The 45,636-nt window shown below is 43.7% G+C and carries 42 protein-coding genes and 1 riboswitch; of the genes, 21 read left to right on the forward strand and 21 right to left on the reverse strand.

What is annotated here, in order from left to right; genetic code table 11:
- Positions 1-197 (forward strand): hypothetical protein (locus AB6D07_RS15960; protein ID WP_371694364.1); only part of this gene is annotated, 197 nt, incomplete at its 5' end.
- Positions 198-350: 153 nt separating this feature from the next.
- Here the strand turns inward: AB6D07_RS15960 and AB6D07_RS15965 are convergent.
- Positions 351-875, reverse strand: a complete 525-nt coding sequence (locus AB6D07_RS15965; protein WP_017103550.1) for a DUF3087 family protein — start codon at positions 873-875, stop codon at positions 351-353.
- A gap of 255 nt (positions 876-1,130) precedes the next feature.
- Between AB6D07_RS15965 and trmY the strand changes: the two genes are divergently transcribed.
- The gene (gene trmY / locus AB6D07_RS15970; protein ID WP_017097973.1) at positions 1,131-1,730 is read left to right on the forward strand and encodes a tRNA (pseudouridine(54)-N(1))-methyltransferase TrmY; all 600 of its coding nucleotides are present in this window, start codon (positions 1,131-1,133) and stop codon (positions 1,728-1,730) included.
- A 137-nt stretch (positions 1,731-1,867) separates the two neighbouring features.
- On the opposite strand, the gene AB6D07_RS15975 is transcribed toward trmY, so the two are convergent.
- The 4 genes from AB6D07_RS15975 to AB6D07_RS15990 form a co-directional block, all read right to left on the reverse strand.
- Entirely contained in the window at positions 1,868-2,941 is a 1,074-nt protein-coding gene (locus AB6D07_RS15975; RefSeq protein ID WP_017103549.1) for an HlyD family secretion protein, read from the reverse strand.
- Positions 2,908-4,224 carry a glycosyltransferase gene (locus AB6D07_RS15980; RefSeq protein WP_029223012.1) on the reverse strand — a complete coding sequence of 439 codons (1,317 nt, stop codon included), beginning with the start codon at positions 4,222-4,224 and terminating at the stop codon, positions 2,908-2,910. Before AB6D07_RS15980 ends, AB6D07_RS15975 begins: the two co-directional genes overlap by 34 nt.
- Entirely contained in the window at positions 4,211-5,566 is a 1,356-nt protein-coding gene (locus tag AB6D07_RS15985) for a hypothetical protein (protein ID WP_017101654.1), read from the reverse strand. Before AB6D07_RS15985 ends, AB6D07_RS15980 begins: the two co-directional genes overlap by 14 nt.
- A 413-nt stretch (positions 5,567-5,979) precedes the next feature.
- Positions 5,980-7,080, reverse strand: coding sequence for a permease (locus AB6D07_RS15990; RefSeq protein WP_029223011.1), 1,101 nt, complete (start codon positions 7,078-7,080; stop codon positions 5,980-5,982).
- 233 nt (positions 7,081-7,313) lie between these two features.
- Between AB6D07_RS15990 and AB6D07_RS15995 the strand changes: the two genes are divergently transcribed.
- Both AB6D07_RS15995 and sigZ read left to right on the forward strand, forming a co-directional pair.
- Positions 7,314-7,610, forward strand: coding sequence for a helix-turn-helix transcriptional regulator (locus tag AB6D07_RS15995; protein ID WP_004733042.1), 297 nt, complete (start codon positions 7,314-7,316; stop codon positions 7,608-7,610).
- Complete coding sequence (gene sigZ / locus AB6D07_RS16000) at positions 7,594-8,211, forward strand: RNA polymerase sigma factor SigZ (RefSeq protein ID WP_372091679.1); 618 nt, start codon at positions 7,594-7,596, stop codon at positions 8,209-8,211. Before AB6D07_RS15995 ends, sigZ begins: the two co-directional genes overlap by 17 nt.
- 149 nt (positions 8,212-8,360) lie before the next feature.
- Here sigZ and AB6D07_RS16005 read toward each other — a convergent pair whose 3' ends face one another.
- Complete coding sequence (locus AB6D07_RS16005; RefSeq protein WP_017065874.1) at positions 8,361-8,975, reverse strand: YitT family protein; 615 nt, start codon at positions 8,973-8,975, stop codon at positions 8,361-8,363.
- Between the two features lie 396 nt (positions 8,976-9,371).
- On the opposite strand from AB6D07_RS16005, the gene AB6D07_RS16010 reads away from it, so the two are divergent.
- The 4 genes from AB6D07_RS16010 to AB6D07_RS16025 all read left to right on the forward strand — a co-directional run bounded on the left by AB6D07_RS16010 (position 9,372) and on the right by AB6D07_RS16025 (position 14,063).
- Entirely contained in the window at positions 9,372-9,599 is a 228-nt protein-coding gene (locus AB6D07_RS16010) for a hypothetical protein (protein ID WP_081324598.1), read from the forward strand.
- Positions 9,600-9,614: 15 nt separating this feature from the next.
- Positions 9,615-10,820, forward strand: coding sequence for an MFS transporter (locus AB6D07_RS16015; protein WP_017103546.1), 1,206 nt, complete (start codon positions 9,615-9,617; stop codon positions 10,818-10,820).
- A gap of 223 nt (positions 10,821-11,043) precedes the next feature.
- Positions 11,044-11,769 (forward strand): sulfite exporter TauE/SafE family protein, encoded by a 726-nt coding sequence (locus tag AB6D07_RS16020; protein ID WP_017103545.1) that lies wholly within the window; start codon positions 11,044-11,046, stop codon positions 11,767-11,769.
- Positions 11,770-12,158: 389 nt separating this feature from the next.
- The gene (locus AB6D07_RS16025; RefSeq protein ID WP_017097979.1) at positions 12,159-14,063 is read left to right on the forward strand and encodes a methyl-accepting chemotaxis protein; all 1,905 of its coding nucleotides are present in this window, start codon (positions 12,159-12,161) and stop codon (positions 14,061-14,063) included.
- Between the two features lie 177 nt (positions 14,064-14,240).
- On the opposite strand, the gene AB6D07_RS16030 is transcribed toward AB6D07_RS16025, so the two are convergent.
- Positions 14,241-14,987, reverse strand: a complete 747-nt coding sequence (locus AB6D07_RS16030) for a phosphatase PAP2 family protein (RefSeq protein WP_017103544.1) — start codon at positions 14,985-14,987, stop codon at positions 14,241-14,243.
- A gap of 383 nt (positions 14,988-15,370) precedes the next feature.
- A riboswitch (FMN riboswitch) is annotated at positions 15,371-15,521 on the forward strand.
- Between the two features lie 348 nt (positions 15,522-15,869).
- On the opposite strand from AB6D07_RS16030, the gene ribB reads away from it, so the two are divergent.
- The 6 genes from ribB (at position 15,870) to AB6D07_RS16060 (ending at position 23,004) form a co-directional block, all read left to right on the forward strand.
- The gene (gene ribB / locus AB6D07_RS16035; protein WP_004733029.1) at positions 15,870-16,526 is read left to right on the forward strand and encodes a 3,4-dihydroxy-2-butanone-4-phosphate synthase; all 657 of its coding nucleotides are present in this window, start codon (positions 15,870-15,872) and stop codon (positions 16,524-16,526) included.
- 354 nt (positions 16,527-16,880) lie between these two features.
- A complete protein-coding gene (locus AB6D07_RS16040; RefSeq protein ID WP_017103543.1) occupies positions 16,881-18,416 on the forward strand; it encodes an ABC transporter substrate-binding protein in 1,536 nt (511 codons plus the stop codon).
- Complete coding sequence (locus AB6D07_RS16045; RefSeq protein WP_017103542.1) at positions 18,409-19,422, forward strand: ABC transporter permease; 1,014 nt, start codon at positions 18,409-18,411, stop codon at positions 19,420-19,422. The genes AB6D07_RS16040 and AB6D07_RS16045 overlap by 8 nt, the downstream gene beginning before the upstream one ends.
- Complete coding sequence (locus AB6D07_RS16050; RefSeq protein ID WP_017103541.1) at positions 19,419-20,297, forward strand: ABC transporter permease; 879 nt, start codon at positions 19,419-19,421, stop codon at positions 20,295-20,297. Before AB6D07_RS16045 ends, AB6D07_RS16050 begins: the two co-directional genes overlap by 4 nt.
- The gene (locus AB6D07_RS16055; RefSeq protein WP_017103540.1) at positions 20,294-21,754 is read left to right on the forward strand and encodes an ABC transporter ATP-binding protein; all 1,461 of its coding nucleotides are present in this window, start codon (positions 20,294-20,296) and stop codon (positions 21,752-21,754) included. Before AB6D07_RS16050 ends, AB6D07_RS16055 begins: the two co-directional genes overlap by 4 nt.
- Positions 21,755-22,140: 386 nt before the next feature.
- Positions 22,141-23,004, forward strand: a complete 864-nt coding sequence (locus AB6D07_RS16060) for a hypothetical protein (protein WP_017103539.1) — start codon at positions 22,141-22,143, stop codon at positions 23,002-23,004.
- Positions 23,005-23,148: 144 nt separating this feature from the next.
- On the opposite strand, the gene AB6D07_RS16065 is transcribed toward AB6D07_RS16060, so the two are convergent.
- Positions 23,149-24,045 carry a LysR family transcriptional regulator gene (locus AB6D07_RS16065; RefSeq protein WP_029223010.1) on the reverse strand — a complete coding sequence of 299 codons (897 nt, stop codon included), beginning with the start codon at positions 24,043-24,045 and terminating at the stop codon, positions 23,149-23,151.
- Between the two features lie 154 nt (positions 24,046-24,199).
- On the opposite strand from AB6D07_RS16065, the gene AB6D07_RS16070 reads away from it, so the two are divergent.
- Positions 24,200-24,838, forward strand: a complete 639-nt coding sequence (locus AB6D07_RS16070; RefSeq protein ID WP_017103537.1) for an NAD(P)-dependent oxidoreductase — start codon at positions 24,200-24,202, stop codon at positions 24,836-24,838.
- A 77-nt stretch (positions 24,839-24,915) separates the two neighbouring features.
- Here the strand turns inward: AB6D07_RS16070 and AB6D07_RS16075 are convergent, their stop codons facing one another.
- Both AB6D07_RS16075 and AB6D07_RS16080 read right to left on the reverse strand, forming a co-directional pair.
- Positions 24,916-25,569, reverse strand: coding sequence for a cupin domain-containing protein (locus AB6D07_RS16075; protein WP_017103536.1), 654 nt, complete (start codon positions 25,567-25,569; stop codon positions 24,916-24,918).
- Between the two features lie 134 nt (positions 25,570-25,703).
- Positions 25,704-26,471 carry an SDR family NAD(P)-dependent oxidoreductase gene (locus tag AB6D07_RS16080; protein WP_029223009.1) on the reverse strand — a complete coding sequence of 256 codons (768 nt, stop codon included), beginning with the start codon at positions 26,469-26,471 and terminating at the stop codon, positions 25,704-25,706.
- A gap of 105 nt (positions 26,472-26,576) precedes the next feature.
- On the opposite strand from AB6D07_RS16080, the gene AB6D07_RS16085 reads away from it, so the two are divergent.
- Positions 26,577-26,915 (forward strand): helix-turn-helix domain-containing protein, encoded by a 339-nt coding sequence (locus AB6D07_RS16085; protein WP_017103534.1) that lies wholly within the window; start codon positions 26,577-26,579, stop codon positions 26,913-26,915.
- Positions 26,916-26,979: 64 nt separating this feature from the next.
- Here AB6D07_RS16085 and AB6D07_RS16090 read toward each other — a convergent pair whose 3' ends face one another.
- Positions 26,980-27,885: a LysR family transcriptional regulator gene (locus AB6D07_RS16090; RefSeq protein WP_017103533.1), complete on the reverse strand. Its 906-nt coding sequence runs from the start codon at positions 27,883-27,885 to the stop codon at positions 26,980-26,982.
- A 210-nt stretch (positions 27,886-28,095) separates the two neighbouring features.
- Between AB6D07_RS16090 and AB6D07_RS16095 the strand changes: the two genes are divergently transcribed.
- Positions 28,096-28,815 carry an SDR family oxidoreductase gene (locus AB6D07_RS16095; protein ID WP_009846263.1) on the forward strand — a complete coding sequence of 240 codons (720 nt, stop codon included), beginning with the start codon at positions 28,096-28,098 and terminating at the stop codon, positions 28,813-28,815.
- Positions 28,816-28,926: 111 nt separating this feature from the next.
- On the opposite strand, the gene AB6D07_RS16100 is transcribed toward AB6D07_RS16095, so the two are convergent.
- The 3 genes from AB6D07_RS16100 to ompW all read right to left on the reverse strand — a co-directional run bounded on the left by AB6D07_RS16100 (position 28,927) and on the right by ompW (position 32,706).
- Positions 28,927-30,840, reverse strand: coding sequence for a TRAP transporter fused permease subunit (locus tag AB6D07_RS16100; RefSeq protein WP_017103532.1), 1,914 nt, complete (start codon positions 30,838-30,840; stop codon positions 28,927-28,929).
- A gap of 73 nt (positions 30,841-30,913) precedes the next feature.
- Positions 30,914-31,846 (reverse strand): TAXI family TRAP transporter solute-binding subunit, encoded by a 933-nt coding sequence (locus tag AB6D07_RS16105; RefSeq protein ID WP_017103531.1) that lies wholly within the window; start codon positions 31,844-31,846, stop codon positions 30,914-30,916.
- A gap of 212 nt (positions 31,847-32,058) precedes the next feature.
- Positions 32,059-32,706: an outer membrane protein OmpW gene (gene ompW, locus AB6D07_RS16110; RefSeq protein WP_012601085.1), complete on the reverse strand. Its 648-nt coding sequence runs from the start codon at positions 32,704-32,706 to the stop codon at positions 32,059-32,061.
- 400 nt (positions 32,707-33,106) lie between these two features.
- Between ompW and glgC the strand changes: the two genes are divergently transcribed.
- The 4 genes from glgC (at position 33,107) to AB6D07_RS16130 (ending at position 36,451) form a co-directional block, all read left to right on the forward strand.
- Positions 33,107-34,327 (forward strand): glucose-1-phosphate adenylyltransferase, encoded by a 1,221-nt coding sequence (glgC, locus tag AB6D07_RS16115; RefSeq protein WP_012601086.1) that lies wholly within the window; start codon positions 33,107-33,109, stop codon positions 34,325-34,327.
- Positions 34,328-34,769: 442 nt separating this feature from the next.
- Entirely contained in the window at positions 34,770-35,126 is a 357-nt protein-coding gene (gene hpf / locus AB6D07_RS16120) for a ribosome hibernation-promoting factor, HPF/YfiA family (RefSeq protein WP_009846260.1), read from the forward strand.
- A gap of 278 nt (positions 35,127-35,404) precedes the next feature.
- Positions 35,405-35,560, forward strand: coding sequence for a DUF3012 domain-containing protein (locus AB6D07_RS16125; protein WP_004732998.1), 156 nt, complete (start codon positions 35,405-35,407; stop codon positions 35,558-35,560).
- Between the two features lie 96 nt (positions 35,561-35,656).
- Complete coding sequence (locus AB6D07_RS16130; RefSeq protein WP_017103530.1) at positions 35,657-36,451, forward strand: HAD-IIB family hydrolase; 795 nt, start codon at positions 35,657-35,659, stop codon at positions 36,449-36,451.
- 156 nt (positions 36,452-36,607) lie between these two features.
- Here the strand turns inward: AB6D07_RS16130 and phnE (AB6D07_RS16135) are convergent, their stop codons facing one another.
- The 7 genes from phnE (AB6D07_RS16135) to AB6D07_RS16165 all read right to left on the reverse strand — a co-directional run bounded on the left by phnE (AB6D07_RS16135) (position 36,608) and on the right by AB6D07_RS16165 (position 45,280).
- Positions 36,608-37,411 (reverse strand): phosphonate ABC transporter, permease protein PhnE, encoded by an 804-nt coding sequence (phnE, locus tag AB6D07_RS16135; RefSeq protein ID WP_017103529.1) that lies wholly within the window; start codon positions 37,409-37,411, stop codon positions 36,608-36,610.
- Positions 37,411-38,235, reverse strand: coding sequence for a phosphonate ABC transporter, permease protein PhnE (gene phnE, locus AB6D07_RS16140; RefSeq protein WP_017103528.1), 825 nt, complete (start codon positions 38,233-38,235; stop codon positions 37,411-37,413). Before phnE (AB6D07_RS16140) ends, phnE (AB6D07_RS16135) begins: the two co-directional genes overlap by 1 nt.
- Positions 38,223-38,993 carry a phosphonate ABC transporter ATP-binding protein gene (gene phnC, locus AB6D07_RS16145; RefSeq protein ID WP_004732991.1) on the reverse strand — a complete coding sequence of 257 codons (771 nt, stop codon included), beginning with the start codon at positions 38,991-38,993 and terminating at the stop codon, positions 38,223-38,225. The genes phnE (AB6D07_RS16140) and phnC overlap by 13 nt, the downstream gene beginning before the upstream one ends.
- Positions 38,994-39,120: 127 nt before the next feature.
- Positions 39,121-40,161, reverse strand: coding sequence for a phosphate/phosphite/phosphonate ABC transporter substrate-binding protein (phnD, locus tag AB6D07_RS16150; RefSeq protein WP_004732989.1), 1,041 nt, complete (start codon positions 40,159-40,161; stop codon positions 39,121-39,123).
- 300 nt (positions 40,162-40,461) lie between these two features.
- Positions 40,462-41,682 carry a glycerophosphodiester phosphodiesterase family protein gene (locus AB6D07_RS16155; RefSeq protein WP_029223008.1) on the reverse strand — a complete coding sequence of 407 codons (1,221 nt, stop codon included), beginning with the start codon at positions 41,680-41,682 and terminating at the stop codon, positions 40,462-40,464.
- Positions 41,683-41,957: 275 nt separating this feature from the next.
- Positions 41,958-43,310: a sigma-54 dependent transcriptional regulator gene (locus AB6D07_RS16160; protein ID WP_017103526.1), complete on the reverse strand. Its 1,353-nt coding sequence runs from the start codon at positions 43,308-43,310 to the stop codon at positions 41,958-41,960.
- Positions 43,307-45,280, reverse strand: coding sequence for an ATP-binding protein (locus AB6D07_RS16165; protein WP_029223007.1), 1,974 nt, complete (start codon positions 45,278-45,280; stop codon positions 43,307-43,309). The genes AB6D07_RS16160 and AB6D07_RS16165 overlap by 4 nt, the downstream gene beginning before the upstream one ends.
- Positions 45,281-45,636 lie beyond the last annotated feature (356 nt).

Raw genomic sequence — 45,636 nt, forward strand, 5'->3', positions numbered from 1 at the left:
ATATTCATCAACGAGTGCCCACACAGATTGATAGGTTTAAATTGTTAAAGAGCTTTGCTTGTCGAAACTTTCTTTTTACAAAGAAACCCTTGAAAGCGGACGTGAATTCTAGCGATTTAATTTTAAGTGTCAAACACTTTTTAAAATTAATTCCTTTCGAACTTTCCGTCTTACTGATTACCGCTGAAGCCTTGTAGCGACTGCCGTGTCAGTGAGGCGGCATTATAGAGATCATCGAAAACATGGCAACCCCTTTTTTGATAAAAATTCAAAAAAATTGCTTAAGCGTCTACTTTTACGTCAAAACCCTCTTTCATAGGCCAAAGCTCATACAATCAAGAGCATATAACTTAGAATTTCGCGACTAGATCTTTCGAGAATGTCTCTATATCCAGTTCTATACTCCACTTTTCACTCAGCTCCACTATGTTATCTAGAGATTTCTGAACCGTTTTTATCGTCAATGTATTGTTATCTAGGTCGTATACCTGTTTTTGCGTAGTGTAATAGAAGTAAAGGATAGTTAATGCTTCTCGATCGCCTTGCTCAGCTTTTGGTTGAATACGCTTAAGCTTACGATAGATTTGATTGTGAATTTGTTTCAGGTTCCACACATAAAGCGCTTCTTTAAAGTAATCATGCCCTTTCACACGGCTCGCAATAAACGCATTCAAGGCGACTGATAAAATCACCCCGAGTACATTCAAATGGAAATTACCCGTCGATTCCCCAGTAACGGAGCCAGCTGAACCAAAAAGTTCAATCAGAACGCTACCGAATACAATGGCAAACAAGGCGAGTGACCCAACCAATGAAACCAACAGTAGGTTCATCTTCTTTCTATATTCTTCTTTATTAATCTTCTGTAACTTCATCGACTACTTCCTTCTGCAAGCCACCTAATAATTTGCGCATACTATCTACGTAAACATTGGGTCGCTTCAACCCTTACCGTCTTGTAATGTGGTCACTCTCTATTTAATACTCAAAGTTCGCGGGTCGGTGCTAAGTGCAACTCCATTTGACTTCATTAATAGAAAAGAGTTACATACCGCCACAATTTTGGTTATTCATCAATTCATGTTGATAAAGTCCGTTTCGCTTTATCACATACTGACAAGGTACATTCCATGCGTTCATTTGTATTACGCGCTCGCGCAGCCCCTACAGAGAGCAAACTTATCTTAGAAGGTGTTGGGCAAGACGCTCATACTGAGATTCTGGCTCATACTCTGATGAACACGATCTTCGTTGCTCAATCTCACCGTGAGAATGTCACCGTGCACCTTGTGCTAGAGAGTACTAAAGACTTTTCTCGTACCATTACATTCGATTCAAATGAAATCACCAACATTGGTGGCTTTCATGAATCTGCACTGTTATCTGCGGTAGTAAGAGCGGTTGACGCTTCTCAAGGCATGACAAAAGAACAGACACGTCAGGTAGAACCGGGCATCACTGTTCGCACTATGAGCTTTGAAAAGTTGGTCAAAGAACTGGCCGAAGACCACCAGCTGTACATGATGGATAAGAAGGGTGACTTTATCCGTGATGCAGAGATTGCTGAAAACCCATGTTTCCTTCTTACTGATCACATCCCTATGCCGAAGAAAAGCTACAACAGCTTGAAGCGTTTAGGGACAGAGAAAATCAGCTTAGGTCCAAACATGTTGTTTGCTTCTCAGTGTGTTGTATTGATCAACAATGAACTGGATGTACGTGGTTTTTGATATCCACAGCTCTCTCTACGATAGTTCTCTCTAAAGCAGAGGTCACTCTAAAACAACAGTTCGCTATAAAAATAGCTAGCCCTAAAACCATAAATGGAGCGATATACGCTCCATTTATGGTCAAGTTAGCGTGCTAATTAAAAACGCACTTCGACGGTCATCCCTTCAATCCAATATTCTCTAGGCAAATCAGCCGTAAAGTTCAATGCTACTTTGAGATATGCTGGCTGCCCTTCAAAAGGGCTTGCTAATTGAGTCGGCAACTTACTGACGATTTCTACCGAATCTGCAATCTCAGCCTCAAAAGTACTACCATTAGGAAACCTTACCTTGGTATGAGCTCCTATTATCGCATTCTCTAAATATTTAGGGTCTAAATACGCGACCACTTGCGGGATGGTATTCTTCGCTATCGTTACAAGCTCGTCACCTTCGAACACTCTCTGTCCTTCAACGACATGGATATCGACAACGCGACCTTCATAGGGAGACTTAATCGCCAATCCTTGTTCAACAACACGTTTAAGTGCTAGATCTTTCCTTAAAGCACGTCGAGCCTGACTAACCGGACCCGCTAATTCTCTTTCTTGTTCAGCTAATTTCGCATTTTGATAATCAAGTTTTTGTCCATTAAGCTGATTATTAAGTGAGTTACTCATTCCCACTATACTTGCGTAGTCCACATCGGATACCTGACCTTTTTTCCTATATTCTTCATATCGCGTTTGAATTTGCTGTACCGTATTTAAATTACTGCGCGTTTCTTCAATGCCTTTCAAGTGCAGTAAGCCAATATCATCAGGAGACCTGATTTCTAAATCTAATAACTCAGCATGAAGAAATTCGATTTGCGCTTCCACTTCCATATTAGTCAACTGAATCGCTGTCTCTGATTTTAGGATTTGACTTCCATCGTCTACTGGAATTGGGCCGACTACTCCTGCAACTTTAGAGGTTAAGGTTACAGGATGCGAGGTAATGATTGCCGGAGCAATAACCAAAAAATTTGTCTTTAAGAAAAAATACGCAACGAATAATAGAGGGCTAACCACTAAGCTTAAGATTAAATACCAACGAAAGCGGTAGCCTCCTCTTTTCGCTTGTCCGTAAGCAACTTTGATACCTTCATCCGATTGAGGGTTATTCTTTTTATCAAGATGAAATTTCACTTTCATTGTTAAAACCTTTTGCCTTTTTTCAATACCCACCAAGGAGCCATACTGGATTCTTCATGACTTCTTCTAAATAACTCATTCACCATAGAGAACGCCGTAATCAACCGCATAAAGAACTGATAAAACGGATACAAGATTAGCCATTTTGCCATCTTAAGATCTTCTTTCGCTCTTTCGGAAACCAACCCAATATAGACAGTAAAAAACAACAACACTGTCGACAAATAGACGCAATAGATAAGGATCAGAAGTGCAGCAACAAAATCGAAGGGGTAAGCCCAAAATATGTAAAACATGAATAGCGAAACTAGAATGGGCAGCAATACGTTTTGTAGAACGCCATAAACTAAAGTAAATATAAAGTTTCCCCAACCGAGTAATCTAGGGGTTAGACCTTCATTGTGTTTCCTTAAAAACAGAAATAATAAGTCTCCATCCCATCTTAGCCTTTGTTGTACCAACCCTTTCAGTGTATCGGGTACATCAGTATGGCCCACAGCTTTAGGTGTAAAAGCGAGTTTATTGTTTGGATGTCTTTTCTTGTACTGTTTGAGCCTCATCGTTAAGTCGAGATCTTCAGCAGTATGGGTATCCCACCCTCCAACTTGCTTCAGAGTGTTCTTTCGAAAGGCACCAAATGCTCCTGATATATTATTGAGAACACCCCAGTTGGATAGCCCCGTCTTACCAGCTTGCATTGATAACATATATTCAAGAGACTGCATTCGCGTAAGCAAATTTTCTTGCCAGTTTCTAACGCGTAAAGCACCTCCAGAAGCAATCACATTCTTATCAGTAAATTGCTTCATCATTTGTAACGCCATGTCGTTGTCAAAAGAAGTATCACCATCAACATTAATAACAAAATCACCAGTGGCGTTATCTAAACCAGCATTTAACGTTGATACGCGACCTCCTCTTTGCCACTTAGGAATGACACGAACATCTCTGTTTCTTACCGTTTTATGTCTTTGCTCCCCTCGCATTGCAGCTAAGTAGGTATCTTCATTTTGAGTTGCTCCATCGACTACGGCTAAAATCTCAATCTTTCCGGGATAAAGCTGTTCAACAAGCGTGTCGATCGTTATCTCAATTGCATCTCCTTCTCCATAACAAGTAATTACAAACGAGATGCTTGGGTATTCTTTTATCTCTATGTCACTGGCCGAATAAGACCAGCGAAAGATTCCACTTAACACAAGCAGAAAGAGTGGGAGCTCCACCATAATCATCATGGGGAAAAGCATTAGCCAAAGCTCAGAGTTCTCTAAAAGCATCCCCCAGAAGTACTGTTGGAGATCAAGGCTAACTGACAGCATAGATTTCACTGACTTTACTTTCTAACCAATAACCAACATCTTCTTTCATTGTTGGATCGGGTATACCCCATGCAAAGACATTCAGCGTGAAATCGTCATCTTCGATTAAAGAACAAAGTGCTTCTATTTTCCCGCGTAATACTTCTATATGTTCCATCTTAGCTTTAGGCATAAATACAAGAAGAACATCGTTTTTAAACTGACAACAAATATCAGAATCTCTAAACAATCCGTTTAAACGCTCTGTAATTTGCTCGATCAAAGCAAACATTTTTGCGTCTCCATTTTTAGACACATACTGCGCTAAATCAGGCAGGTGTAACCCCAATAATAAGTGCTCTTCTTCGTGGCGAAGTGCAATCCTATTAACCCAGCTAAGAAGATTAGAAAAATACCCGCCGTCTACTTTCCCGCTTAAGGTCAGTTCAGGCGCCGATAGCTTCACTCCATGACGGAATATATACTCTCCCTGAACTCCAAGTTTCAGCGAATAAATCTTCCTAACAACCAACTTTGAAATATCGTTTTTTGTACCACACTCGAAACAAGAAGCTAATGTCTCCGCCTCAGAAAAAGAGTGAGAGCATGAGTTACATGTATGAGTTTCTAAAGGGCGATCATAATCCACTCCAATATGTCGCAGCTGAGTCAAACATTTCGGGCATTCTAATTTTTGATTGCGTTTGAAAAGCCCTTGTTCAGCAACATGGCCACACGTGAAACAATGGAGAGAGGTACGCTCAGTAATATCAATGTCTTTGCAAGAAGGACACGCTTCGATGTAGTTTAAGTGGGCACTGGCACATTCATGACACACTCTTACTCGATCGATTAAATCCTCAATTTCAAAAGTGTCTCGCTTAGTCTCTGATAATACAAAACGATAAGTTGAACTTAACTCCGGATAGTAAAGCTCCACTAACGGATAGGAATATATCGATTTATGAGACAAATATTTGTGAGGTGATAATCGACGTCTTTGATCCAAGCCTAACCACCCAACAAGAGGGTCTAATGTATCCGATGTGTCGATAATACTTTCTAACGTTCTGCGGTGTTGAATCACCTCTTCTTCAACACTTTCTGGATTTAAAGTACCGTCTGATAAACACTCTGATAATGCACTATCTTCTAAAATATAAATCTTCCAAGACCAAAATTTCCTGCTACGGTGGAGTTGGCTCATCACGTCGTCTTGCGAACTAAGATCGCCATTTAGAACTATGACGCCGCCCAATAATTCAGGGAGTTGATTAATGTCACTGACTGGCACGAGCTCAAATGATTCTCTGGTTTCAAGTGTAGGGGTTCCAAGGCAGTAAATTTTCAACTTATCTTTCATTCATTAACTCCAAGTCTTTTGACGTTGTCATCGTTGAATTAAAGCTAAACAAACGTTAATTTTGAACGATGCTATTTCATTATTCACCCTTACATAAATACTAGATATCGATATGAAAACCGTCCAATAATCAGCCAAAAAAGGTTAAATAAGCTCACCAATTAATTGACACCTACGAAACATGAATATTGTTAATACTTGGCATCAAAGCGGTTACATTCACGTCTAAAAGTAGGGGTTGATGAGTGTTATTTTCGATAGCAGCACTTCCGGAATAATAGCGTTCTCAAAAAAATTAAGCCTAATGCCCATGACTTTTTGACCTCCTAAACACAAAAAGAGCTCAACTAAGTGAGCTCTTTTTTATTATCTATATTTTGCTATCAATGGAGTTATCTAGGAATCAGACCCGATTAACCAAAGATGAAGCTGTATAGGAAGCCTGCCCCCATCGCCATGCTTAGGATAACGAATAGGAATGCTGCAATCATTTGGTTCTTGAAGATTGATTTAAGCAGGATAACTTCCGTTAAACTTGCACCTGCACTACCAATAATCAATGCCATTACCGAACCCAACGCCATGCCTTTCTGAACTAGAGCAGCACTTAATGGGATTACCGCTTCAGCACGAATGTACAGTGGAATACCAATCACGGCTGCTACTGGAATCGCATACCACATACCTTCACCAGCGTACTGTGCAATTAGGTCTGTAGGAATGAAGCCGTAGATGAATGAACCAATCGCAATACCCATCATTAGGTAAGGGAAAACTTGTTTGAAGTCTTTCCAAGTTGAGAACCAAATTCTCATCCAACGGCTAGGTTCTTTCTTCTCTACGATTTCAGCAGTCGCGCTTCCATCCGCAGAACAGCATGAAACCGTGACTTGTGGCTCTTCTTTTTTAGAATCGCAGCAAGATGTCTCTTTCGCCATTACTGGCGCAGGCTCACCACATGCACTTGTACCACATGAAGATTCCGCTTTAGCCGTTGCTGCTTTTTTAGGAGCAGAGTCACCACAGCTAGTGCCACAGCTTGAAGCAGAACCTGTTGATTCATACGCTTCAGGTTTGACGTAGCGTTCAAAACCTAACTTCTCAAGTGCGTAACCAGCCACTACAGATACCGTCATTGCTACAAGGAAGTAGAACACAGCGACTTGCCAGCCGAACGTAATCACGAACAAACCAATGATCACTGGGTTCAATAGTGGGCTACCGAATAGGAATACCATCATTGGACCGAAACCCGCTCTTGCACGCAGCAATCCTTTTAGGAAAGGAATGGTCGAACATGAACAGAAAGGTGTAATTGCACCCAATAGTGCAGCAACCACATACCCCTTACCATTACGTGAGCTCAGGATAGATTGAATCTTTTCTGGTGTAAGGAACTCTTGAAGAATCCCAACAATGTAGCTGATCGCTAAGAAAAGGATAATTAACTCTACTGCTAAGAAAGCGAACATATCAAGTGCGTCTTTTAGCATTGTTAACATTTCATTGCTCATAATTAACTCCAAACTGGATTGAAGGTCGGGCTCTATGAGAAAAGTAACCAACCCTTAATTTCGAATATTCTCGAATTATAGAAATAAACAGCTCCAGATCAAGCTTTATTTCGATAAAAATCGAAATGATTTTCGAAAACACGGTTTTTCAATGACTTATACAGACACCGTTTTTAAATTTGAATTCGACATACATTTCGACTAACATCGAAATTAAATCTTGAGGAGTTAATATGAACTTAGAAGTCGTAGCGAAAGCACTTAAAGAGTTGGGACACCCTATTCGCCTAACTATTTATAAGAGTGTCGTTAAAGCTGGCTACCAAGGCATTGCAGTTGGCGGCCTACAAGAAGAGCTAGGTATCCCTGGTTCCACCTTGTCTCACCACATTTCAAGCCTAGCGTCTGCAGGCCTCATCAGCCAAAGACGAGAAGGAAGAACTCTATTCTGCGTGGCGGAGTATGAGTGCCTAGAAGGTGTGATTGATTTCTTACAAGACGAGTGTTGCGTAAATGAACAGTGCAACTGATGCACCTTCGAACGGGGCACCTTTGAATAGTACATCTTTGAACTTAGAACAGGTTTGGGCTGAGTATCAGCAAGCGTTAAAGTCATTCTTGCATTCTAAGGTCAACAACACCGCCGATGTAGACGACCTGCTTCAAGAGATCTTGATTAAGACTTATCAGAACTTAGACAAGGTACAAGATGCGAGCAGTGTTAAGGCTTGGCTGTTCCAGTTAGCCAACAACACCATTATCGACTTCAACCGTAAACATGCACGCCAACAACGTGATAGCCAAATTGATGCTGAAGATCTGTGGTTTACCGATTTAGACCACGACTCTGAATTTAAGCAGAAGCTCTCATTGTGTATTGAACCTTTTATTCAGGCACTGCCAGAACAAAGTTCATCGCTACTGCTTGCTGTCGATATCAAAGGTCAAAGCCAAAAAGAGATCGCAGAGGCTCAAAACATCAGCTACTCAACCGTTAAGTCTCGTGTTCAGAAAAGCCGCGGGGATCTTAAGAACCTATTCGAACAATGCTGTAACTTGTCACTGGATAAGCAAGGCAATGTGATTGATTGTGAGCTCAAGTCGGACACTGATTGCGGTAAGTGCCAATAGAAGTACTTATAGTAACTAGCTCAAACCCATTATTTGAATAGAACAAAGCCAGCAATTGATGCTGGCTTTGTTGTTTTCATAATCTGAAAATCACGCTTTGTTTATGCGAATCGAGTGCTTAAGCGAACCTAGTGCTTGATCGTACCGAACTACGCCGCTTCCGCTTTTACGACCGGTTGATAGCGTCCCGGTTTATGGTTCATCGCCAAAATCAAGTTGGTTACTATCGCACCCAGTACAGACAGAAGAACCAGCGACACATCAACGATAAACAGTGAAAGCACAACAATCGTACAATCTAGTGCCATCTGAACCTTACCCGCACGAATCCCAAAACGTTCTTGTAAGAACAGCGCCAGAATGTTGAAGCCACCTAAGCTCATTTTATGACGGAAGATCACCAACATGCCGGTACCAATCAAGCCACCACCAAGTAAAGCTGCATACAATGCATGAATTTCGGCAATTTGAATCACGTGATACAAGTGATCCACGGCGAACGAAACAATCGAAACCGCGATAAACGTATTGATGGTGAAGCGCCAGCCCATACGAGCAACCGACAAAATATAGAAAGGTAAGTTAAGTGCGAAGAACACTTGGCCAAAGCTCAAATCTGTCACTTTGGTAATGAAGATCGCTAGACCAGCCGTACCTCCGGTGAGCAAACCGACTTGATTGAAAAAGATAACGCCGAGTGACACTAGCGCGCTACCTAAGATCAGTGCCAGTAAGTTTTCGCGAAGGTTATGATCTTTATCCATGTGAATGACTCTCCCTGAATCTTTTAACATCGCGTTTCAGTCCCGTTGAAACGATTGAAGTACAAATTTACGATGTTTAACAGATAAGTCGAGTAAATGCGCAGTGTTACTGAGTGATTAATTTGTATACTAGTTTTTACAGGCTTTAAAATACTTCACTAAAGCAAGCAGTTATATCTAAAAAATTAAATATCCATCCTAAATTCTCCGCTTCTACCACATAATCAGCGAGCTTCGTGTTTTCCTATTTATTAGCTACGTTTCATTCCAACTCCAGCGATGCTTAAATCTATGCATAAAACGCATAGACTAAATCACAAAAGGTCATTTGATACATACCCTACTCGTCATTATGATGCGCGACTTCTTACAACATTGAGCGCATGTAAACACCTTATGTTTTCACAATCTCTTTTTGCCCAACTCGCCAGAATGACGCTATTCCTTGTCATTAGTTTGGTAATTGTGCATCACAATCAGCCATTGATCGATCTCTTGGCTCAGCATGCCGTTATCAGTGGATGCCACCAGCAGTCAGCGCATGAGCATTCCGGGCACGAACACCACAATAAAATGACTGACCAACACATGTCAGCGCAAGACCACTCACATCACCACCATTAATTTAAGAGTATTAGAATGAGCATTTTCCGTTTTCCTTTACTGGTATGGCTTGGGATCGGCACACTTATTATCAGTCTAGGGATCAGACAATCATTCGGCATTTTCATGATGCCAATTTCAGAGCATTTCGGCACCGGCCGTGAGTTTTTCAGCTTCGCCATTGCTCTACAAAACCTGCTGTTCGGTGTGTTCCAGCCTTTTGTGGGCATGGCCGCTGACAAATGGGGAGCAAGACGCATCATTATTGCAGGTGCATGTGCTTACGGTTTGGGTTTACTTCTTACCTCAATGTCTACCGAATCAAGCATGCTTTACGTTTCACTAGGCGCATTGGTTGGCCTTGGGTTAAGTGCAACAAGCTATGTGATTGTATTAGGCGCTGTAGCAAAAGTTGTACCTGCAGAACACGCAGCTAAAGCATTCGGTCTAACCACAGCTGCAGGTTCATTTGGTATGTTCGCGGTAATTCCGGGTGCGCAATACATGTTGAACGAGTTTGATTGGCAAAGTGCGATGCAAGTATTTGGCGTGCTTTGTTGTTTGATGATCTCATTTGCGCTGTTTATGCGAGCACCGAAGTTAGCAACCAATAAACAAGTAGAAGACACCCAGACACTGAAAGAAGCACTGTCTGAAGCGTTTTCGAACAAAAGTTATTGGTTGATTCACGCAGGCTTCTTCGTGTGTGGTTTCCACGTGATGTTCATTGCGACGCACTTACCAAGTTACTTAGCAGACAAAAACTTACCTGCGAGTAGTGCAGCAATGGCACTGGCTTATGTGGTTATCTTCAACATCTTCGGATCTTACTTCTGGGGTGTGATGGGCGATAAGTTCAGCAAGCGTCATGTGATGTCTGCACTGTACTTAGTACGTACTGTGGTTATCGGTGCGTTTGTGACTCTGCCAGTGACTGAATCAACCGCGGCAATCTTCGGTGCGGCGATTGGTTTCTGTTGGTTGGGTACGGTTCCGCTAACGTCTGGTTTAGTTCGTCAGATCTTCGGTGCTCGTTACCTGTCGACGTTGTACGGTTTGGTGTTCTTTACTCACCAAGTGGGTAGCTTCTTAGGCGCTTGGGTTGGTGGTCGTATTTACGATTACTACGGATCTTACGAGCCAATCTGGTGGTCAACAGTGGTACTGGCATTTGCAGCAGCACTGATCCATTTGCCTATCAATGACAAGCCGATTGAGCGACTGAAATTGGCAATGGCTTAACGTTTTCTGCTGACTCCCCCACTAGCGTAAGCAACAAGTCGTTCCAATAAGCGAGTGAGTATTGAAAGGAAATATCCTGATATGCTCACTCGCTTTTTTGTTGGTCGTTATTATCCAAATGATAACTAACGAAACTTGCATAAACCTCACTGAATAATAAGACTATTCTTTTCGTTTTAATTTATAGTATCCACTCGCTCCTTTAAAACTAATTCGCAGGCTTATGGAATACCTAGATCAGACCGCCCTTATCGCGATGGCACTCATTTTTGTCGGCTCGTTTGTACAAACAGCAATCGGCTTTGGCTTGGCTATTGTGGCTGCCCCGTTGTTGTTTTTAGTCTCGCCCGACTATGTACCCGCGCCTATCTGTCTCGTTGGCCTGTTCATTTCTATATTCAATGCGTTTAAACACCGAGCAAACATTTCTATCGGCGGATTAAAAATCGCACTGCTTGGCCGTATTCCAGGTTCGATTGCAGGTGGTGCTTTATTAGTGATGGTTTCAACGAGCGTATTATCACTGTGGTTAGGTTTATTGGTGGTGTTTGCGGTGATTGTCAGCTTGCTTCCGTTTAGGTTAGAGCCGACACCGACCAAGATGGGTATCGCGGGATTCTTCTCTGGATTCTTTGGCACCAGTTCAGGTATTGGCGGTCCACCGATGGCACTGCTGCTTCAACACCAAGATGCCAATCAGCTTCGTGGTAACCTTTCTGCGTTTTTCGTGTTTAGTTCCATCATTTCATTACTGGTACAGATCCCAATTGGCTTCTTCACCATGCACCATTTGATCATCACAATCCCGTTACTGCCTGCGGCTTGGTTGGGTTACAAAGTGGCATTAATGACCACGCAAAGTATTCCTAAAGAAAAGATTCGTATCGGCTCTTTGTTGCTATGTTCTATCAGTGGTTTTACTGCCATTTGGCAAGGCTTAGCTGGTTAGTATAGAGATAACGTAAGTGCTGAAGGTTGCTTACGTTTTGTAACTATTTTAATGACAGCTCACTCATCTCGATAAGCAAGCTCATATGACTGACTAGTGACGTTATCCATTATGCTCAAATACCCTAATGCGGCGCCTTATTTAAGCTCTAAAGTCAGTACCACACTATCGTAAACATCTCTATATGGCGGTCACGATTCCCTCTCATTCACCATCAATAAACCATTACTGCATAAACCATTTTTTCATAAGCTTTCTGTATACAGAGCTGAGACTGTTCAAATCAGGCTGAATGTTCAATTGGTAGCGTAGTCCTATTCATAATACGTCTATATACTGCATATTCATTAAGCAGGAAAATGAACACATTCAGTATTAAGGACTTTCAAATGAAACAACTTGGGTTTAAGCAAGTTCTTTTAGTCGCCGTATCAGCAATAATTGCAATAAGTGTAGGCTCAGCCAACTATTTTTCATATCAGAGCAATAAGGAAGCACTGACTGAGAATATTTACCAGAGCACACAAGACCGTATTCGCATTGAAGGGAACAAGGTTGAGACTTACCTGGATGCTAAAACACAAGCAGTAGCAAAAGTAGCTGCTGATTATCGTCAACATAATTATCAAGATAGACACGCCGAGCGAATGCGCGTGGGCTCATTGGGTGCTGATGTCGCGAACTTAATGATAGGTTTTGACAATGGTGATGCTTATGCCTCATTCGATTACCCGGGCTGGGATAATCACAAAAGCCCATCAAGCTACGACCCTCGTAGTAAAGCTTGGTACAAAGAAGGTAAGCGTTCAGGAAGCCTTGTATATACAGACCCATATACAGACTCCACAACAGGTACCTTAATGGTGAGCATTGGTAAAGATGTTGGTAACGGTGTGGTATTGGCAGACATTCCACTCGATGTTCTAAGTGACACTGTCTCTGAAATCGACCTCAACGGTGCTATTTCGATGATGATGACCAATGACATGACGGTGCTGGCTAGCACATCCAATGTGGTTAAGGTGGGCACTAAATTAACGGATTACGCTTCTTTGAAAGACGTTGCAAAAAAAGCACAAAATTCAGAAAGCACAATCGTTAATTATAGTATCAACGGCGTTGAGAAAGTGATGTTCAGCCATGCGGTTAGCTATGGTGATAAAGAGTGGTACCTGCTTGTTGGATTAGACAAAAGCGTCGTATTCGCAGCGCTAGAAGTCGCTCAACAGCAAGCGATTATGATCACGATTGTCTACCTATTGATCAGCGTAGTTGCCACGTTATTCATTCTCAATATTCTTTACAAACCCATCCTAGCGTTGAAAGAAACCATTACAGGGCTATCAAATGGTGATGGCGATTTAACTCAGAGGCTCGAAGTAAAGAAGCACGATGATTTAGGGCAAATCGCATCTGGTGTAAACCAATTCATCGAGCATATACAAGACTTGATGCTAAAGATTGACGCAGCATCGTCTGAACTGAAAGAAAATGTGCAGCAACTTGAACATAAATCAGATGAAAATAACCACATTTTGAATCAGCACGTGCAAGAAACTGAACAAATTGTCACTGCCATTGAAGAAATGAGTTCAACAGCTGACGCCGTTGCCCAAAATGCAGGTGAAACGGCGCAATCAACTAAAGTCGCGTCCGATATCGGGGAGCAATCACTCAATGCTGTCGGTGATGCACAAATGAAGGTTAATGCACTAGTTTCTGAGATAGAGAACACATCATCGAACCTAGAAAGCATGAGCCAAGAAACTAAAGGAATCAGTGATATTTTGACAGTGATTGGTGAAATCGCTGAACAGACCAATCTCCTTGCGTTAAATGCAGCGATTGAAGCCGCACGAGCGGGCGAGCAAGGTCGTGGGTTTGCAGTAGTAGCGGATGAAGTGAGAGCCTTAGCAAGTCGAACACAAGCGAGTACACAACAGATTGAACAAGCGCTGACTCGTTTGCTTTCAGTGAACAAGAATGTTGAAGAGTCTATGAATAAGACGAAAGGGACTTGTGACGAAACATTTAATAACACCGAGAAAGTGGGCAGCAGCTTAAATGAGCTAACGTCACAAGTAACGGGTATCAATGACCTAAGCATTCAAATTGCAACGGCCGCAGAAGAGCAAAGCAGCGTAACTCAGGAAATTAGTCGTAACATGGTGGCTCTGAGTGACATTGTAAATGAACTCAACAAAAATGGAGATCAAGCTTTGGTGCAAACCAACAATATCTCCCAAGTAAACGAACGACTAGCATCAATGGTTGGTATGTTTAAACTTCGTTGATTCCAAATAAAACAGTCAGTTACAACAAAATTGTAGTGTGTAGCGGTTATAATTTCAAATAGCATCTATAGTTTTTCAGTAGCAGTCATCGTTTAAAATAGCCGCCTTCTCCGAAGGCGGTTTTTTATTCCTCTCTTTCAAAAGCCCCATCAGAGCTTTTCTAGGCAAGTTTATTACTCATTTGCTATCTCTTAGAAACATCGGCAACAAAGGTTCTATTTTTTGCGTCGGAATCTGTGGCACCAATAGGTAAATCAAACCGGCAAAGGCGATAGACGCAGCTAAGTCTTCAGGGCGGTGCATACCAAGCCAAACACGACTATAAGCAACGCCACCAGCCCAAACTAGCAAACCGCCGACTAAGTAAAAACGTTTCGCTTCTAGGAACAAGCCGCCAAAGAACGCCAGACACACGCCAACGAAAATCATGTGCCCAGATGGGAAAGAATAGTCAGTCTCACCTAGCCAATGACGTGTTCGCCACTCACTCACCTTGTCTTGCACAGATGCAATCGCTGCGTTCTTTTCTACCAATGGCAGTTCGTAAAACAGCTCTGGTATGTCAACGACTTCTTGCGTCACCAAATACTCAGAATAAGGACGCGGGCTTTCTGTAGAATGCTTTAAGAAAGTTTTTGCTGCAAAGCTGAGAACCAACAACAAGCCGAGCTGCAGACAAAGGCTGACGAGCTTAGCTTTGGAAAATTTCATCGTGAGCAATACCAAAGACAAAACAGCTAGCGTTACCAAGAATCCTTGATTACCCGCCGAGTAAGTCACAAACGTTATGAAGGCGCCTTGGAAAGGCGAAACCGCAGCCCCAAGGTCAAAATTAGATCCAAAGATCAAAAACGGTACGAGAGAAGACAAACTTAAAACGAGCAGTAATAAGCCTTTGGATTTGTTAGAGAACGGAGATGTCATGACTAAGATCTTTTGGGTAAAGTGGATGGATGCTAGCGCAGCTTAGCACTGCCAATATCAATTTTATGTCAAAACGGCCATTAAGCCGTCATGGTCTAACAATGTTCGATTGATGAACCTCTTGAGTATTGATTCGGTGAACAGCCACGCCAGCATCAACAATGTTCGACATCCACTTATGTTCATAGAGCAACAAAGACCACTCAAACCAGCTGATTCAAAGGTCTTATCCCACTAAAGACTGCCGGACACGTTCTGCTGATAAAGTGAACACTTACCCGACTATAAGGCCGGAATCTGAAAAACTTTGCTGTCAGTCCTTTAAATCCACTATTGAAAGGATTACCATCTGGTCTGCTTTCAAAGCAAAATAGATTATTAATTTTTATTCTCAGGGCGGGGCGAAATTCCCCACCGGCGGTATGTCCTTAGCAAAATCTAAAGATAAGCCCGCGAGCGCTCGATTCGTCGAGGTCAGCAGATCTGGTGAGATGCCAGAGCCGACGGTCATAGTCCGGATGAGAGAGAATGAAAACACACTCGTTTAAGTTGGAAAGGTGTACCTATTTATTAGGTTCATGCCTCCAACTTAGACGGGTGCATTTCGTTTTGGATAAAACCATAATGAGCTAATACCAATCACAGTAAATAAATGATCAGAGATAGCGCAGGAAAAACGCTTGAGAACAAGGCAAAATTTTTCGATAAGTAGTTATTCTACAGTCAAGAATTTTAACGCCGTTATCAAGGGTTTTAACCAGCTAGAATGACCAGTTGTTTACTACGATTGGTACAAGTCGACTTGTAATGAGTCTGCTTTGTTGTGCTCGGTTGAGATCCCTCATACAGCCCTGATTCTGGTGATATTTTAGGAGTTTAACCATGAATCAGTCTTCACTACTTGCCGAATTTGGCGAACCAATCACTCGCGTTGAAAACGCACTGCAAGCTCTGCGCGAAGGTCGTGGCGTGCTTCTACTTGACGATGAAGATCGTGAGAACGAAGGCGACATCATCTACTCAGTAGAACACCTAACGAATGCTCAAATGGCGCTTATGATCCGAGAATGCAGCGGTATTGTGTGCTTATGCTTAACAGACGAGCAAGCAAACCAACTCGAACTTCCACCTATGGTTGTTGATAACAACAGCGCAAACCAAACTGCGTTTACCGTTACTATCGAAGCAAAAGTCGGCGTAACAACAGGTGTTTCTGCCGCTGACCGTGTAACAACGATCAAGACAGCTGCAAACCCAACGGCTAAACCTACTGACCTAGCTCGCCCTGGCCACGTATTCCCATTACGTGCGCGTAAAGGTGGTGTACTGGCTCGCCGCGGTCACACAGAAGGTACTGTGGATCTAATGCAAATGGCAGGTCTTCAATCGGCAGGTGTACTGTGTGAAGTTACCAACCCAGACGGCACGATGGCAAAAGCGCCAGAGATCGTTGCTTTCGGTAAAATGCACAACATGCCTGTACTGACCATTGAAGATATGGTGATGTACCGCACTGAGTTCGACCTAAAACTGGCTTAATGTTTAATATTTAATGCTTAGTGCTTAGTGCTTAGTGCTTAGTGCTTAGTATCCCGATATTAACTCAAACGCATTGACCTAAACAGATCTAGGCTCACCAATGGAGCCAAGCTTATTTTAAACAGGGCATAGTGACTGTCACTCAAACAGCTTTTACAGCTGACTGATACCGTCCAATAAACCCTGTTAGAATCAGAACCGCATACAAAAATTAGAGCCTCACTGATTTCAGTGGGGCTTTTTTCATACTCACGTCCGATAAAAAACCGAGCCAATTAGCAACTATTATCATTAACAATACGCAATTGTTATGTTATAACATCGCAAATAATTACTCATAACTAGGACAAAAGCATGAAAAAGCTTGCCGCACTGGCGCTACTTTCCATCAGTGCACTACTCATATGGATATTTTTACCATCAAAAGAAACACAACCAACAACGCTAAACATTTCTGGCCCCTTTGAATTTACCGACCAAGATTTATCTAAAAACGGCTATTTATTTACACGGTTACAAGTCGTTGAAGCACTTACTGCTATCGATAAGTCAGGCAACGTCACCCCTTTATTAGCGAAAGAATGGACAACTAGCGCAAACAATCTACGCTGGGAATTCACATTGCGCCCAGACGTTGTTTTCCACGATGGTTCACCGCTTACCGTGCAAGCTGTTCAAACTTCTCTTTCTCACGCTTTAAAAAAACCTGGCGTATTAAAGCGTGTACCTATCAAAGAGGTATCAGCTTCAGACAACCTTCTAGTGATAGAACTATCTCAACCTTATCGACCATTGCTGGCCGTGTTAGCGCATTACACAGCAGCGATTGCAGCACCAAGTTCGTTTGATCAACAAGGAAATGTGGCACAGCTGAGTGGTACAGGTCCTTATAAAATCCAAGAATTACAAGCTCCTCATAAAGCGCATGTTGTCAAAAATGCGGACTACTGGGGCACAAAAGCCTCGATTGAACATGTTCACTACCTTGCAGGTCATCGCTCTGAAAGCCGTGCTTTGTTAGCACAAACCGGTCAAGCCGATCTGGTTTACACACTCGATCCAGCCAGTATCGACCTGCTTGAGTCAGCAAAAAATGTTGAATTAGTGATGGAGTCAATCCCAAGAACGATCCTAATTAAGTTGAATAATGAACACCCACTTTTGAATCATTCAGATGTGCGTCAAGCTATCAGTTTAGCTTTGGACCGAACGGGGATTTCAAAACAAATCGTCCGCGTTCCAGGCTCTGAAGCCTATCAACTGTTTGCCCCTTCTCTTGGCGCATGGCACATCAATAACCTTGAGCAAACTCAGCGTAATATCGACCAAGCGAAAACATTACTCGCAGGGCAAGGTTGGCAGGAAAATGAGGAAGGTCTCCTTTCGCGAGAAGGCAAAACATTCGATATTACTTTAACTACCTACTCAGATAGACCAGAGCTGCCTATCGTAGCAACCGCGATTCAAGCTCAGCTTAAAGAAGTCGGTATTCAAGTGAATGTTTCTATCGATAACTCAAGTGCAATTCCATCAAAGCACAAAGACGGCACATTAGAAATGGCGCTCGTGGCGCGTAATTTTGGCACTACGGCGGATCCCCTAGCCTTACTAATGCGCGACTTTGCTAGCCATAAAGGCAGTGACTGGGGACCAATGAACTGGTCTTCTGATGAGTTCAGCAGCTTACTTCAACGTCTATCGGTTGAACCAAACCAAGAACAATATAATCTAATGACTCAAGAGGCTTCATCCATATTAGCGGAAGAAATGCCGCTGATTCCTGTGACTTTCTACACTCAATTAGTCGCGGTGAATGAACGTGTTAACCACTTCTCATTTGACCCATTTGAAATCAACTATCGCATCTCAGAGATGACGATTAATGATTAATATCTTAATCCGAAGAGTACTCCAAGCCGGCTTTGTGGCTTGGAGTATCGGAACACTCACTTTCATTTTAATGCGCTTGTTACCCGGCGACTTTGCTTTTCGAATTGCAGCGGGTCGCTATGGGTATGATTATGTAGATGCGGATGCGGCACAAGCGGTTTATCAAGAGCTAGGGCTTGATCGTTCGGGCTTGCAGCTATACCTCGAATGGCTATGGGATCTTCTCCATTTTGATTTGGGAACATCATTGATTAGTGGCACCCCCGTCATTGATGAAATCAGCCACCAGCTCGGGCATTCCATTTTATTGGCAGTCGTCGCGACCGTCATTTCTCTTCTCATTGCCATCCCAATCGGTATTTATTGTGGAAAACGGACCGACTCTTTTGCAGACCATTTCTCGCTATTAGGTTCCATCATCTTAAGAGCTCAGCCTGTATTTTTAATAGGTTTGGCCTTGGTGATTATATTTGCGTTACAGCTGAATTGGCTTCCTGTGGCAGGCTTTGGTCGAGTCGAGTTTATCATTTTGCCCGCCCTCGCCTTGGCACTATCGCTGGCTGCAATGTCTAGTCGTCTTATAAGAAACGCCACTCACGATGCCATCACAGCACCGCACTTTTTATTCGCTCGTTTAAAAGGGCTCAGTGAGGCGCAAGCTTTCCAGCATCACGCTCATAAACACATCGCTTTACCTGTTATTACTTTTGTTGGTGTTCAAGCAACCGGGTTAATTGAAGGGATCATTATGATCGAGTCATTGTTCTCCTGGCCAGGTATTGGGCATGCATTGGCGCATGCGATTTTCCGTAGAGATATTCCAATGATTCAAGGGGCAGCATTGCTGATGGGGCTTCTATTTGTGGTCATCAATACCTTAGTCGATCTTGTTAACTACCAATTGGATCCAAGGCAACGCGCGAATAAACCCTCTGCTTTATTTTCAAAATTTGCACCTAATAAACAACAAGCAGAACCCGAAAAAAAGAAGGTTAAGATCGTATGAATTTAACAAAACCGCAATGGTTAGGTCTGATTATCTTAGCCGCTTTATTATGCCTAGTCATGCTAGAACGGACTGTCTATCAAGGTGATATTGCCAAGCAAAATTTAGACCTTGCATTCACAACGCCTTCTGTCGAAGAACCTTTAGGCAGAGACCATTTTGGACGCAGTAATTTAGCGAGATTAAGCCACGCCATTACCACCTCACTTTCCATGGCATTAATCAGTATTACCACCGCAGCGTTGTTAGGGACGTCAATGGGAGTAATAGCCGGCTGGAAACAAGGATGGTGGGATAAAATCTTTTCATTCAACGTGAATATGATACTCGCCATGCCTGGCTTAATTCTTGTTTTACTTTTTGCGGCTATGGTTCCGGGATCATTCCTCATTCTATATATCGCCATATCGCTCATGCTGTGGGTGGATTTTTTCCGCGTGTCACGCAACCGAACGTTGTCACTCATTCAGTCACCTGCAGTAGAAGCCTCTCGGCTTTATGGGTTCAACCACTGGTATATATTCAAGCGTCACTTGTGGCCAGATTGCCGAAATGATTTATTCACCTTGTTCTGTTTTGGTACGGGTAATTCAATACTGGCACTCGCGTCTTTAGGCTTTCTACATGTTGGGCTCAAGCCGCCAGAAGCTGAGCTCGGCTTAATGATGGTTGAACTATTCCGTTACTACCACCAAGCCCCTTGGGTTTTGATTCAACCGGTACTGACCGTTTTTCTTCTTGTATTAAGCTTTCATTTATTAGCTCAAGGAAAACGTCACACGCAATCCTCAAAAAGCCATACGCATAATGAACCGGGAGCTAAACAAGAAAAACCCCAACTAGGCAAACAAGCGGATAACGGAGTAGCAGCATGAACGCAATGTTAAAAATTGAAAACCTGTCGATTCAAACTGATACTCAAACCTTAGTCCAGAGCTTAAGTTTAGATTTATATCCTCAGCGTCCGCTCACCATCTTGGGCGAAACAGGCGCGGGGAAAAGCCTAATCGCTGCAGCCGTCGCGGGCACGTTGCCCGATGCCTTAAAACCAGAGGGCGACATTACTTTGTTTGATGAGCTTAACCCTTTAAACCGAGAACGGTTTTGGGGTAAAGAAATCGCTTTGCTACCTCAAGAACCTTGGTTAGCACTCAACCCGCTTCGGACTATAGGATCGCAGATAAGCGAAGTTCATAAGCTGGTTTTAAACGAAGATCGCTCCCAGAGTGACACACTCACCCATCATGCACTTCAACAAATGGATCTGGGCAAAGATGGAGATAAACACCCATTTGAACTCTCGGGCGGAATGGCGCAACGTGCTGCGTACTTATGTGCGACACAAGCTGGAGGCAAACTGTTAATTGCCGATGAACCCACAAAAGGCTTAGACGAAAGCCGACGTGATCACGTTGGGCAACTTCTCCTTTCTCACTGCCAACAACTTGAAAATGGCAAACCCGGTGGCCTGCTCACCATCACTCACGACATTAAACTGGCTAAAATGTTAGGTGGTGACATCATTGTCATGAAAGAAGGGGCAATTGTTGAAAGGGGAGACGCTAAAGCCATTTTAGATCAGCCACAAGCGGCCTACACAAAAGCGCTAATACAAGCGCAACCTGAGTATTGGTCTCTTGAGCAGCCAGCTTCCTCGCAACCTTCAAATGAATCAAATAGTCACGCTGCTCCCTCAGAGGTTGGTATACAAAGCGGGCAGAAGCTACTTCTTGAAGTTGAAGGTTTAGCTATTTACCGCGATCAAAGAACACTCTTTTCAGATCTGACGTTCTCATTATCACACGGTGAAATACTGGGAGTTTATGGTGACAGCGGATGCGGAAAATCTTCTCTCGCCGATACTTTACTAGGGTTGCATCACGACTTTTCCGGCAATATCGACTGGGTTCAAAAAATCGAAAAAGGACAACGCCTTAAGCTTTACCAAGATCCACCCAGTGCGCACTCCCCTCACACAACACTAAAAACGTTGCTTGATGACTTGTGTGCGCTTCACAAGCTAAATCGCTCCAAGATACCCGTACTTCTAGATAGATTGAGCCTTGATTCTGCATTGCTTGAGCGTCCTTCAAGCCAAGTATCCGGAGGAGAATTACAGAGGTTCGCCATTTTACGAGCGCTACTGATGAGCCCAAAACTGTTAATTGCAGATGAACCCTCATCACGATTAGACCCCATCACTGCAGCACAAACGCTAAGGTTAATAGTTGAAGTATCGAAAGAAGCTAACTGCGGCCTAATTTTGATCAGCCATGATCAACTGGCTTTGAGTAAGCTGTGTCATAAAGTGATCGACTTATCGCGCTATTGATTTCTGGAACGATCGACTTATTGGGCTATCGACCTAAACGAGCTTCGCGGTTATCTGTCTTCTCAGTGGTACATTCGCCGTAAATCTTTAGTCATACCTTCACTATATACTCACTGAATGTACATCTCTGTGTAACCCAATCTGACTAACCTTGCATAAGAGGTTAGCCAGATTGTAGCTATTTGTGCTTCAGCCATAGCAAAGTCTAGAAACTATAAAAACCTATAACCTCTTCTATCGCACTCACTCGAATGGTGAGGTGATGCACCAGTATTGGTCATCCACAAGCGGGCTTAAAATATAAGTCGTTGAAATATAATGCTTATCAATTTTGGCACAAATCGTGAACTACCACTAAGTAGGTATTCAGATATTAGGAGTTGAATATGTTGGTCGTTATTTCAGTGGGTTTATCCCTATTAGTACTTGCAGCGCTGTTTCATTTCTCAAAGAAGAGACAAACAGCGCTATCACACCGGTTTGAAACCTTAGTTCTACTCAGACAGTTATTGTTGCTATCACGAAAACATCGCGCGGCAACGCATTATGCTCTGGCGTATCAATTGACGAGCGACTCAATTCGAAAAGTGAATCAGATTTACGACAACATACTTGAGGTATCTGAACTGCTTCAATCTCATGTGTCGTTTGACAGCCGTCCGATGTATCGCATTTATCATCTCAAACTCATCGCTATGCACAATGACTGGCAAAACCGTAGCTTAGTACGTAATCAATCGATTCATGGAAAAACGATTCGTCACAGCATGTTCTTGATGGATGAAGTGATGATCATCTGGCTGATTCAATCAGAACGAGAAGACATGAGCCGTGAGTACCACATGAACTGGCAACAGATCTTAGATTGTATGGAGATCCTTACCAAGTTGAGATTGGCCATCCCTGGGATAGAAAAGTCGAATACGGGAATACCTGAGGAGTATGCGAGATTCAAATTCTATGCATCTCAGACTCACCGTAAACTCAACCAATTATCAATTATCTGCCCTATTAGCAGTGGATCACCAGTTTGCACTCGAGCGATGCATGCACTCGCAGAAATCGCATCGAGCAACGAATTAACCCAACCTACAGATAGCTTATACGAATTAACCAGTGATATTTCTAGCGTCGTATCGCAAGTTTACGACCAAGTATTATCCGACATTACTAGAAACTTGTATCAGCCTTTACCTGACATCAACGATAAGGCGATAAACACCCGATTATCGGTACACAGATACGTGTAAAGACTTCGTGAGAGGAGAGCGTGTGGAACTCTGAATGATTGAGTTCAAATCCGATATCACCTTTGATATCGGATTTTTGTATTTATGTGTTTATGCCTTGTGTACTTGTGTACTTGTGTACTTGTGTACTTAAGATATATAACCTCAAACATCACCAGACTTAATATCGCTAGACCAAACTTCTGCTGCAAAATCAATGAACTGACGAACAACAGGCAGCTGATAACTGCGAGACAGATACACCGCCCAAAGCACACTGCTGGGTGAAACAAAGTCATCCAATATTCGTTTCAATTTCCCTTCTGCAATCAACGGATTGGCTAAATCACAAGGTAAGCGAACAATCCCTTTTCCATGCTGTGCGGCGCGAGTTAATACCCCAACATCGTTAGCCTTGATAGTGCCAGATACCTCAACCGAATAATGCTGGTTATCCTTAACGAAATCCCACTTAGAAACACTCAAATGGCGAAAGCAATTATGCTGTCGAAGTGCTTCGACCGTTTCAGGTTCTCCGTGCTTGTCTAGGTAGACTTGAGAGGCACACACCACTGAATCAATTTCCATGAGCTTTCGAGCAATCAAACTATCGTCAGGTTGGTCAGTATAGCGAAGGGCAATATCTATTCTCTCATCCACCAGCTGCGCAAAACGGTCTGAAGCAAACAACTCGACCGTGATATTAGGGTGACGCTCTGTGAATTGCTCAACCACATCCAACAGCATGTTTTGAGTTAAACCAATCGGCGCTGCAATTCGAATTACCCCTGAAAGATCGTCGGTTTGATTAAGTGCCGTGACTTCTAGCTCCGCCGTTTCATGGAGTATTTTTTCGCAACGTTGTAGCGCAATCTCTCCTGCCGCGGTCAAACTGACCTTTCGAGTAGTTCTGTGCAATAACCTCTGCTTTAACCACCCTTCGATCTCTTGAACATGACGTGAAACCTGTAAACGGCTCATGTCCAAATGCTCTGCTGCTTGAGTAAAACTGGCGCAATTTGCGACTTCAACAAAGCTACGCATCGCCGTCAACCTGTCCATCACACTCTCCCTTGCCGACTTAACCAAGCCTATTAGATAACTGTATAGATACAATCTACATCATTTTACGATATTTATCGTAACCTAGTGAGCTATTAGACTGCAATGGCTGTCGAGAAACAGACTCAATAAATTAGATAATTGGAGAGACATTATGAAAATTGCAGTATTAGGCGCATCTGGTTGGATTGGTAGTCACATTGCTCAAGAAGCTCAATCTCGTGGTCACGACGTGGTTGCAGTCGTAAGAGACGCAAGCCGTGTAGAAATGAACAATGTTGAGGTTCGTTCATTTGATTTACAAGATGAAGCAGCAAGCCTTGCAACCGCACTATCCGGCGTTGATGCAGTAATCACTTCGATTGGCGGACGTGCTTTGGGTAATCACGACATCGTAAAAAGCACAGCGACTAAGCTGCTTGAGACACTGCCAAGCATTGGTATCGAGCGCCTGCTTTGGGTTGGCGGTGCAGGTTCATTAGAAGTGGCGCCAAACGTACCGTTAGTGACCGTTCCGGACTTTCCAGCAGAACATAAAAACGAAGCCTTGGCACAAGGTGAAGCTCTTGAAGTGTTCAAGCAATCGAACAGCGAGGTTAACTGGACGTTCATTAGCCCAGCGGCAGAAATCTTCCCGGGCGAGAAACTGTCGACCTACCGCACAGGTGGTGATCAACTGCTCACCGACGAAGATGGCAACAGCAAGATATCAGTCAGCGACTACGCGATTGCGATGATTGATGAGCTCGAAGCTGGTAAGTTCCCACGTCAACGTATTGGTGTCGCTTACTAGCCAGTTCATATATAAAAACTAAAAAAGCCGCTTGTTCAAAACAATGCGGCTTTCTCATCTTTATATTGAGCATTCCTTTAATCCAATGGCAAGTGACCCGTTTTCACTAGGATAACCGTCTCTTCTTCCACATAAGGGAAATGCTCGCTCATATGAGGGCTACGCATCCAAGTGTGTTTTGGATACACGCCATGTTCATCTTTAAAAGTGCCTGACAACACAAAGATCTCTTCACCACCAAAATGACGGTGTGGCTGAAAGCGCTCACCAACCGGCCATTTCACCAAGGCCACATTTTCGTGCTCAAAACCATGCAGCGGCATGACTTGTAAGCCACCGATGCCCGGAAGCCATTCAGTTTCTAGAGTATTGATACGAACTTGAGTTAAGTCTCTCGCATCAAACTGGTTGAGCTTCACCAAGATCGTGCAGCCATCTTTGCTTGATGGAGAATGTGCACTGCCCGGAGGATTACGGATATAAGTGCCTGCAGGGAAATCTCCAGTTTCATCAGAGAAAACACCGTCTAACACGAAGGTTTCTTCGCCTTGCGGATGCGGGTGCTCAGAAAACGAAGATTCCGGTTCGTACTTCACAACACTGGTCGTGTGACCTGATTCTTTCTCTTCTCTTTCAAGCGGCTTACGCCATACCCCTTTGGCAGGGCTCGCGATCCAATCTAATGTCTCGGTTTCTATAACCAGTCTCTTTGAAAAGTCCATATTGAACATAATGGCGACCTTACTCTTGTTATCGTTTTAATTATTATTGTTGTCTTTCTCGTTTCTATTCTACGCGAATACTGATCAAGGAGGCCATCTCGCTGCTATTTGCCTACGCGACAGCCTCCTGAAAAGAAGCCTAATTAATTGCGGCCAGCGATCACACCGCCATCAACATCCCAGATTGCGCCCGTTACCCAGTCAGCACTGTCTGACAGTAAGAAAGAGATGCTATTGGCGATGTCTTTCGGCAAACCTACTCGACCAATCGGGTGGAACGCGTTGAAACCTTCTAGCGCTTGATCCACTTCTTCAGGTTTAATAAAAGATTCGTAAATCGGTGTTTTAACCACAGCCGGAGACACTGCATTCACACGAATGTTATGCTCAGCCAGTTCCATTGCCATGTGTTGTGTTAATGCGTGCAGGCCTGCTTTAGCCATTGAATAGGCAGAAGATGGCGTCGCTTTGATTGCCTGTTTCGCCCACATAGAGCCAACGTTAACCACACTACCGCCGCCGCTCTTGATCATCAACTTGCTTATCGCTTGAGTGATGAAGAAAGTTGCTTTATTCAGCTGCATGTACTGCTCGTAATCAGATTCTTGATGCTCAATAAACGCTTTAGGATTGAAGTAACCTGCAGCATTAACAAGGTAACCAATACCTTCTTCGAGCGACTCTAAATGCACAATAAGACGAGACACACTTGCATCATCATAAAGATTAGCTTGCCAGCCTGAAGCGTGACCGAGCGATTGCAGCTCTGACACCGCTTTATCTAACTTAGTTGGGTTATTGCCGACCACCAACACATGGATGTTTTGAGCGACTAACTGCTTAGCTGTTTCAAAGCCCATACCACTTGTGCCACCGATTACTACTGCAATACCATTTTTAGTGAAGTTCATTTTGTTATCTCCTAAGTCATGTGAACGTGGTAATCTTAGGCTTTGAACTAACACTATGAATAGTAAGTACAAATCGGTTAGGTAGGTACTTATTGGTACATCTTTATGAAAAATCAGGAAAACTTTTTTTCAAGAAAATCAGCACCAGAGCGCTCAGCTCGCATGGTAGAAACCATCTACGGCTGTAAATGGTCGCTAACGGTTTACCAATTACTGGCAAATGGCATTAATCGCCCTGGTGAAATGGTGCGCTCGGTCGAAGGGTTATCGACCAAGGTATTGAATGAATGCTTGAAGCGAAATGTGGAGTTTGGGATTTTAGATAAGCAGATGTTCAACGAACTGCCACCAAGAGTTGAATACCAAGTGACGCCGTTCGGCGAGAAGTTCTTGTTGATTCTAGAGCAGTTGGAAAACCTACAAAACGAAATCGACGAGATGTAAGTTCAAGCCAGTCCAACTATTGCCAAAAAACAGCAGACAGAAAAAGGAAGGCAACAAGCAGCACTTAGCTGACTGGCATTTGCTCAAAACGGCCTTTCACAAAATCAATGAAGGTTCGAATTCGGCTCGGTTGATAGCGGTCTCGATGGTAGATCGCTGAAAAGTCGACCTTAGGCACTACCCATTCATCAAACACCTGCTCCAATTGCCCATCATTGATCTCTTGCAAGCAATAGATGGTTGGAACACGAATAATCCCATTTCCCGACTTAGCGCCCTGCACCAACACTCGGCCATTCTTACATTGAAGTCTGCCCGTGACATGCACATCGACCGTTTTCTTAGTGTCATCCAAAGCTTGAAAGCTCCACTTACGCACCGAGCCCGTTAAGCAATCATGGTGGATGAGATCTTTAGGATGGTTTGGCTTTCCTTTGCGAGCAAAATATTCTGGGCTCGCGAGTGTTCCCATTTCAATATCCAATAGCTTTCTAGCGATAAAGCCCGCATCTTCAAGACTCCCCATACGAAAAGCGATATCAAACGCATCTTCAATCAAGTCGACTCGGTTACTACTGAAATCAAGACTGATGCTGATGTCTGGGTAAAGCTGCATAAACTCATTGACCAGATCCGCGATGATCACCTCACCAAGATAACCTCCGACACAGTTTACTTTTATGTCGCCGCGCACCTCTTCGACATCGTCGACAGCAGCAATCAGAGCTTGGTCTATATTATCTAAGGCTTGTTCACATCTCGCGTACAGATCTTGCCCTGCGTGAGTCAGCCTCAAGGTTCGAGTGGTGCGGATAAACAGTGTCACACCCATCTGCTTTTCTAGGCTACTCACTTGGCGTGATACGTGGGAACGAGACACATCCAACTCCTCCGCCGCTTTGGTGAAATTACCTAAACGAGCGATCAGCACGAAGGAGCGAATATCAGACAGGTTAATTTGATTGAGCATAGTCGACAGCTTACTAATGAAGTTATGAGATAGACGCTTTTATTGTTGCACCATAGCAACAGTGTTTCAAGTAAAGCGCTATATATCAACAATGCTATTTTCCTTAATATACTTCCATCGCAACGAAGCAAGGCAACAAGCACTTGATTCGAATGCACTTAAACAACACGTCGTAGCCAACCGACGCAATTAAAGTACAGAGGAAATGAAATGAAAAAACTAATCGTAATTACAGGTGCAAGCTCTGGTATTGGTGAAGCAATCGCTCGTCGTCTAAGCGATGAAGGTCACCCTCTGCTACTTTTAGCTCGTCGTGTTGACCGCCTTGAAGCGCTGAACCTACCAAACTCACTGTCAGTAAAAGTAGACGTAACAGACAAAGCGTCTTTTGATGCAGCAATCGCACAAGGTGAAGCGAAATTTGGCCCTGTAGACGCGCTTATCAACAACGCTGGTGCAATGCTTCTTGGTCAAATCGATACTCAAGACGCTCAAGAGTGGAAGACAATGTTCGACGTGAACGTGATTGGCCTTCTAAACGGCATGCAATCTGTACTTGCTCCTATGATGGAACGCAATACAGGTACTATCATCAACATCAGCTCAATCGCGGGTAAGAAAACATTCCCAAGCCACGCTGCTTACTGTGGTACTAAATTCGCGGTACACGCTATTTCTGAGAACGTTCGTGAAGAAGTTGCTGCTTCAAATGTTCGTGTTACCACTATCGCACCGGGTGCTGTAGAGACTGAACTTCTGTCTCACACTACATCTCAAGAAATCAAAGACGGTTACGATTCTTGGAAAGAAGACATGGGCGGCGTACTGGCTGCTGACGATATTGCTCGCGCGGTATCGTACGCTTACCAACAACCACAGAATGTATGTATCCGTGAGATTGCTCTAGCACCAACTAAGCAACAACCGTAAGTTTCAGTGATTAACTTACGTAACGTCTTTGTTTAATTGACGTATAGAGAAAGGGACTTTTACTATACATAGTAAAGGTCCCTTTTTTCTTTTGTCCGAACTCGATAAACACTAGGTTTGTTTTGCGACCTCTCGACCACGCCATTGAATCACAATCAGTGCGACAATAATTACAATCCCCAAAGGTCCTAGCCCGAATGGATTGAGTAACAATAGTGGAATGGCAAGTAATGCTGCTAAGCGCTCAACCATGCTCAGTGAACGAATCAAATACCCTTCAATTGCGATCGCTATCGCGACAATAATAGTCAGCGTCTGGACGATTGACAAAAGCAACGCTGGCATTCCGTCGTCAGGATTCACAAGGCTTGTGTATGCCATCATAATTGGGATGATGAACAGACCACCCGCCAACTTGAACGCTTCTACCGAAGATTTCATTGGGTTAGCATTCGCTACACCAGCCCCAGCAAAAGCAGCCAAGGCTATAGGTGGCGTTACGTTCGAGGTTTGAGACAGCCAAAATACGATAAGGTGAGCAGTTAACAATGGTAAGCCAAAATCGCTTAGCATTGGTACAGCCATAACCGCCAACACAATATACGCCGCTGTTACAGGTAAGCCCATACCCAAAATTAAAGCCACTAAACTGATTAAGCCCAATGCAATAAGCATGTAGCCACCAGAGAAGTCCATCACAAACTGAGTAAACTGCAAACCGATTCCTGTTTGCCCTACCACACCAACAATAATGCCCGCCGCACCACACGCTGCAGAAATCGGCAACGCCATCAGTGCACCATTTTTCATCCCTTCAATGAATTTCTTCAATCCGATTCGACTGTGTTTACGCAGCGCCGCGGTTAGTAGAATTGCACTGCAACCCGCAACACCAACTAGCAACGGTGAGTAAGCCATCATTAAGAGTGCCGTTATCAAGATCAACGGAATCAGGTGGTGAGCGCCATCTTTCATCACCGAAATCACGGCTTCTGTTCTGCTTACAGCTTTGAGGTTCAACTTGCACGCCATTAGATGAACGTAAAGCAAAGTACAGAAAAAGTATAAAATAGCAGGAGCAATCGATGCGATCATGATTTCGCTGTAAGGCACACCAGTAAACTGCGCCATCACGAACGCACCAGCCCCCATAATTGGTGGCATAATTTGCCCACCCGTAGAGGCGGCAGCTTCAATACCTGCGGCTTGCTCTGGTTTATAACCGAGCTTCTTCATCATAGGGATCGTAATTGAGCCTGTGGTCACCGTATTCGCTATCGCAGAACCAGAAATAGAACCCAAACCTGCCGATGCCAATACCGCGGCTTTCGCAGGGCCGCCACGGTATTTACCGGCGATTGAGAATGCGAGATCAATAAAGAATTTACCGGCTCCGGTCACCTCTAGAAATGCACCAAACAACACAAAGATGAATACCGTTGTCGCGGCGATCCCTAACGCAGAACCAAATACACCATTAGCGGAGTAAATCTGGAACTGAATCAGCTCTTGTAGCGTGTAAGCCTTAATAGAAAAACCACTTGGCAGCATGTCACCGAACGCGCTATACGCAAGGAACAACACTGCGATTAACACCATCACCCAACCAACAGTACGTCGGCATCCTTCTAGCAGCAGTACCAACAAAGCACTACCAGCAAACATGTCAGCAAATTGAAGGCCATAAAACAGATGATTGATGTCGTTATAATCGAATATCCATAAACGGTAGCCAGCAAACACCACCACGGCACACAAGATCACATCGATCAGCTTGCCCACAATAAAGAGCTTGTTCTTTCGGTTAGAGATCAATGGAAAGTGAAGGAAGATCAATACCAATACCCAACACAAGTGGATGGGTCTAAAATAGGTTGCCGAGATCGTTGAACTCACGCCTTGCCATATCTGAAAAGCCGACAGTGCTACTGCAACAACTAAAGTCAAATAGCCCATTGTTTTCACGAGTTTTTCATAGGGTAATAGTTGGGGTGACGCATTTTGATTATCAGGGGTAATATCCATATTAATGCCTGCTGGATAAGAACGAATTGATAAAAAGGGCAAGTGAGATTTCACTTGCCCTGAGGTAGAGATGTTACTTGCTTACCGAATCTAGGTACTTCTGAGCACCAGCATGAATCGGTACGCCTTGCAGTCGAGAAGCATTCTCTGGTGTGGTCATTTCAGCCATTTTCACGACTTTACGAATATCACCGATGTTCTCAAAAGCGGCTTTAGTCAGATTGTAAGCCATGTCATCACTCATGTTGGCATTAACCACCAATACGTTCCACACACTAAGTGTCGATACTGGATCAACCTTATTGTAAACACCTGCTGGAATGTCGTAAGCACTGTAGGCTGGATATTGTCTCATGAAGTTAGCACTCTCTTCTTCAGAGATAGAAATCACCTTAACGTCGTGAGTTAACGCAATCTGTGTTACCGCGCCAACACCTTGACCACCAACAATGAAACCCACATCGATTTGACCATTCGCCAAAGCATTAGTGGTTTCTGAGTAATTAAGGTAAACCGCATCAATATCTTTTTTCACATCAATACCCATCGACTCAAGTAGTGCTGAAGATGTTACTGCCGTACCACTAGCAGGGGCCCCAAGGGAAACACGTTTACCTTTGAGTTGCGATAATGAATCAATACCAGAGTTTTTAAGAGTGATGGTATGAACTAGATTTGGATATAGAGCAAACAGCGTTTTCACTGGCATTTTCTTAGGAAATTTACCTTCGCCATTGTAGGCATCCAGAACCACGTTACCCATTGCAATCCCGGCGATCATATCGCCACGTACAACCTTGATGGTGTTCTCGACTGACGCTGCTGTCACTTCTGCTTTTGCATTCACATCCGGTACGTTTTCAGACCAGACTTTAGCTAATGCGCCACCAAATGGGTAATAGATACCACTTTGACCGCCTGTACCGATTGAATAGTTTTCTGCACTTGCCATCGTAGGCAGAATCGCGAGTAAAGCTACTAATAAGTTACGTTTAAGCACAATCATCTCCTTGATTATTAACCGTAATTAGATATACACCTAACTACAGGCTTTATTTTCTGTTCGTTTTTTGAGCCGTTCAAACATTACATGCGATCGAATATTGTGCAATTAAATACTATGCAATTGTGAAGCAAGTGTTAAATTGATCACTTATCAATAAAAAAGCGCCCAAGCTGGCTGGAGCTTGAGCGCTTTTAACAAACTAAAGATGTTGATTAGAAGTTGTAACCACCACCGATCATGAATACCCATGGATCAATATCAACGTCTGTTGAGTACTGTTTCCCACCAGCCTTGTACTTGGCTGTAGTATCGATGTCTGCGTACCAGACGGATGCGTTTAAAAACCAGTCGTCGTTGATCATGTAATCCATGCCAACATTCGCAGCCAGTCCCCACGAATCATCAAGAGACAAGTCACTTAAACCAGCATCTTTAGCTGCACCATTAAGCTCTTCGTCAAAGAATACGGTGTAGTTAATACCAGCACCTACGTAAGGACGGAACTTGCTGTTTGCTTCGCCGAAGTAGTACTGAACCATCAACGTTGGTGGTAAATGTTTTGTCTCGGCGATATCACCTAAACCACCATGGTTTGTAGAAATTGTATGGGAGAACGGCGTCGCTGCAAGAATCTCGAGACTGATGTTGTCTGTAAACATGTAGCCAAATGTCAATCCAAGTTGGGTGTTTGAATCCACACCAAATTTTGAACCCGATGTCTCCAAAACATCTCCACTGCTATCGTTAGGAGACACTATTGCGGCACCAGCACGGATGATGAAATCACCTTCTTTATGAGCAAAAGCACTAGTTGACATAAGAGCCGCAACAACCGCAATACCACATACTGTTTTTTTCATTATAATTTCCTTTTGAGGGCTTAATCGTTATTGGTGAATGAGTAATCATTTCTTATTTTGCGTGCAAGGTAGCATATAATAACCCTACTTTATTGATGGAAATCAATTTGTGAAAACTTGTGAGAACTTATGTAAACTTGCATCGACTCGATCACTTTATTGCTTCATTTTATTGACAATTTTGTAATGCAGCTTTCCCGTGCGTCATTTTGTTAATTTAACCCATTCACCTTGCCCGGATCTGTTTGGATCAAAATAGAGCAAGCCAACACCTCGTACGCATCAACTTGGTGCAATCTCGCAGAATTCATTCTCATCTCGTTTAATATTCAATGGGTTACATTTGGCTTAGCGCTTGCAAGTCTATGTTCATAATCATAAATACATTGAGGTTCTGACCATGCAAGACACTCTTACAATCGTTCTGGCCGGCGGTGTTGGCTCTCGGCTTTCTCCCCTTACCGATAACCGTGCAAAACCTGCGGTACCTTTTGGCGGTAAATATCGAATCATCGATTTCACGCTCGCGAACTGCTTACACTCTGGGCTGCGCCAAATTTTGGTGCTGACTCAGTACAAGTCTCACTCTTTACAAAAACATTTAAGAGATGGTTGGTCGGTGCTTAACCCCGAGCTCGGCGAATACATCACCAATGTCCCCCCACAAATGCGTACAGGTGATAGTTGGTATAGCGGTACTGCCGATGCAATTTATCAAAACTTGTATCTGCTTTCTCGTAGCGAAGCTAAGCATGTAGTGGTGTTATCAGGCGACCATATCTATCGCATGGATTACGCGCCAATGCTCAAGCAACATAAAAAGAACGAGGCCGATCTAACCGTAGCGTGCATGGAGGTTTCGATTGATGAAGCCAAAGAATTTGGTGTGATGGAGATAGATGAATCTCTAGAGATCAATAACTTTACCGAAAAGCCACATTACCCTGCATGTGTCCCCGGTAGGCCGACTCGAAGCATGGCTTCAATGGGTATTTACGTCTTTGATAAAGAGGTGTTAACACAAGCGCTACTGGCGGATGCCGAAGATCCGAATTCAAGCCATGATTTCGGTAAAGACATTATTCCTAAATTGGTCGGCAACAACAGTGTTTACGCGTATAAGTTTGGCGACGAAGAAGGCCGAGTGACCCAAGATGCGTACTGGAGAGATGTGGGTACCATCGACTCTTACTACCAGTCTAATATGGATCTGTTAAAGCCAGCCTCACCTATCGATTTATACCAACCAGATTGGGCGATTCGCACCTACGAGCCGCAACTGCCACCTGCACGCACCATTGCTTCTGTAGAAGGAAACCAAGGAATATTCATCAACTCAATGATCGCGAATGGGGTGGTGATCGAAGGCGGCTCTGCGCAAAACTCTATATTCTTCCCGAAAGTGAAAGTCAGTAATGCTGCGGTTGTGATTGATAGTATTCTGTTTGAAGATGTTGAGATTGGGAAAAATTGCCATATTCAAAACTGCATCATAGATAAGAACGTCAAAGTGCCAGATGGCACCCAAATCGGTATTGATAACCTTGCCGACGCTAAACGCTTTCACATATCGAAACAAGGTGTCATTGTGGTGCCTTCTTCTTACCAATTTGAAGAATAGCTATAGCTAAAACCAGATGGCGCTATAAAGGCAACCAAGAGTTGCCTTATTCAATAGTCGCATTCACGGAGCTTTGCTTTTTTATATAAACCACACTTTTTATATCAACTGCAGTGATTTAAAAAGAAAGCATTATCGGCATCAAACTAGCAATGATTTATAAAACTTAAACTAGAATAAGTATTTGAGCTGACGTTTGGTTAAGGCGATAAAACCTAGGCTGGCAAGGTAGATTAGAGGAATGCTTCGCGAGTGAGGTCTTTTTGAACATGTATTGAAAACACGAAACATAATATGCGATCAGTTCTTCGGACTTTCAAGGGAGTAAAGGGAGATTATTTGATAACACTGAAGTGAATCACACATGTGCTATTTCGCAGTTGGTTAAACTAACCGATGTTTGCTACGTTTAAATGACACAGTCATTGGAAAGGTATGATTTATGAAAATAAATGTTCAAACACATCATGTATCAATTAACGACGAGTCACGCAAAGACATCGAAGGTAAATTCGAGAAGATATCTAACCATTTCCCATCACTGATCAGCTGCGACATCATCATCACAAAAGAACATGGTCAACACCAGGTTGAAGTGTTCACCAACTACGAAGGTGTACGTGTAAACGCAAAAGCTACAGATGACGTTATGTATCCAGCTATCGCTTCAGCACTCAAGAAACTTGAAGCAGGCTTAAGTAACCGTAAGGGACAATTGAAATCAGACTTACACGAGAAACCAACGAGCACGAAGCCAGAAATTGCTTCAGACATCATCCAAGAGATGAAACTGGTATAACTCGACTAATAGTTAAAGCGCACTGACGAATAGAAGCGCACAAGAATTTCAAAGCCAGCACATGTTGCTGGCTTTTTCGATCCCCCCTCAATCTCTTTATCAATCTATTACTTTGATTTTGACTATCGCGATGGCCTAACCCCTTCACTTCTCATCTTAGAACCAAGTCCAACTCTATATCGTTTTTAGCAAACTTATGTCACTGGCTGCTATAACAATCTCTAGTCGTATTTGATACAGTTATAAGCAAGGATTTAAACAAGAAAGGAATGTTTATTATGAAAAAAATTGCATTAATTCTATTTCTCGCGACTCAACTTATGGCCTGTACAGAAGTGGGCAGTGAAGCTTGGTGTACTGATATGAAAGAGAAACCGAAAGGCGACTGGACTGCCAATGAAGCCGGTGACTTTGCTAAGCATTGTGTTTTCTAAACACAGCTCAGCATTAATTAGCAACACTGAGTGTAGACGTTTAACGACGAACTGCTCACTCTAAGCAACACAATCAATGGAATAGTGAGTTTTTAGATGGAACACCAACTAGGCAATAACTGGAAGCACATCGAATGGGTATTAACCGACGTCGATGACACGCTCACTTGGCAAGGCTCACTCCCTCCTGAAACCTTGATTGCGTTACAAAAGCTAAGAGACAATGGAATCAAAGTGGTCGCGGTGACTGGCGCTTGTGCGGGTTGGTGTGATCATATTGCACAACTATGGCCTGTCGATGCTGTGCTTGGAGAGAACGGCGCCTTCTTATTAGAGAAACAAGATGGTGCATTACAGCTTTCATCGGAAACACCACTAGAGCAAGTGCGCCAGAGCCAAACCAAGCTAAAACAACAAGTTGAAGCGATCTTGGCGAGTTACCCAGATCTATCCCTAACTCTGGACCAATCTTACCGCTTGTGTGAGGTCGCGATTGATATCGGCCAAAACCGTGAACCTGTTGACCCTGAAACTGTTCAAGCGGTACTCGAAAGAATACACGCTTTAGGCGCACACGCGACGGCAAGTTCGATTCATATCAATGCTTGGTATGGCGAGCACTCAAAGAAAAACGCAGTACATCGTTTTCTGGCTAATAAAGGCCTATCGCTTGAACAAATCCACAAGCAAGCGTGTTATGTCGGCGATTCAATGAATGATCAACAGATGTTCGAATCACTACAGCTCACCGTTGGCGTGGCTAACATTCAGCATTATTGGGATAAATTAGATCATCATCCAAGCAAGGTGATGTCACAACCGGGTGGCTATGGGTTTGCAGAATTTGTGGATGCACTTCTGAGGCTTAAAATTGAGACAGCGAAAAGCTAACCATCCCTGTCTAAACAAGCTTTCTGCCCATTCAAACAACATAAAAAAACGACCGCTAGGTAGACCGAAGTACCTAGGGTCGTGTGAGCTTCAAAATGCTAGATAAGCTCTTAACTTTGACACATCACACAAAACACGCTGCATTGCACCATATGTTTATATGAGTTTATTACGGATATGGATCACCACCGCTTCTGCAACGATAACCACTGCGAAGATACTCACCAACACCATTGATACTTTTTGCCACTCAAAAAGGTTTTGCGCATCGTTGAGCACCACGCCAATACCACCAGCGCCCACTAACCCCAATACCGCAGATTCACGCACATTGATGTCCCAACGGAACAACACGATAGAGTAGAATGCGGGCATCACTTGTGGCCAATACCCTTTAAGCAAGATGCTCATCCAAGAAGCGCCAGTTGCGCGCAGAGCTTCAATAGGCCCCATGTTCACTTCAGCAATTGCTTCCGCTAACAGCTTCCCTACAAAGCCGATACTACGAATGGCAATTGCCATAATGCCTGCGAGAACACCGGGGCCAAACAGTGCGATGAACAGCAATGCCCAAACCAATGAATTCACAGAACGTGAAGACACGAGAAAGAATTGAGCAATCCAATTCAAAGCTTTATTCGGAGTGATATTTGGCGCGTTCATCAGCGCCAAAGGGATAGCAAATACCAAGGTAAACAAGGTACCTAACGTCGCGATGTGCAGTGTCTCAATCATCGCTGCGTGAATCGACTCAGGATAGAACGCGTAGTCCATTGGTACCATTCGTTCGAACATGTCAGCAAACTGGGCTGGCGCGTCGTATAGAAACTCAGGAATCACTTCAACGGTTTGCCAAGACCAAACAATCGCACACACAAGGCTAAGGTAAACAGCAAATCGAGCCACACGTTCGTTGGGTGTAAAACGCTGCCACTCTCTATCGATAGATGCAGTTGTCATTAGAAGATTCTCCTAACAATATTGGAAAGAAATTCACCGACAAGAATCAATGCGATGATGGTGATCAAAATAGCGGCAACGAAGTCGTAATCAAAACGTTGGAATGCTGAGAAAAGCGTACCGCCAAGGCCACCTGCACCCACGATACCAACCATGGTTGAATTACGTAGATTTGAATCAAGCTGGTAACTAGCAAAGCCAATGAAACGAGTAAATACTTGAGGCATCACCGCGTACAGGATGACACTAACAAAGCTCGCCCCCGTCGCTTTAATCGCTTCAACCGGTTTAAAAGAGATCTCTTCAATCGCTTCAGCAAAAAGCTTGGCAATAAAACCAATCGATGCGAATACCAAAGTCAGGATCCCCGCAAGGGCACCAAAGCCGACCGCTTTCACGAATAGAATTGCGATGATCACAGGGTGGAAAGAACGACACAGTGCGATGAAGCCACGAATAGGTGTCGATACAATCGAAGGCATCATGTTTCTTGCGGCAAGTAAGCCAAGAAACAATGAGATGATGATGCCGAAGAAACTCGAAATGATCGCTATCTGTAAGCTCTCCGCTAAGCCACTTAGCAGTAGATTAGTACGTGAGAAATCTGGCGGGAACATTCTTGATAGTAACCGCTCACTTTCACCAAAACCGATGACCAAACGATCAAAGGTCAGCCCTAACGTTGCAAAGCTGTAAAACAGGTAGCCAATGATTGCAGCGATAATTGCACGGTTAGTCCATGAGGTTTTGAACGGATTTTCATGCTTCGCTGGCGATGCGCTTGATGGAATACTTGGCGACGAGCTTGGGTTTAATCCAGCCATGACTCACCCCCGTAAATGATTTTTAGATCTTCTTCTGAGATCCCTTCAGGGCTACCGTCATAATGAACTTTACCGTTACACATGCCGATGATGCGCTTGGCATAACGCTTGGCTAAGTTCACATCGTGGATGTTAACCAACACGGGAATGTTTTTCTGTTCTGCGAATGTCTCCATCAACTCCATGATCTCAACCGCTGTTTTCGGGTCGAGTGATGACGTCGGTTCATCCGCCAATAAGATATATGGGTCTTGCATAACGGCGCGAGCGATACCGACACGCTGTCTTTGGCCGCCTGACAAACTGTCGGCACGTTGGTTAGCAAAGTCTTGCAGGCCAACAAATTCAAGTAACTCGAACGCTTTTGCTAGGTCTTGCGCAGAGTAGTTACGACGCCACGCATTCCAAGCGGTCATGTAACCCAAACGGCCGCTTAACACGTTCTCGATAACCGTTAAACGTTCGACAAGGTTATATTCTTGAAACACCATACCGATATGTCGACGTTGTTTACGTAGCGCTTGGCCTTTTAGTTGAGTCAGGTCTGCGCCATCAAATATGATCTCACCTTGGCTTGGATCGTTGAGTCGGTTGATACAGCGCAGAAGCGTACTTTTACCGGTACCAGATGGACCAATGATCGCGATGATGCCTGGCTCATCGATATCAATATTAATGCCTTTAAGGATTGGCTTGCCTGCCACGTATTCGTGGAAAAGGTTGTTTATCTTTATTCCTTCATAGCTTGCTACGGCCATACTGCATTTCCTTGTGCGAATTTTAGAATGATCTATGCCCTACCCGCGAGGGCATAGATATTTAGTTGAAGTAGGTGTTTTTAAAGAACTAAGTCTTTCTAAGACTTAGTCTTCTAATAAAAAAGAACTAGCCGTTGTTTGCTTGTTTTGCTAGCTCAGCGGCTTTTTTCTTTGCTCGTTTAGCCGCATCTTTTTCAGCCAATTTCTTCAAGCCAGTTTTGGTGTAAGCCGTACCTGTCGCATGAGCGATATCACGAATTACATCCCACTCTTCTTTGTAGCTGATTGGCGAGAAACGGTCGGCACCTTTAAACGATGCGCTCATTTCTGGTGTAAAGCGGTAGCTAAAGAAAGCTTCGTTGATCTTCTCAACCAGTTCTGGTTTTAGGTTGTAAGCATAGCCAAACGCAGACGTTGGGAAGCGTGGGCTACGGTAGATGATCTTCAGTTCAGAATCGTCAACACGACCTGCTGCTACCATACGATCGTACACGTCCGATGCCACAGGTGCTGCGTCATAATCTCCATTGAAGACGCCTAGAATCGATTGGTCATGCTTACCTGAGTAAAGCACTTTGTAATCTTCATCTGGCACTAAACCTTTCGCTGGGAATAACGCACGTGGAGCTAGGTTGCCAGAGTTGGAAGATGCAGAAGTGTGTGCAACCTTTTTGCCTTTCAGATCAGACATCTTGTTAATGCCGCTGTCTTTACGCACAATCGTGATTAGGTTGTAACCTTGGAAGCCAGACTCATCGCCTTTCACCGCAATTGGAACGTAACCTGCTAAGTTAACTGCGTAGCCTGTTGGGCCCGTAGAGAAACCTGCAACGTGCAGTCGACCAGAACGCATCGCTTCTACTTGCGCAGAGTTCGAGTGAACTGTGTAGTAAATCACTCGCTTACCTGTGATTTTACTTAAGTGAGCTTGGAAATCCGCAAACGCATCTTTGTACAACGCAGGGTCTTCTACAGGCGTGTAAGTAAACACAAGCGTACTTGGATCGTTCCACTCATCTGGGTTCTTTGGTGAATCGGCCACCAAATCTTGGTTTTCATCACAGTATCGATCGTCTAACACACCACGGCTAGAGCAGTCGCTTGCCATTGCCATTGAAGGAAGTAGTAATGAGCTAGCGATTAACAGTCCTTTAACACTGATTTTCATATTCAAACCTTACTTTTACTTATTGTTGAAAGTCACTTTCACTATTGCAGCCTTTATGCCACCTTTTTATACCTTTAATTTCAGTAACTTAAATAAAACCCCACACTTTCAAATTACTTTTGAGTCATAAGTGTCCAACTCAAAACCAATCATTTGGGTCATTCCTGTCCCACCAATTTCAGTGGTAAAAAAAGAGCCCGAAGGCTCTTTGGTTCACTGCTTTTTCTCTTATTATTCTTTGGCTAAGCGCTCTCTATACAAACGCTATAATTAGCGACGTAACAGAGCTCTCAGAATCGCCTATGCGTCGCTGTCCATACAGTTAGCGTAATAAGTTACCGTTGCAGGCCAATCGCTGAATACGCCCATAACACCGACATCTTGCGCCAGTACATCAAGCATTTTCATCATGTCGCCATCATTGTTGATACCATCTTTCACGCTTTGGTAATACCAACCGCCACCTTGCGCTAGTGGCCCAGAACGCTCAAGTGTCCATGCAATAATCTCAAGATCAGCATCTTTTGCCAGTTTCGCGTAGTTAGATGCAACCAGTTCGTTGTTCTCACCTAGCTCAACCAAAGCAAACAGAGGTGGCGCGATAATATTCACACCCGCATCGTGAAGCTCTTTCATGTTTTCAACAGACGCAACAAAGTCCGCTTGCTCGTAAACACGGTCATCAAGGTAAACGGCTTGCTTGCCGAACTTAGGCGTCTCATTAACCCAATACTTCACATCATCCAAGTTGAATGACTGCAAGTAAGTCTCCGAAGGCTTGAAACCCGCCTCTTTCAGTTCATCCACTAACTTCTGTGCGTACATCTCTTGACTAAAACCATTGAAAGGCATGTCTACCGCCGCCGATTTCAGCTCAGGAGTCACCTTCACGCCGTGCTCTTTAAACAATGCCGCACTTTCGGCGTGTGTCATCAGTGTTCCACTTTGGCTGTAAAGGTCGGTTCTCCAACCAGGTGTGCCATTCATGTACTCTTGGACCGTGGTTGCTTTTGGGTTCGCACCATCCATTTTCCCTTTCAGGGTCTTAAACTCCGCTAGCGTGAAATCAGAAGTACGACACTCAACCTGCGCATCTTCGCCTGTCGCTGGGTTGGCTGGCGTGAACGGTGTTGAACACTTCTTAGCGAGATCGGGATGCGCCAAAACATCGGTTGTGGTGTGTAGATCACTTTGCGAGTGACGACATACCAACGCTTTATCTTTAGTAAAAGTGACATCGCACTCCACGACACCCGCGCCCATTTGAATCGCGGCTAAGTAGGATTCCTTGGTGTGCTCAGGAAACTGCATCGCAGCTCCGCGATGTCCAATAGAAAAATCACTACGATGAAAAGGTCCTTCACTGCAACTCAACAGTTTGGTTTTCAAAGGGCTCTCATCCATATTGTTCACTAAAAAGAGGGGACGAGGACCTAAGTCGGCTGATTCTACTGCGGCCCATGCCGTCATCGAGCTCACACCGAGTATCAGAGCAATCGAACCTTTCAGTATTTGCTTCATGTTTGTATCTCCTTGCAACAAGCAATTATTTTTCTAACTTCCTTTATTCGATCATTCGGTGTTGGATAGCTGTCATATATAGATAGCTGTCATATAGATTTTGACTCAGCACCGAATAACCTCATGTGAACGTATGCCACAATGTAGTGATTGCACGCATTATGCCAAATGTTAAAACCCTTTTATTACAATTACTTGAAACGGTTAACCATTCGACTAAAAGTTAAATGGGTCATTGTTGTCTTGTGCTTTTATTAAGCGAATGAATGAACCAGTTAGGCCTTGAAGCTCTCTTTATCCAATTGGTGTTTCTTCATTTTTCGATAAAGCGTTTTACGTGGCAGGTTCAGCTTGCTTGAGACCTCATTGATGTTGCCCGCGCTCTCTATCAACGCTTCGGTCAGTACATTTCGTTCGTACTGCTCCATCTGTTTTTCAAAGGCGAAATCTTCTCCGGACGACTCGCAAATCGGCGATTGAAGATCGAAACCATCACCAACAATACCAAGTACAAATCGGTCGGCGACATTGCGTAATTCGCGCACGTTACCCGGCCATTCGTGTCGACATAGCTGCTGAATTTGCTCAGGATAAATCGTTGACGGACGCGTCTTGTATTTATGACTCGCTTGAATCACAAAATGGCGGAATAACACCTGAATGTCTTCTTTGCGTTGACGCAATGCGGGAAGGTTTAAGCTAGCAATATTAAGACGATAGAAGAGATCGGCTCTGAACTCCCCCGTTTCACTCAGGCTCGCGAGATCAGCTTTGCTGGCGGCTACCACCACAATATCGACCGGGATTAACTCGTTACCACCAACGCGCTCAATCATTCTTTCTTGAATGACGCGCAACAGTTTAATTTGCACCGCAATTGGCATGCTTTCGATTTCATCAAGGAACAGAGTTCCGCCATTGGCTTGTTCTATTTTTCCAATGCGCTTCTTGTTGGCATTGGTAAACGAACCCGCTTCATGGCCAAACAACTCACTCTCAATAATGCTTTCTGTCATGCCGCCACAGTTAATCGCAACAAAGGGCTTCGCCTTACGATGGCTAAATTGATGCAACGCGCGAGCAATCACCTCTTTGCCCGTTCCTGTTTCGCCGTTGATGATGGTATCAACACCAGTATGAGACAGGGCAAGCACTTGCTTACGTATCGTATCCATCGCTTTTGATTGGCCAATAACCACCGTTTCAATCGGTAACTCCGTTTCCTCATCGCCGCCTATAATTGCTGGGCAGTTGTGCTGAGATTGTGCCAACGCTAAGTCGAGCTTCTCTACCAGCTCACTGGCATTAAGTGGCTTTTCTAAAAAGTCGAAAGCCCCTAGCTTCATTGCCTCTATCGCCATGGGAATATCTCCATGGCCACTCATCAACAATACAGGGACGTTAGCGGCTCTATGTTGAATTGAACTCAGTAACGTAAGCCCATCCACCTGTGGCATTCGTACATCACACAATACAACCGACTGGCTGTTTGCTTTGAGCGATTTAAGGCCAAGGTTAGGGTCGGTAAAAGTGGTAACGCTAAACCCTTCTAGCTCCAACATCTCGCTCACGGCTTCAACAACATCGATTTCATCATCGATAAGAACTATGTGTTTTTCTGCAGTCATGAGGCTATGCCCTTTGGTAGAGTGACGATAAAAGTAGTGCCTTGGTGTTCAACTGATTCCACGTGAATCGAGCCGCCAAAGTCTTTTATGATGTTGTATGCGATAGACAAACCGAGCCCAAGCCCCTTACCTGTTGTCTTGCGGGTATAAAATGGGTCAAACAGATGCGGAATATCCTCTTCAGGTATCCCTAACCCGTTGTCCATCACCAAAATCTGAATGGTATTCGAATGCTCTTGAGTAGAGATGCTGAGCTCTGGTTGCTCTCTGTGTTCGATGGCATCCAGAGCATTACTGATCAAATTCACCAGTACCTGTTCTAAGCGAATGTTGTTAGCTCGAACCATCTGGTCGCTTTGGGGGGAATACTGAATCGAGACCGTGCTCTGTCTGGTTTCAAACAGATCAATCGCATCACCAATCACCTTATTCAATTCAACGTTATCAATCTTGCCATCACTCTTACGTGAGAAGGCCTTTAGGTGACGAGTAATCGCAGCCACTTTATCTAACAAGACCTCGATTTTTTTCAGATTCTCTTCTGCCCTGTCAGGCCTTTGCTTGCCTAACCATAATTGAGCACTTCTAACGTGACTGTTTACTGCGGTCAGAGGTTGATTGATCTCGTGCGTGATCCCAACACTGAGTTGCCCCAATGCAGCCAGTTTTCCTGCTTGGATTAGCTCGTCTTGAGTCACTCGTAGTTTGGCTTCGGCTAAGGTGCGTTCTTCAACCTCTGCCTCTAATTTTCGATTGGTTTGCTTAACGACTTTGGCCGTGGTCTGGAATACCTTTAGGTACTTGGCCATTTGTGTCACTTCGTCTTTGCCACGAATGGACACTTCGGTATCTAGATGACCGGTAGAAATCGCGAACATGTTGTCTTTGAGCTGTAAAAGCCTTTCTAAAATGCTCTTACGTACGTAGAACCACGAAATGGCAGCGGCAGCCAACACGCTAAACAGAGAAAGAAAAAGAGAGAGTTGTTGGTTCGATTGTAAAGACAACTGCGCCTGCTGAATCGACAGGTCAATATTGCTATTCACCTTGCTGGTGTTGCTTTCGATCTGCACGGTTAACTGATTCAAATGTTCACGGCTGTTTTGCAGGAAATATTGCTCTTGATAGAGATGATCGAGCGCTTTGTTTTTGAGTCCATACAAGCTGCTATCACTTGAGGCAAGGTTATAGATCACCGTGAGTTGATGATCTAATTCAGGAAAATCACTTCTTAAATCACCACTGACCCAGAGCTTCCACCACTCTTCACCTACCTGTTCCAAACGGTAACTGGTGTAATCCAACTCATTAAAGCTTGAGTCGTTATACAGCTTCTCTACCAAGCCTAATTGGTAATAAAGCAGAGACTTCAACTGGGTATATTGGATTTGATCTTTGGCTGACTCAGGCAAACTGTCGAGTGAATCACTGGCTTGCTGCAATAGAGGATAAAAGCCTTCAAGCAAGTTACGAAGTTCTTGATTGAGTTGTTCTGACTCAATCTCACTTTGATATAACAGGCTCAGACTATTATTAACTTGGGCGATAAGGTCTTTAAAATAGGCGTGATAATCAGGGAATTGAACCATAACGCTATTCATCACTGAAATGGCCTCTTCAATTTTAAGCATCGCCTGCTTACGCTCTAAATTAGATTCAGCATCACTGAGTTGAGATGAGGTCGTGATAATCACACGCACCATATCATTGAGGCGTGCAGCGTTATCTAAGGCGGGGATTTCACTCTCTTTTAATTCAACGAGGCGTTGGTTTAGATCGTCAAAAGTAAAGCTAGAAACAACCGAAAGGAAGATGGTGGTCATCGATAACATGGCCAATGCCAATACCAAGCGCAGTTCGATCCCCTTCCAACCAAACCACTTACGGCGCGGAATTTTGATCGAAAACGGGCGTTCAAAACTGTCTTTGTTTTCTATCACCTCGGAGACATGACTACTCACTAGCCCCACCTTCTTCTCATCATAAAATCAACAGGATCCGTCAATGATTCAATCAGTTAGGTGATTTACCTATTTAATCTTAGATCGAATAGCTTTAGTGAAGCTATTAAACGAAGAGTAATCATTAACATTTCACATAAGATATCATAACAATTATTTTATAAAGCTTGCATGGTCTGTTTTGCGATAATAGAAAGTGACCGCACCGACAGAAACGTGATTACTTTATCAATCCCTGTCGGAGGACATTTTAGTTCGAGCACTTCCAATAAAGTCTGATCATTTATCATAGAGATTGATCGTATTGGGCTGGCTTTGTTGCGTAATTCAATGGAACTAAATCAAGAACCTACGATCTGATCAGC

Source organism: Vibrio sp. 10N.239.312.C11 (assembly GCF_041466065.1).
In the GTDB taxonomy this organism is placed as follows: domain Bacteria; phylum Pseudomonadota; class Gammaproteobacteria; order Enterobacterales; family Vibrionaceae; genus Vibrio; species Vibrio tasmaniensis_A.

Coding starts and splice junctions, on each gene's coding strand:
- AB6D07_RS15965 (WP_017103550.1), bottom strand. CDS start 875: ATGAAGTTACAGAAGATTAATAAAGAAGAATATAGAAAGAAGATGAAC.
- trmY (WP_017097973.1), top strand. CDS start 1,131: ATGCGTTCATTTGTATTACGCGCTCGCGCAGCCCCTACAGAGAGCAAA.
- AB6D07_RS15980 (WP_029223012.1), bottom strand. CDS start 4,224: ATGCTGTCAGTTAGCCTTGATCTCCAACAGTACTTCTGGGGGATGCTT.
- AB6D07_RS15985 (WP_017101654.1), bottom strand. CDS start 5,566: ATGAAAGATAAGTTGAAAATTTACTGCCTTGGAACCCCTACACTTGAA.
- AB6D07_RS15990 (WP_029223011.1), bottom strand. CDS start 7,080: ATGAGCAATGAAATGTTAACAATGCTAAAAGACGCACTTGATATGTTC.
- AB6D07_RS15995 (WP_004733042.1), top strand. CDS start 7,314: ATGAACTTAGAAGTCGTAGCGAAAGCACTTAAAGAGTTGGGACACCCT.
- sigZ (WP_372091679.1), top strand. CDS start 7,594: ATGAACAGTGCAACTGATGCACCTTCGAACGGGGCACCTTTGAATAGT.
- AB6D07_RS16005 (WP_017065874.1), bottom strand. CDS start 8,975: ATGGATAAAGATCATAACCTTCGCGAAAACTTACTGGCACTGATCTTA.
- AB6D07_RS16010 (WP_081324598.1), top strand. CDS start 9,372: ATGTTTTCACAATCTCTTTTTGCCCAACTCGCCAGAATGACGCTATTC.
- AB6D07_RS16015 (WP_017103546.1), top strand. CDS start 9,615: ATGAGCATTTTCCGTTTTCCTTTACTGGTATGGCTTGGGATCGGCACA.
- AB6D07_RS16020 (WP_017103545.1), top strand. CDS start 11,044: ATGGAATACCTAGATCAGACCGCCCTTATCGCGATGGCACTCATTTTT.
- AB6D07_RS16025 (WP_017097979.1), top strand. CDS start 12,159: ATGAAACAACTTGGGTTTAAGCAAGTTCTTTTAGTCGCCGTATCAGCA.
- AB6D07_RS16030 (WP_017103544.1), bottom strand. CDS start 14,987: ATGACATCTCCGTTCTCTAACAAATCCAAAGGCTTATTACTGCTCGTT.
- ribB (WP_004733029.1), top strand. CDS start 15,870: ATGAATCAGTCTTCACTACTTGCCGAATTTGGCGAACCAATCACTCGC.
- AB6D07_RS16040 (WP_017103543.1), top strand. CDS start 16,881: ATGAAAAAGCTTGCCGCACTGGCGCTACTTTCCATCAGTGCACTACTC.
- AB6D07_RS16045 (WP_017103542.1), top strand. CDS start 18,409: ATGATTAATATCTTAATCCGAAGAGTACTCCAAGCCGGCTTTGTGGCT.
- AB6D07_RS16050 (WP_017103541.1), top strand. CDS start 19,419: ATGAATTTAACAAAACCGCAATGGTTAGGTCTGATTATCTTAGCCGCT.
- AB6D07_RS16055 (WP_017103540.1), top strand. CDS start 20,294: ATGAACGCAATGTTAAAAATTGAAAACCTGTCGATTCAAACTGATACT.
- AB6D07_RS16060 (WP_017103539.1), top strand. CDS start 22,141: ATGTTGGTCGTTATTTCAGTGGGTTTATCCCTATTAGTACTTGCAGCG.
- AB6D07_RS16065 (WP_029223010.1), bottom strand. CDS start 24,045: ATGGACAGGTTGACGGCGATGCGTAGCTTTGTTGAAGTCGCAAATTGC.
- AB6D07_RS16070 (WP_017103537.1), top strand. CDS start 24,200: ATGAAAATTGCAGTATTAGGCGCATCTGGTTGGATTGGTAGTCACATT.
- AB6D07_RS16075 (WP_017103536.1), bottom strand. CDS start 25,569: ATGTTCAATATGGACTTTTCAAAGAGACTGGTTATAGAAACCGAGACA.
- AB6D07_RS16080 (WP_029223009.1), bottom strand. CDS start 26,471: ATGAACTTCACTAAAAATGGTATTGCAGTAGTAATCGGTGGCACAAGT.
- AB6D07_RS16085 (WP_017103534.1), top strand. CDS start 26,577: ATGAAAAATCAGGAAAACTTTTTTTCAAGAAAATCAGCACCAGAGCGC.
- AB6D07_RS16090 (WP_017103533.1), bottom strand. CDS start 27,885: ATGCTCAATCAAATTAACCTGTCTGATATTCGCTCCTTCGTGCTGATC.
- AB6D07_RS16095 (WP_009846263.1), top strand. CDS start 28,096: ATGAAAAAACTAATCGTAATTACAGGTGCAAGCTCTGGTATTGGTGAA.
- AB6D07_RS16100 (WP_017103532.1), bottom strand. CDS start 30,840: ATGGATATTACCCCTGATAATCAAAATGCGTCACCCCAACTATTACCC.
- AB6D07_RS16105 (WP_017103531.1), bottom strand. CDS start 31,846: ATGATTGTGCTTAAACGTAACTTATTAGTAGCTTTACTCGCGATTCTG.
- ompW (WP_012601085.1), bottom strand. CDS start 32,706: ATGAAAAAAACAGTATGTGGTATTGCGGTTGTTGCGGCTCTTATGTCA.
- glgC (WP_012601086.1), top strand. CDS start 33,107: ATGCAAGACACTCTTACAATCGTTCTGGCCGGCGGTGTTGGCTCTCGG.
- hpf (WP_009846260.1), top strand. CDS start 34,770: ATGAAAATAAATGTTCAAACACATCATGTATCAATTAACGACGAGTCA.
- AB6D07_RS16125 (WP_004732998.1), top strand. CDS start 35,405: ATGAAAAAAATTGCATTAATTCTATTTCTCGCGACTCAACTTATGGCC.
- AB6D07_RS16130 (WP_017103530.1), top strand. CDS start 35,657: ATGGAACACCAACTAGGCAATAACTGGAAGCACATCGAATGGGTATTA.
- phnE (WP_017103529.1), bottom strand. CDS start 37,411: ATGACAACTGCATCTATCGATAGAGAGTGGCAGCGTTTTACACCCAAC.
- phnE (WP_017103528.1), bottom strand. CDS start 38,235: ATGGCTGGATTAAACCCAAGCTCGTCGCCAAGTATTCCATCAAGCGCA.
- phnC (WP_004732991.1), bottom strand. CDS start 38,993: ATGGCCGTAGCAAGCTATGAAGGAATAAAGATAAACAACCTTTTCCAC.
- phnD (WP_004732989.1), bottom strand. CDS start 40,161: ATGAAAATCAGTGTTAAAGGACTGTTAATCGCTAGCTCATTACTACTT.
- AB6D07_RS16155 (WP_029223008.1), bottom strand. CDS start 41,682: ATGAAGCAAATACTGAAAGGTTCGATTGCTCTGATACTCGGTGTGAGC.
- AB6D07_RS16160 (WP_017103526.1), bottom strand. CDS start 43,310: ATGACTGCAGAAAAACACATAGTTCTTATCGATGATGAAATCGATGTT.